This is a genomic window from Thalassobacillus cyri, from assembly GCF_900107755.1.
In the GTDB taxonomy this organism is placed as follows: domain Bacteria; phylum Bacillota; class Bacilli; order Bacillales; family Halobacillaceae; genus Thalassobacillus; species Thalassobacillus cyri.
In genome coordinates this window covers 1-57,443 of sequence record NZ_FNQR01000018.1, presented here as the reverse complement: position 1 = coordinate 57,443, position 57,443 = coordinate 1, and the positions used below count along the sequence as shown (strand labels likewise).

Below are 57,443 nucleotides of genomic sequence, written 5' to 3'. Positions count from 1 at the left end.
TCGAGATAATTGAGTCCGTTACCATGAGAGGATTGGGATGGGCTGGGAAACAACTTGCTTTCCAGCTTCATCGCCTAGACACTCGTGACATAAGCAGTCCATCAACGGGAAGAAAGAACATTTCCCTTTTGCTGTTCTGCTTATGCGTGTCGTGTCTCCCAAGGCGATTACGCATTCATTTCTTTCCTGCGGGGGCCTGGCAAGCTTCCTCGGGCAAGGGCTGTGGAATCTCGCCTAGCCCCTTCTCCCACGGGAGTCTCGCCGTTTCCCTGACCATCCAGCCAGTTTAGTAATAAAGAGAAAGAATGTACAACTACCTTCATACTGATGCATTTACAAAGGATATGAAGCGGCCAAAGTCTTTTTTCAACATCCTAGTGCGGTTCCACAAGTGTGATTTCGAGAACTTTCTACGGCAAGGTACGGAGGGGAACGGCGAGACTCCTCGAAACTGCTACGCATTTCCTTCGTGCGTGGGTTAAGTCAGGATGAAAATGACAAGACGAAGTCTTAGGAGGCTAAGCGCTTGCCCGCTGAAAGGGAGTCGTTCCCCACCGGACCGTTATTTAGATAAACATCTCTAAATCGAGTGTTCCATTAAACGGCATTTAGTTGAATAAGCCGCTTATAAAATCATTAATAACACGTTTAACAAAGCCAATAAAAAAAAGCCGTAAATGCTACGGCTTCAACTTGCTTGCTGTTTATAGATGTCAATACCTGCTTCTTGAAGCATCCATTCAATATGGACACCATAGCCTGAGGTAGGGTCGTTTACAAAAACGTGGGTAACTGCTCCGATGACTTTTCCATCTTGAATAATCGGACTGCCGCTCATCCCTTGCACGATGCCACCTGTTTCCTTCAATAATTCAGGATCTGTGATTTTTACCACCATTCCTTTTGTGGCAGGATGCTTTTGTGGAACGGTACTTACTACCTCCACATCGAACTCCTGTACTTTTTCACCTTCAACTACGGTTAAAATTTTTGCAGGGCCTTCTTTTACTTCATGTGATAAAGCAATTGGCATCGGTTTATCACTTACACCATTGGTAATTCCATTGTCCAACTTTCCAAATATACCGAAAGGGCTGTTTTTGGTGATTTCACCAATACGGTTACGATCCGCAGAGAATTCGGCTTTCTTTTCTCCTGGAACCCCTTCACTTCCTTTTTGAATGGAAGTAACATTGGACCTGACGATTGTACCTTCATGAATCTCAATCGGCTTTTGAGTATCCATATCAGAAATCACATGACCTAGCGCTCCATATTTTTTTGAATTAGGGTCATAAAAGGTCATTGTCCCGATACCTGCAGCTGAATCACGGATATAAAGACCGATACGGAATTTCTGGTCTTTTACATCGTAAGTCGGAGTAAGATTTGTATCAAACGTTTCTTTTCCCCGCTTGACCGTTACTTTAAGATCTTTTTCCTTTTCACCAGCTGCTTTCACAATCGGTGCCATTTCTGACATTTTTTCTAATTCTTTGCCATTTACCTTCAGAAGTATATCGCCAACTTCAATCCCCGCCTTTTCACCTGGAGATACCTGATTTGAGTCTGTCTTCACCTGATGATGTCCCACTACTAATACACCCTTAGTGTGCAGTTTGACACCAATCGATTGACCTCCGGGTATGACTTTATAGTCACTAAGATAATCCACGTTGATTTTTTTCAACGGCAAGCCGGCAACGTTATAGAAGAACTCATCTGTTGAGGAGTTTTCTTTACTGGATTGAAGGGCATGTATCGAAGAACCTTCTGCTTCATTTATATCTTTTATAGCTGGCACACTGGTTATGCCTTGTTCTTGAAAGGTGGTCCATTCTGTCGGAATGGATAAATATTTTTGTACAGGGCTTAGAAACGGTATTACAATCATGGTGAGCAAAAGGATTAAACCTGCTGCATATCTCATCTGTTGCTTAAATTTCAAATGTTCCAACTCCTCGCCTCTAACCCACACCATCTCAATCGAATGGTTTACTTTTAATGTGGTCTAAGCAGGCGCTTTTTAAACACAGCTCGAGTCAGAAAAAAGAGGGAACAATTCCTGAAACATTTCTAATGTAAAAGGTTGGATAAAAAGTGCTATTAACGTAAAAATTAATAATAAAATCACGCTGCTATCAGCGCGATTTTATGTGTTCGTTCGATTTATGTTTAAGTGCCAGTTCCAGTAATTCTTTTGCATGTTCTCTTGTCGTTTCTGTCAATTCTGCACCTGTAATCATCCTGCTGATTTCATCAACTTTATCTTGTTGTGTCAACTCCTTCAAGGAAGTGGAAGTACGATCCCCACTCACATGCTTCTCAATCTGCAAATGGGTATCAGCCATGGAAGCCACCTGGGGTAAATGAGAAATACAGAGGACTTGAGAGGACTCTGAAATTCCATATATTTTTTCAGCGATAGCTTGCGCGACACGCCCGCTGACACCAGTATCCACTTCGTCAAAAATGACGCTGGTAACACCCTGATGCTTTGAAAAAATCTTTTTTAGGGCAAGCATTACGCGGGAAAGTTCCCCGCCCGAGGCAACTTTGTGAATTTCTTTTAAGGGTTCTCCGGGGTTTGTGGTTATCAAAAATTTGACCAAGTCGAAGCCGCTGGGCATCAATTTGACATTCCTGCCTTCAAATACCGGGTCATCCTGCTGCCCACTTTTAGTTTGGATATCCACCGCGAAAGATGCCTTTTCCAGGTATAAACCTTTCAACTCCTGTTGAATAGCATGGGCGAGTTCCTCGGAAGCCTTCACTCTGATATCCTGGATGTGCTTTGCTTCCAGAGCGGCATCTTGTCCGATTTCTTTGATATCGCTCTCAAGCTTGGTTAAATGTGAATCTTTATTTTTAATTTCTTCGATTTCCTCTTCGATTTTTGAACTGTACTCCAGAATTTCTTCAACACTTTGCCCATATTTTTTCTTAAGTCGATTGATTTCATTCAACCTGCTCTCGATTTCATCCAGACGTTCTGGATCAAATTCCAACTGTTCAAGCTGGGAGCTAAGTTGAAATGTCATTTCTTCCATCAGGTAATAATGATTGGACATTTCTTCTGACATTTTCTTTATCTGTTCATCATAATCCTTAGCTCCTTCTAACGCAGTCAGCGAATGAGAGACCCAATCCAAACCTTTTTGTTCTCCATAAAGAGCCTGATAAGCATCTTGGATGCCAGAATAAATTTTTTCATAATTGACTAAGCGATTTCGTTCTTCCGTCAATACAGTATCTTCATTAGGCTCCAGCTCAGCTGCTTGCAGTTCATTCCATTGAAACTCTAATAAATCAAGTCGTTGAGCCATTTCCTGTTCATTGTCATTCAATTCTCTATATCTTTTCCGTAAAGATTGGTACTTATCATATAACTTTTGGTATTCTTCTTTTGCCTGCGTTATTTCTTTATTTGCATATAAATCCAACAACTCAATATGCCGTTCTACATCCATTAGCGATTGTGTTTCATGCTGACTATGGATATCTATAAGCGTTTTACCAAATTCCCGGAGAATAGCGAGCGTGACAAGTTTTCCGTTTACACGGCAGATACTCTTTCCTTGAGAAGTTATCGTTCGATGCAGCACTATCATGCCGTCTTCCTCGATATCAACCCCGAATTCCTCTCCTTTATCATAAACAGGATGGTATCCCTCTACGGAAAACAATCCTTCTATCTCAGCTTTCTTGCTGCCATACCGGACAAACTCTACAGAACCGCGTCCACCAGCGAGTAATTGGATCGCATCAATAATGATGGATTTTCCTGCCCCGGTTTCTCCGGTCAATACAGTCAAGCCATCTTTAAAGTTGACAGAAATTTGATCAATGATAGCAAAATCGCGAATAGAAAGTTCCATTAACATCGTTGAGCCACCTCGACTTCCCCATTTCTTAGACCTTCCTTTTCATCCAAGGATGTCTCTGTTCCGCTTTATAGCATTTCCAGCAATTGATCCGATATCATCTGCGTCTGTTCCTCGCTGCGGCAAATAATCAAGCAAGTATCGTCACCGCAAATGGTACCCATTATTTCTTCCCAGTCTAAATTATCAATCAATGCACCCACAGCATTAGCATTGCCTGGTAATGTTTTTAAAATGATGAAATGTCCGGCACGGTCGATACTTACAAATGCATCCATCATAAGTCGATGAAGCTTTTCCAATGGATTGAAGCGTTGGTCGGCCGGAAGACTATATTTATACCTTCCATCAATCATTGGTACTTTTACTAAATGCAATTCTTTTATATCTCTAGACACTGTAGCCTGGGTGACGTTATATCCAAGACTTTTCAAACGGTCGACAAGTTCATCCTGTGTTTCAATATCATTATTTGTAATCAATTCACGAATCTTAATATGACGCTGACCTTTATTCACAGAAATATTCCTCCAATCTAAAACATACAACTCGCATAAAAAGAGGGCTACACATCAAGGCAGCCCTCTTCCTTTCTACGCATGCTTCCGATGTGTCTGATGTGCTTCTTTCACAATATCCCTTATTTCGACATCGGAGAAACGATTACCTTCTTTATCGGGTTTCCAGAGGAAATGTGCTAAGAATTCAATATTTCCGTCTCCCCCGGTAATAGGCGAAAACGATATATTCGCAACCGTATAATTTTGCTCCTGAGCAAAGTCAATGATTCCTTTGAGCACTTCTTCATGGATTTTCGGGTCACGGACGATCCCTTTTTTACCGACTTGGTCTCTACCCGCTTCGAATTGTGGCTTAATCAATGCAATAATGTCACTTTCTTCCTGTAAAAGCTGGGATAATACAGGTAAAATCAACCGCAGTGATATGAAGGAGACATCAATCGAAGCAAAATCAGGGGCTCCATGGATTAAGTCATCAGCGGTTACATAACGAAAGTTTGTCCGCTCCATCACATATACACGAGGATCATTTCTTAATTTCCAATCCAGCTGATTATAGCCTACATCTATAGCGTAACTACTTTTTACCCCATTTTGTAATGCACAATCTGTAAAACCGCCGGTGGACGATCCGACATCAATCATGATTCTATCTTTCAAGTTTAGGTCAAATTCTTTAATCGCTTTTTCAAGCTTCAGACCACCGCGACTCACATAAGGTATCAGCTTTCCTTTTACATGTAAGGAGAGATCTTCATCCACCTTCATGCCAGGTTTATCCAGACGGGCACTTTCAGAATAAACAAGACCTGCCATTATGGTCCTTTTAGCTTTTTCTCTTGTTTCTATTATACCTCTTTCGACCAGTAATATATCCAGTCTTACTTTCTTCGCCATATCTTCAAGCCCTTTTTTGTTTACTTGGTATTAGTTCTTTCAGATTCACAACGACAGCTTCTTTTGTCAAATCGATTTCTTTCAACAATTCAGGCACTTTGCCGTGCTCAATATAACGATCCGGGATACCCATACGCTTGATTGACTGATTCCTATAAAGGTTCTCTTCAGCAAATTCAAGGATACTTGAGCCGAAGCCACCTTTCAATACAGCTTCTTCAATAGTCAGAATCGGCAATTTTTCCTGCATTATGCCATGAAGCATTTTTTCATCCAAAGGCTTTAGAAACCTGGCATTAACCACTCTAATCGAGATTCCCTGCTTCTTCAGTTCTTCACTGGCCTCCAAAGCCATGTCAATCGTGGTACCAAATGTCAATACAACAGCGTCAGAACCTTCCTGTAAGGTTTCCCAGCTGCCAATTTCTATCGGTTTAGGGGCAGGGTCGACTGCTACTCCTTTTGCATTACCACGAGGATAACGAATAGCCATCGGCCCGTCATCATATTTCATCGCTGTATGCACCATATGCTGTGCTTCATTTTCATCTTTCGGCATCATCAGGGTTATATTTGGTAAGTTTCTTAAAAACGCTATATCAAATACACCCTGGTGCGTTTCTCCATCAGCTCCTACCAGTCCTGCCCGGTCAATGCCGAAAACGACATTCAGATTTTGGCGGCACACATCATGAACGACTTGATCATATGCACGCTGCAAGAATGTAGAATAAATCGCAAGAAATGGCTTCATCTCCTGGGTAGCTAATCCAGCAGCTACTGTGGTAGCGTGCTGTTCAGCTATTCCCACGTCATATAACCGGTCCGGAAATTCTTCCCCGAATTTCTCTAATTTAGAGCCTAAAATCATGGCTGGAGTAATGGCAACAATTCGTTTGTCTTCACGGGCTTCCCGTCGCAGCGCCTCGGTTATCACTGAACTCCAAGCCGGTGGAGCTGTATCAGGCTTGATTTTTTCACCAGAATCGATTTTATAAGGTCCTACCCCATGCCATTTATCCGTCTTATCTGTTTCAGCAGGATGATATCCTTTCCCTTTTTGGGTCATCACATGAACAATGACTGGCCCTTCTGTTTTCTTCGCATAATTAAGATTTTCCAATAAGTCTTGAAAATCATGACCATCCACAGGACCGTAGTAAGTAAAACCTAGTTCTTCAAAAAACATTCCAGGCACGACAAAATATTTCATGCTATCTTTAAGACGCTCGGCAGCTTGCGCCAGCCTGCCGCCGACTGCAGGAATTTTTTTCAACAACCATTCCAGATCATCTTTAGCTCGATTATATTTTCCTGCGCTCCTCATTCGTCCCAATGCATTATGAAGTGCACCGACATTTTTAGCAATCGACATTTCATTGTCATTAAGTATAACCGTAATATTTTTCTTTTCATGGCCAATATGGTTGAGCGCTTCTAAAGCCATACCACCAGTTAATGCTCCATCACCAATGACCGGGAGGATAGAATGATCTTCTCCTTTTACATCACGTGCGATAGCCATTCCCATCGCTGCCGATAGTGACGTAGAACTATGACCAGTTTCCCATAAATCATGTTCACTTTCACACCGTTTAGGAAATCCACACAGTCCTTTATACTGTCTTAATGTCCCAAACTGGCCCGCTCGTCCTGTCAATATCTTATGAATATAGGATTGGTGACCCACATCGAAAATAAATCGGTCTTTCGGGCTTTGGAATACTTTATGAAGAGCAAGGGTCAACTCCACGACCCCAAGATTGGCTCCAAGATGACCGCCTGTTTTTGAAAGGTTTTCAATTAGAAAAGTTCTTATTGTTGAGGCTAGCTGTTTCAAGTCTTCGTCGGAAAGATCCCTGACAAACGAAGGATCTTGAATTTTCTTTAGATCCATAAATGGACCTCCTATCTTTAACGTGTTTTTCTAGAAGCCTCGGCTGGTTTTGATACGATATTTATCTTCAACTTATTCTCTATCCATGCGATCACTCTTGCAGCAAAATATATGATTTTTGTAGAAGAGTGAATGGCGAAAAATTTGCCGATAGCTTTCCCGCCTACTGTCAACGCGGCTACTAAGCTTGTTAATATGACCGATATAGTTATTTGCAGCGTAGACCCCTCCGAATGTCCAAACGCATTGGCCAACTGGATGACTACCAGTGCAGAAGCTGTACCACTGACGATGCCGGAGATATCCCCTATGACATCGTTACAAAAACTGGCGAAGCGATCGGCATTACGGACAATGATGATCGCCTGTCTGGCACCTGGTACTTTTTCAGCGGCCATCGCATGGAATGGCGGCTCCGATGCAGCAGTAGCTGCAATTCCTAACATATCAAATATAACACCAATCAATACTATAATGAAAACGATAACTAATCCAATATACCAAATGACCCCGCTTAGCACGGAAGAAGATATTACTGAAAAAATAGCCGCTAACACAAATGTGATAACGGCAATACTTATACTGAACCTTAATGATTTTTTTAATTGATTATCCATGTGCAACCTCATTTGTAGATTATGTAAGAGAAGGAATGGTCACCCAATAGGTAAAAATTGCGGCTTAGGTCCAGTAGGTTTTCCCATCCAGATACCGAATGTCACCATTCTGGCGGTTCCCCTTTAAACCCGGATCGACTCCGTTTCCGAAAGCCGGACTGGATTACCACTCAGTCCGCACTATAATTCCTATTGCGTGTCTTGGCAAACAGTCTAGGAGATTTCCTCAACAGCCTTTAACCGTTCCTTAGCCTCTTTTGCAGGCTTGATTTCATATGGCGAAAAAACCCGTGAAAAGGTGGCCATCCTTCCACGCATCTTTAATTCCATAATCCCCTCAAGCCCACTCAAGGCAGGCTACGCTGCTCATACAGAATTCCTCCATATAAAGCAGGTTCATACCCCATTCCATCATGATTTCCGGCTAAGAAACCATCACAGATATGGGCCTCCGCGGAAGCAGGGTCAACGCCCACATGCCTTTGCGGATCGCCCCACTACCTTAACTCCCAGCATCGACCCAAGGCTGGGCGCCTCAAGCCAACACAAGGAACTTCATCGATATGCCCTTTGGCGGATTTTTAGGCCCGCCTTCAGGAACGGAGGGCTGACTAGAATACTGCACCATCCCTTATGTACTTATAATATACCATAAACGTCAGACTTCCTCAATTAAACTGTATGCTCAATGATCACGGTTGCTTAAATGGTCAATAAGTGTGAAAAGCTTGGTTTCTCCTACATCAGCTTGTTTTAATGACGATTTAGCCCGAGCGACGTAATGCTCTTTTTGAGTAATTGATCCTTCCAGGCCAAGCATACTTGGATACGTGCTTTTATGGTTCGTCGAGTCACTGCCCACTGGTTTCCCCAATTTCTCCTCATTACCGCTTACATCGAGAATGTCATCCTGAATCTGAAAGATGATCCCCAGCAAGTCCGCTGTTTCTTTTATGGAATTGAGCTGATCCTCTGAAGCTCCACCAATATAGGCTCCAGCCATTAAAGCAAAGCTTAAAAGCCTGCCGGTTTTCAAGTGATGAATTTGTTCGAGATGTTCAAGGGAAATTTTATTCCCTTCACTTTCCATATCCATTAATTGCCCTGCTACCATACCGAGCGCACCACTTGCTGTAGAAAGCTCGTGGACAAGGTATACTTTTTGTTCTGCAGTCAGGTGTTCCGCTTCCATAATCGTCTGAAAGCTTAATGTTAACAAAGCATCTCCAGCCAATATTGCAGTCGCTTCATCAAACTTGCGGTGATTGGTCGGCTGGCCTCTCCGCATATCATCATCGTCCATCGCAGGTAAATCATCATGGATGAGAGAGTACGTATGAATCATTTCCAGGGCTACCGCTACAGGAAGAACTTCCTTTTTATTTCCACCGAATGCTTCACAGGCAGCCATCATAAGAATCGGCCGGAGGCGTTTACCGCCGGCATGAATCGAATACAGCATCGATGTCTTAAGGCTGGTAAGAATGGGCTTTCCAGTTATATAATCATCTAAGTATTCGTTCACCATGCTTTGGCGTTGTTCTAAATAATCGGAAAGTGCCTGATCCACTATTCTTCCTCCTGCACTGAAAAGGGTTCGAATTCACCATGTTCATTCAAAATTTGCTGCATTTGCTGCTCGACACGATTCAACTTTTCACTACAGGTTTTAGACAATTTCATCCCTTCCTGGTAATAATTGATCGCTTTTTCTAGCGGCACATCCCCTTCTTCCAGCTTTTCCACTAGGTTTTCCAATTGCTCGATCGCTTCTTCAAAGCTTAACTCCTTATGACTTTCGCTCATTTTCATCCTCCTCTATTCCCCAAACCTGGCAATCCAGGCTTCCATTTTGCAATTTAACCTGGATCGCCTCTCCTGGTTGCACAGATTCTACACTTTTAATGACGTCTCCGCTCTCATTGAAAGGAATAGCATAACCTCTTTTCATTATTTCGAGTGGGTTAAGTAATGACAACTTTTCAAGTACATTATCAAATTGCTTTTCTTTTTCTCTGATCTGGATACGGAAATCACGAGTTAAGCGCTGACCCAGTACTTCCAGACGCTCACCGGTTTGCTTGATCTGCTTTTCTGGGTGTTGTTGCTGTAACCTGGTCTGTAAGTGTTTTACTTGATCTCGTTTTTGCTTCTTATGGCTTTCTACCCGCTTATTTAATGAATCGAGCAGCCGGTCCAGTTCCTGCTCTTTTTGCCGCATTAATAGTGCAGGATACTTGAATGCATAGGAACGCTGCAGTCGATCCAAGCGTTTCCAGGCAGCTGTCTGCTCCGACTGCAATGCACGCTGGAGCCTTTGGGTTAAAACGGTGATGCGCTGATTTAATTCGATTTGTGACGGCACAGCCAGTTCAGCTGCTCCGGTCGGTGTGGCTGCCCGTACATCGGCGACAAAATCACTGATGGTGTAGTCCGTTTCATGTCCGACAGCAGAAATGACAGGGATCTTGGAAGCGGCTATCGCACGTGCTACGGCTTCTTCATTAAAGCTCCATAAATCCTCGATAGAACCACCGCCTCTCCCTACAATAAGGACATCAAAATTCCCCAACTTGTTGGCATACTCGATTGCTTTGACAATAGAATCTTTTGCTCGTTCTCCTTGTACTAATACAGGGAGGACCGATCGCTTTACCACAGGGTATCGGCGTTCTATGGTAGTCATGACATCGCGGATTGCCGCTCCGGTAGGTGACGTGATGATACCGATATGGTTAGGATAAGGAGGCAGAGGCTTTTTCTCAGCAGGTGAGAATAGCCCTTCCTTTTCTAGTTTTTCTTTCAGTTGTTCGAAAGCGAGATATAAAGCACCAATTCCATCTGGTTCCATTTCATGAATGTACAATTGATACTGACCCATCGGTTCGTATACGCCTACTTCGCCCCTAACCAGCACATTCATCCCGTTTTCAGGGATGAATTTTAAGAACCGATTATTGCCGGCAAACATGACCGCTTGGATCCGAGCTTTATCATCCTTCAAAGACAAGTACATATGCCCACGGCTATGGTGTTTGAAATTGGATATTTCTCCGCGCAACCATACCTCTTTCAAATGGGAATCAGCAGCGAACTTACGCTTAATATATTTTGTCAGTGCGGTAACGGTTAAATAACGATCCTCCACAATCAAAAGCTCCTTTTAATTGATATCATTGATTTTTTTAGCAGCTTTTATGGTGTTATGTAATAACATAGTTATCGTCATTGGTCCGACACCTTTAGGTACTGGAGTCAAATGGGAAGCTATCGGTTCAACAGAGGCAAAATCAACATCACCCACTAGCTTTCCGTCAACCCGATTCACACCGACATCAATGACAACCGCTCCCTCTTTAATATGGTCGCCTTTAACTAGGCCAGCTTTGCCCGCAGCTACAATAACAATATCCGCCTGTTTTGTATGAAATGCTAAATCAGGCGTCTTCGAATGGCAATAGGTAACCGTGGCATCCTCATTCAATAAAAGCTGGCCGACAGGTTTACCTACAAGATTACTGCGTCCTACCACTACAACATGCTTGCCTTTTGTTTCAATTTCAGCTTTTTTTAGCATGACAAGTATTCCATATGGGGTACAAGGATAAAATGTATCCTGCCCTGTCATCATTCTTCCCACGTTTATTGGATGGAAACCATCCACATCTTTAGCAGGATCAATTGCCTCTATAACTTTTTGTTCAGAGATATGATCGGGAAGCGGCAATTGCACAAGGATACCATGTACTGTCTCATCTTTATTCTGTTCCGAAATAAGGTCTAGCAAATCCTGCTCAGAAGTCGTTTCTGGCATCTCAATCAACTTCGATTCCATTCCAACCTTTTCTGATGCTTTTTGTTTTCCTCTTACATAGGAAAGTGATGCAGGGTCCTCTCCGAGAATTATTACAGTAAGGCCTGGTACAATGTTTTTCGCTTTTAATTCTGACACTTCTTGTCTCATTTCTTCACGAAGCTCTGTTGCCAGTTCTTTTCCATATATAATGTTTGCACCCACACGAAACAACCCCTTTATTGTTATTTAGTCATCTTTGATAACACACCGTTAATGAATTTACCAGATTTTTCATCTCCAAAAACTTTAGCTAATTCAATTGCTTCATTGATTGCCACCTGGTCAGGAACATCATCCACATGATCCATTTCATAAACTGCCATACGGAGCAAAGTTTTTTCCACTAAAGGCAGTCGCTTGACGCTCCAATTTTCCAAATGGTCGGCTATTTTATCGTCTAATTCCTGTTTTTTGTCAAAGACGCCATGAACTAATTGTTCCATGAATGCATCGCTATCTGTTTCTTCCAATAAATGGTCAATTGCTTCTTCCATTTCTATATCATTGACGTCTACTTGAAATAATACTTGAAATGCTTTTTCACGAGCAAGGTGTCGTTTCATGTTTCAATCTCCTTTAGGTACTCTTTTACGTTATATCCGTAAGAATGATAACATTTTATCAATTGAAAAGCTATCTTAAACCATAACCGGCCTGTTCTTCGGGTGGGAGTTCGCGAGGGTACACGGCTCCCTCTCCTATCCATTAAAAAGATTAAAGAACCATTCTCTTTTAATATGCAAATCCTCCGTTTTTTTATTAAGGCTCTAAAAGTTGTTGTTAATTTTTCATAATATATTAGGGTAGAAAAGTCGAAGACTTGATTTCGAGATAATATTGGAGTTTAGGGGCTCCCGCGGGAGAAGGGGCTAGGCGAGATTCCACAGGGCTTTAGCCCGAGGAAGCTTGCCAGGTCCCCCGCAGTAAAGAAATGAATGCGTAATCGCCTTGGGAGACACGACACGCATAAGCAGAATAGCAAAAGGGAAGGGCTCTTTCTTCCCGTTGATGGACTGCTTATGTCACGAGTTTCTAGGCGATGAAGCTGGAAAGCGAGTCGTTTCCCAGCTCATCCCAACTCCCCCTTTGTAACGGACCTAACTGAGTCTTCAGCAAAAGGGAGCTTTAACTGTAAAATTAACACTGAGTGGTAACAGTGAAGCAAAACAAAAAGGTCATAGGAGCTTATGTCCTATGACCTTTCTCTAGTTATTCTTCTTCTAAGTCGTCGTCTTCTTTCAATTCCATCTGTACGCCGACCACATGGATATTGATTTCGCTGATCTCAAGAGCTGTCATGTTCATCAATGCCTGACGGATATTGTCCTGAATTTTCTGAGCAGCCCCCGGAATAGAGATGCCATAATCCATTACAACGTACACATCAATGCTGATACCATCTTCTTCAAGCTCTACCTTGACCCCTTTACCATGGTTTTTCTTTCCCAATCGTTCAACCACACCAGAAGCAAAGTTTCCACGCATCGCTGCCACACCTGCAACTTCAGATGCAGCAATTCCCGCAATGACTTCAATAACTTCCGGGGCAATCTCGACATTACCAAGTGAAGAATCACTACTTACGTTCAATAAGCGTTGTTCACTCATTCCGTTCACTCCTTCCCCACTACTCTTCATCCATTATAGGATATTTCTCTAAAAACTTCGTGTTGAAGTCTCCGCCGACGAAAACAGGATGTTTCATCATTCGCTGATGAAATGGGATAGTGGTCTTGATACCATCGACAACAAATTCATCCAATGCCCGGCTCATACGGTTGACCGCTTCTTCTCTTGTACGACCATAAGTAATCAATTTGGCTATCATGGAATCGTAATATGGAGGAATCATGTACCCTTGATAAGCAGCAGAGTCTATACGGACCCCTAAACCGCCTGGTGGAAGGTACATTTGAATTCTCCCAGGTGATGGCATGAAGTCTTTGAATGGATCTTCCGCGTTGATACGGCATTCCATCGCCCATCCTTCAAATGTTATATCCTCCTGGGCATACTCTAGCTTCTCATCGGAGGCAACTTTGATCTGTTCCTTGATCAAATCTACTCCTGTAACCATCTCGGTAACCGGATGTTCTACTTGGATACGGGTATTCATTTCCATGAAATAATAGCTGTTCTGCTGTTGATCGAAAATGAACTCTACTGTACCAGCGCCAGAATAGTCAACAGCTAAAGCCGCTTTAACTGCCGCCTCTCCCATATCAGCGCGCATTTCCGGACTGATTGCTGGTGATGGTGTTTCCTCGATCAATTTTTGCAGTCGACGCTGAATGGAACAATCCCGCTCCCCTAAGTGGATGGCATTGCCGTAATTATCAGCCAACACTTGGATCTCCACATGGCGGAAGTCTTCAATGAACTTCTCAATATAAACACCCGGATTTCCAAAGGCTTTTTCTGCTTCATTTTGGGTGACGCGGATACCTTTGACCAGATCCTCTTCGTCCCGGGCCACACGGATTCCTTTTCCACCACCGCCTGCTGTAGCTTTAATTATGACAGGGTAGCCTATTTCCTCTGCTACTTTGATTCCTTCTTTTTCGTCAGCTATGATACCTTCAGACCCTGGCACAACAGGTACGCCTGCCTCTTTCATCGTTTCACGGGCTACGTCTTTGGTGCCCATTTTTGAAATAGCATATGCAGAAGGACCAACAAAGGTCACATTACACTCATTGCACATTTCCGCGAATTCTGCATTCTCAGCAAGAAAGCCATAACCTGGGTGGATAGCATCTACGTCTGTTAGTTTTGCCAGACTCATGATGTTTGTATAATTTAAATAACTATCCTTACTTAAAGTCGGGCCAATACAGTAGGCTTCATCAGCTAATTGGACATGCAGTGCTTCTTTATCCGCTTCGGAATATATAGCGACCGTTTCAATATTCATTTCCTTACAAGCCCTTATAATACGGACTGCAATTTCTCCTCTATTAGCAATCAACAACTTTTTAATCATATAGCCACCCCCATTAAACCTTCTTTACCCGGAAAAGCGGCTGCCCATATTCAACTAATTCTCCATCCTCTACTAAGATTTCTACAATCTCTCCGGCTACTTCCGCTTCAATTTCATTAAATAATTTCATCGCTTCAACAATACAAACGACAGAATCAGGTTTTACTTTATCGCCTATTTGTACGTATGGATCATTTTCTGGTGAGGAAGCTGCATAGAAGGTTCCCACCATTGGTGAGGTAACTTCTGAATCATAATCAGGCGACGCTGCTGCTGGAGTTTCCTGCTTGTTCTCTTCCTGTGCAGGTTTTTCAGCTGGTTTTTCTGGCGCTTGCTCAACTGGAGCTTGCTTCTCTACCGTCGCTGGAGCAGCAGGTTGTACTGGCTCTGCTACTTGTTGGCTGACAACTTGTCCGCCTTGTTTTTTCATGGTTACTTTCGTTCCGTTCGTTTCATAACAGAATTCATCGATTTTTGAATCATCAATCAATTTTATCAATTCTCTGATTTCTTGAACTTTCAACATAGATGGCACCCCTTGTTTTTTTATTGCGTATTTAATAACAGGTATTAATAACTCCTTCTAACATTCTACGATAAATGTCGTATAAACTTCAACTTTGCTCTAAATGCGTTTTCTAAAAAGGTACCTTGGTCCTTGTTAACAAAAGAACACAAAAAAGCTGCCGAGACTTTCTCGACAGCCTGAGGACTCTTTATGAGGATCCCTTATTTATGAACTGGATGGCTGGAATTTTACCCGGACTGGCTTTTCTCCGAATTCATCCACAGCCATTTTAATGATATTGTTCGTTTCTTTTTTCGAAAGCTCATTAGCTTTAACAGTGACATTAATGACATCGTCTTCCACTCTGACCAGTACATCATCATATTGGGCATTAGCCTGGATGGTAGTTTCTAAAATGGATTCCTTGGTCTGTAGCTCTTGCAGCTGCTGCATTTCTTGAAGTGCATCATTCTTTTCTTCCGTGCTATAGTCACTGGAAGCTACGATATCAGATAATTGCTCATGGTGTTTATCTCTTGCATCTTGTTTCTCCATCCGAATCGCTGCGAACAATTCCTCAGTAGACATCTGAGAGATGGCTGTCCCCTCACCATTTGCATCAGCCGGCATCTCTTCACCGTTTTCGTTCTGGCTCACATCTTCCTCATTGATAAAGGCCATCTCATCGCCTTCTGGTGCAGTCATGTAATATACACTTAATACAATCATCAAACTCAACATCGTCAATAACCAAACGGTTTGCTTTTTAACCATTACGCTTCCCCCTTATTAATTTTTCGGCATAACCGATACCCTGTGGCTCGGTACATCCATTACTCGTGAAACCGCTTCTACTACCCATTGTTTGACTTGCATATGATCCACACCCTTCGCTACCACCAACACCCCTTTAACATTTGGTTTTTTTGTTTGTATCAATAACGGAAGCTCTTGATCGCCCTGTCTAACTAGCACCAGCTGCTGCTCCCGAGAGTAATCCTCAATACTCCTTTCTCCACCATTTTTATCTGACTCTTGGGTTGTTTGTTTGCCAATAATGAGGTTTTTGTCATATAGTTTTTCTTTTGTCGCCCCCAGGTTTACCATCACTTCAACTTCACTTACTCCCTTGATGTTTTCTAACAAGGGCGTAAGTTCTTTTTCATAACTATCTTCCAATTCCTTGATCCCCTCATTCGTATCAGCATTATTAATGGAGGTTTCTGCTGCGGCTCCTGAGTCAGAAGGGGCTGCCAAATCTATGGGGTCCGGGGAAGGTTTCTGGAAGATGTTCCCTACCATCAAGAGCAACAGACCAATCAAACCGATTAGCACGATGTACCCTCGCTTATTCAGCTTTTTCCCATCCTCTTTTTTAAGGAAAGAGAAAATATCCTGCCATTTACTCATTTGCACCCTCCCATTGAATCGTTATTTGATTTTGTTTTAACTGCCAAAGCTGTGCTAAATAGGATGTAATGGCTTCATCCATTTGCTTGTCTCTTTTTTCCTCAGAAGCTTCTAAGTCAATCTCGACCTGGTCTATCGAATCAATCACTTCTTCTTTAGCTAACGTAACAACCACCGATTCGAGATGTTCTATATCCTTCTGCTCCTGAGTAAAGAGAAAATTGATATCCTGTATCTCCACCTCATAGTCTTGAGCCAGCGTTTCTTCAGCTTGAGATTTCATTTGGACAACCATTTGTTCTAATATATATGCATCCTGGGACGCTTGTATTTCATTTTTCTTTGATTCTACTGATTTTTTTAAAGTTTCTTCTTCCATAGTCTGATTCGCGAATATTTGTGCCTGTGTTTGTATCAACTGATTAATATCTGTATTGAATAGCCTGAACAATGGGTTTAAGAAAATCAATACAAGGATTAACGAAATCGCCAGTCTGGCATACTTTTGCATTTTACCGGAAGGGAGCAGGAAATCTATCACCATTGCCAAGAGAAGGAATATTACGATCTCCGTCACCCATTGAATAATGAAAGCCACTGTTTTTTCCTCCTTACCGAACCATCATTGTCAAATTGCTTGCTGCTACTAAAATGGCAATTAACAGGAAGAACATAAAGGTAACTGTTAGTAAACAGGCAAATATATACAGGATATGTTTACTGATGATAGAGATGCTTGTTACGACGGGACCATTTCCGATTGGCTGCAGCACAGCAGCTGCGACTTTGAAGGTAAGTGCAATTGCCAACACTTTTAGTGCGGGAAACAAAGCCAGTCCAATTACAATGATTACTCCAGCCAAGCCAATTGTATTTTTTAGTAATAACGAAGCTCCAAGTACTGTATCGGTAGCATCTGTAAATAGCCTTCCGATCACAGGGACAAAGTTTCCAGTGACAAAACGTGCTGTTTTCATCGCCACCCCATCCTGTATGGCAGTAGCAGCACCTTGAACAGATATGACTCCCAGGAAAATCGTCAAGAAAGTCCCTAACAAACCCAGCCCTACATTTCGTAACAACTGTGCAAGTTGATCGACTTTATATTTATCGGTCAGCGAACTCGTCATCAATAATAATGCAGATAAATAGAAGAGCGGTAGAATCACTTTTGAAATCAGTACCCCGCTCACTTGGATAAGGAAAATAATAATCGGATGAAAAAATGATAAAGACACCATATGACCAAAGGTAGCCATGATACCCAGTAATAATGGAAGCAGGCCAATGATAAAAGCGCTCATGGCATCGATAGCATCACTGGTATAAGATACGGCTAAATGAAAACTATTGAGAGCCAGCATGATCAACACCAGGTATACGATCATATATGCGACCTTGCTTACTGCTGTCTGCTCAAATGCACTTTGTAATGTTTGCAGCACCGTGATGAACAAAGTTAAAAAAATCAAACTTCCCAACAGTTTGCCATTTGCAATCAATTCATGAAAAAAGTATTTGAGAAAACCTGTAAGCCAATCAGTTATCGTAACCTCTGAGGTCTGCTCGGCCATCTCTTTGATATTCATCTGTTTCAACTCGGGTAAATAACCACCATATTCACGAACGATCGAACTCCAGTATTCATTCAATTCACGAAAATCAATGTTTTCCATTAAAGGTTCAGGTCCTGTCGGATGACTTACTTCAGCGAAGGTTTGTCCTGCAGGGATTAACAAGAAGAATAAGATTAATAATAGCGAGACTAAGGAGGGCTTTATCATTTCTGCCCATCCCCCTTCTTTCATCATTATCCAGGAAAGAAACCTAAAATCGCTTCGATCAGTGCAGTGAGAATTGGTATGGATAGAAGGAGAATGAATACCTTACCTGCCAATTCAATTTTCGAAGCGATGGAAGATAACCCTGCATCTTTAGTTAAGTGAGCACCAAATTCTGCGATATAAGCAATCCCTATAATCTTTAAAATCGTTTCTACATACATCCCATGAATGTTTGCTTTTCCAGCCATATAATCGATCAATAAGAAAATATGGGAAATCTGTTGAATCAGAGTCAGAAAGATAATCAAGCCTGTAAAAATAGCAAGCATGAACGCAAGTGAGGACTTCTGTTCTTTCAATAACAAAATCAATATACTGGACACAATACTGATTGCGACGATTTGTAAGATATCCATACAAGACTATCCCTGGAATAAAAATACCGATTTGATTTGCTGAAATAGATCAGCAAGACCATTCAGAACAATGAAGAGTACAATGATAAACCCGACCAGGGTAACCACTTGAGCGATTTCTTCTTTTCCCATCTGCTTCAATATGCTATGAATCATTGCTACGATAATTCCAATACCTGCAATTTGAAATAATACAGTGGCATCTTGAATCACAGTCTTCGGCCTCCTCCTTAGATGAGTAACAACACGATAAGTAAACCAGTCAGGAATCCTAATCCTTTTACGGTTTTGTTGTATTGATGATAAATGCCTAAAGCGTCTTCCAGTTCTCTATCTAAATGACTCAAAGCCAATTGGACTTGTTTCTTTTGGTGCAAGAGATCCTGTTGTCCAAGCGTTTGTCCAAATTGCTTCAATATCTCTTTTTCATTTTCTCCCAGGGAGGTGTACCCCCAGTGACGATCTAATTCTTTCTCCCATAATTGACTGAAGTCTAAACCAGATGTGTTTTTTGCTGAAGCCAAGTCTCGAAAGAACCACGAAATCGGATCTTGCATCTGTTTAGATAGGTATTTACATGCTTCTAAAAGTGGTGTCTGCCCATATACCATTTCAGCTTCGAGCATCTGCAATGCATGCTTCCATTGCTTAATTTGTCTTGGGCGCTGTTTGAACTTACGAGCAACCTCAAATCCCACCCATGTTGTGGCGGCTAGTAATAACAGGGCTCCGATCCACTTCATTCGCACTCCCTCCTGCAGTCACATCCATGATGTTTTCAATTTCATTCAAAATCACAGCTTTGCTTGCCGGTCGGTTGAATTCCTTACGCAAAATGATAAACCTCTTAAATACCCGTTGATCTAAAAGCTGTTTAATAGATGGACGCTTTCTCAATTCATCTAAACTGTTTCCATGAACCGTGCAATATAATGTCACGCCAGCATTAATCGCCTCCTGGATAGCGTCTACATCCCTTTGATGTCCTATTTCATCAACCACCAGCACCTCAGGTGACATGGACCTGATCATCATCATCATGCCTTCAGATTTAGGACAGGCATCCATGATGTCCGTACGCCTCCCTAGATCCAGCTGGGGCACACCATGAATACTTGCCCCGAGTTCAGACCTTTCATCAATAACAGCGACCTTCTTAGCTCCCACTCCCTTCCAGCCTGTACTGATGTGGTAAGTGATATCTCTCAGGAGTGTTGTTTTTCCTGTTTGTGGTGCTCCTATTATCAATGTATTGCAGTAGTTTCCTTGATGAATAAGGCGCTCCATCAATGATCGGGCTGCTCCACGACTTTCCCTTGCCACTCTTATGTTGAAAGAAGCGATATAACGGATGGCTTGGACAGTTCCATTGGTGGTATTAACTTTGCCAGCCAATCCGATACGGTGTCCCCCTTCAATGGTGATAAACCCTTCTCGTAATTCATCCTCAAGTCGGTACAAAGAAAATTGACTAACCTGGTTAAGAATATGATTCTTTTCTGTCTCTGTAGGTATCAATCGTTCTATCCATTCATAGCGTTGATGGTAGACCAGTTCGACTGGTTGTCCAACACGAATTCTAATTTCCTGAACAGAACTCCAGTCCACATCTTTTTCAAGGACCGGCTGCATTACTTCAGGAAATAACCCTATGATCTCTCTCAATAAAACCACACCCCATCCACCAACTCTTTAATGTAAATGTATGCACTACAAAAATGTATATGACCATCAAAAGCGGAAGCGAACGTTCAGCCATGGACTGTACTGAATCGTAGGAGATAAAGAAAAACAAGGAGCGAAGCGAAGCGATTTCGCCTTATCTTAGGGAGGAGAAGGAAGTACACGAGCCGGAGAAGACTTGCTTTACTTGCTTTGCTGACTAATGGTAAACATGGTAAAGCTTATACCCATAAAAAAACACGCCACGATTCAGAATCGTGACGTGCTGCGTTATTTCTATTTAATTATCCGCGGGAAACATATTTCCCATCCGATGTATTGATGATTAGTGTATCTCCTTCATTGACGAAGAAAGGAACCTGCACAACCAAACCAGTTTCAACTGTAGCAGGTTTAGTTCCGCCACTGGCAGTATCACCTTTAACACCTGGCTCTGTTTCCGTAACTTTAAGCTCTACGTTATTCGGTAATTCAACACCAATGACTTCCCCCTGATACGTTTGAATACTGACTTCCATATTTTCTTTCAAAAATTTCAATTCGTATTCAATTTGATTTGTTTGAAGTTCCAACTGTTCATACGTATTGTTATCCATAAATGTATGAGCATCACCGGAGGAATATAGATATTGCATTTTATTTGTTTCGATATGTGCCCGTTCTACTTTTTCCCCACCACGGAATGTTTTCTCCTGGATATTACCATTTCTCAGGTTTCGAAGCTTGGATCTAACAAATGCTGCTCCTTTCCCAGGTTTAACATGTTGGAATTCTACTACGGACCAGATTTCCCCATCTACTTCGATAGTTAATCCAGTCTTAAAATCATTTACTGAAATCATTTAAATTCTCTCCTTTTCCCAGGTTTAGCCTATAAGGTAATTAATTCTTTCGGTGATTTGCTTAGTCGTTCATTACCTGTATCAGTAATCAATGCATCGTCTTCAATTCTGCATCCGCCAACTCCTGGAACATAAATCCCAGGCTCTACGGTTACCACCATACCAGCTTCTAATACTTTGTCGCTGCGATGTGATAATCCTGGTCCCTCGTGGACATCAAGTCCAATACCATGACCGGTAGAGTGGCCAAAATATTCTCCATATCCTTTTTCCTTGATGTAATCCCTCGTCAATGCATCCGCTTCTTTACCCGTAATTCCTGAAGCGAGACCATCCATTCCACGTAATTGAGCTTCCAATACTGTGTCGTATATCTTCTTCAGTTCATCGCTTATTTCGCCTACAGCGACGGTACGTGTTATATCGGAACAATACCCCTTATATAGGGCACCAAAATCTAATGTTACAAGCTCTCCAGACTGGATTTCTTTTTCTGAGGCTACTCCATGTGGATAAGCAGAACGTTCTCCTGAAGCTACGATGATATCAAAACTGGATGAAGTAGCTCCTTGTTTACGCATGAAGAATTCAAGTTCATTAGCCACATCGATTTCTCTTATCCCAGGTTTGATATAGGTTAAAATGTGTTCAAAAGCATCATCTGCAATTTTGACAGCATCCTTTAATATACTAATCTCTTCCTCCGTCTTTATCAACCTTAATTTCTCAACCAAGCCTGATGTAGGCACCAATTCTGCCCCGAATTTCTGCTCATATTGGCGGTGGTTCCCATATGTAAGAAGATCTTGTTCAAAACCTACTGTTTTTAGACCCAATCGATCTACTTGATCAGCGATCTCTTCTACTAAAGTTTTTTTATGCTCGACAATCTTATAACCTTTTGCCTGCTCTTCTGCTTGTTGAGTATAACGGAAATCAGTGATGAAAAGAGCGTCTTCCCCAGTAATTAATACGGCCCCAGCGCTACCGGTGAAACCAGTAAGATAACGACGGTTCTTGTCACTCGTTACTAACAGTGCATCTATATCCATATCCTGAATGCTTTGTCTAATTCCCCGAATTTTATCCATATTATCTTCTCCCTTCAAAACTTTCTAAAAGAGCTAATGCAGCCAAGCGGTACCCTATCAACCCTAGTCCCACTACCTGTCCTTTACAGACCGGTGCTAGCATGGAGTGCTGCCGGAACGACTCCCTTTGATGAACATTGGAAATATGCACCTCTACTACTGGAACATCGACTGCGCTGATGGCGTCTCTAAGAGCAATGCTTGTATGTGTATAAGCAGCTGGGTTAAATATGATGCCATCATACTTTCCTTCAGCTTGTTGGATGGCATCCACTAAATCCCCTTCATGATTCGACTGATAAGCATCAGCCTCAGCCTCATGTTCCTCAGCGGTTTCTTTCACCAGATCCACTGCATCTTTCAAGGTACCCTGGCCGTATATACCCGGCTCCCGTTTCCCTAGTAAATTCAAATTGGGTCCATTCAAAACCAGTAAGCGCGTCATCACGATCTCTCCACCTCATAGAATATTCACACAAATCAATCTTATCATAATCATTGTTCTTTTAATAATTATTTCCCTGAGGTAGTATCAGTAGAAGGCTGATTCAAATCATGGTACTCATATGAAATGGAATACCCGACAAACGTACCGTATAAAACAAATAAGCAAATAGTAGTTACAATCGTATCACTTGTAAGGTCCGGGAGAGCTGGCACAGCCGCAAATATCGGATTCAGTAAATAAAATATAACTCCCCAAATTGCCAACCCATAGAGTATACCAGGCATGACGCCATTTGTTTTTTTCAACATTAAATAGTAGACAAGAGCACCTATAATGGCAACCAAACTTACACCTATAATTCCCAGCACTTCTCCAAGGAAGGCACTAGACCAGCTGGTTTGCCAGAATGAACGAATAACAAAGGATGCTGGGGAAACCTCCGTAAAACTGAAATAATAAGCAAGGGCTCCGAATATACTCCAAATCATCCCCCCTACAAATCCTGTCAACAATGACTTGTTTACAATGCTTACTTGTTTTTCTTGTTGATTTTGCTCTAATTGCTTATCTTCCATATTCCACACCTCCTTTAGATAGTTTTTCCCGGAAGACAGAAAAAAATCCGAATCAGCGTAGTTAACAGTAAAAGGGGCTAGTGATACCCTGTTATTTGCTGTAAAATATAAGTAAGAGGTAAATCCAACATGAGGCTGGTGTATCTATGTCAGAAAAAAATTCAATAGCATATGGCGGGCAAGCTGTTGTAGAGGGAGTCATGTTCGCCGGAAAGAAAAGCTATGTTACTGCTATACGTAGAAAAGATAAAAGTATTGAATATTTTGAGCTGGAACGGACAGAATCTAAAATAGCGAATCGTCTAAAAAAGATCCCTTTTTTACGAGGTCTCGTTTCTCTTATTCAAGCAAGCGCGAATGGAACCAAACACTTGAATTTTTCCAGTGAACGTTACGATGTCCACCCGGATGATGATGAACAAATTGAAAAAGAAGAGGAAACTTCAAAACTAGCTATGATTTTAGGCGTAGGAGCGCTGGGGGTCTTATCCTTTTTCTTCGGGAAACTGATTTTCACAGTCACTCCCGCGTTTGTTGCCAATTTCTTTGAACCTGTAATTTCAGGCAGGTTCGGGCAAGTAGCACTTGAAAGCTTTTTTAAACTTATTTTATTATTGGCCTACATTTACTTCATCTCCATGACACCAATTATAAAAAGAGTATTCCAGTATCATGGAGCTGAACATAAAGTGATCAACGCTTACGAAAATGGAGCACCTTTAACTATTGAAGGAGTTCAAAAGCAATCGCGTCTGCATTATCGCTGTGGGTCTAGTTTCATTCTTTTCACGGTCATCGTCGGAATGTTCGTTTATATGTTTGTAGCTACCGATCCATTATGGTGGAGAATTGTAAACCGGATATTTTTGATTCCCATTGTAATCGGCCTGGCTTTTGAAGTACTTCAATTGACGAATAAAGTTAGAAATGTCCCTGTATTACGTTTTTTAGGGTACCCAGGCTTATGGCTCCAACTGCTGACAACAAAGGAACCACAAGACGACCAAGTGGAAGTTGCCATACATTCTTTTAAAAAAGTGCTTGAAAATGATGAAAATGACCGAAAAGGTGGTATACAGAATAGTAGGGTGATCTCTTAGCGATTTGAAAATGGAAGGGAGGCACATGAAAATCATGCCACGCAGTCGTATGACGCCTATCATTTATATCTTGATCGGGCTAGCTGTTGTCGGACTCGTTATGAAACTGGCGACCGATGCCATGGGGCTTTTGACAAACCTTTTGATTATGGTTGGAATAGCAGCAGTTCTTTACTTCGTTCTTAATCATTTCTTGATGAAACGGAGAGGTGGTTCATCAGATGAAATGAAAAAATACAAGCAAGCTGTTAAACAGTCCAAAAGGAAATATAAAGGGAATGCCACAAGCAGCAAACCGAATGTGAAATCTACATTCCCCCCTTCTCCTACCGTCAATAAAAAGAAACGAAAAACAAGTGCTGCTCATCTTCGTGTAATTGAAGGAGCTAAAAACAAGAAAAAAAATCGAGCCTCATCTTAATGATGAGGTTCGATTTTTTTATTTTCTCCATTTCCCTATGAACATTTCAGCATGTTCTCTTCCAAGCTCGATCAATTCATCTTTTTGGGTTTCACTCAACTGAAAATCGGTTGTATCTATGGTGGTCACCGGAATAAACAGGATGTCTGCACTCTTGGACTTGGAAATATACCGAGCATCATGTGCTTGTTTCATAGTAGAAAACAATGCGTGGAACATTTCTATGGAGTTATTTATTTTCCTTTCAGGGAATTGACTCGGGGGATTACTTAATTTCATCCCTAGAATTGGTCGCACCCTCTTTCCATCGCGGTTTTCTAAGGACCAGATAGGAAAGTTGCTTAGTAAACCACCATCCACAACCAATGATTTGACACTTGATTTTCCTGCTAATTTTACAGGAGTAAAATAATAAGGAAGTCCGGCGCTCATTCGAACTGCTTTCGCCACAGGGAATTGGTAGGGATCTATATTATAAAATGTTTCTAAGTCATCAGGAATAACAAGGATTCTTCCTAACGTCAAATCAGAACAAATGATTTTCAGTCCCCCTGCAGGAAGGTCACGGAAAGTATAAACCCCTTTGGCGGCCAATCGGTCATACAGCCAGCGTTCAAGCCTATCTCCTTTATATAATCCCATTCTGAAATATAAAAGCAGCCACTTCGTAAAAGGAATCAGCCTATCAATTAAAGGAGGATCTACAAAGGTTTCAAAATCAAGCTCCCTTAATACGGTTTCTAATTCATCAATGCGATATCCGGCCGCTAACAGACTGGCAGTTATCGCACCAGCTGAGGTGCCAGCCATTCGCTGAAATACATACCCTCTTTTTTCAACCACCTGCAGCGCACCTACAAAAGCAAGAGCTTTGACTCCTCCGCCTGAAAAAACACCATCAATTTTCATAGGTCCCCCCCTTAGAGGCCGTTTGTTTCATATATAAGGGGAAACAAGCTCGTATAGAACCGAAAACTCCCGAAAAAAAGACGCACCTCATCGGCACGCCTTTGAAATACAGTTTTTAAGTTGTTTCTTTATCGTTATTCTCCTGGACTTGTCGGAGTCCTTTGATCCTTGACTCATCCTCTTCAAAAAATTGCACTAAATCACCGATGCGATCGATGGAGTTCCAGCTTAAATGGTGTTCGATCCCTTCCACATCTTCATAGATGTTTTCATTATCCACACCGATGATTTCTAGAAACTGTTCTAACAATTCATGACGGTAGACCAGACGTTTTCCTATTTTTTTACCTTTCGCTGTAAGCACCAGACCACGGTATTTTTCATAATTTAAATATTGGTCACGATCCAATTTCTGTACCATTTTGGTTACAGAAGAAGGGTGTACGCTTAAAGCTTCAGCGATATCAGATACACGAGCATAACCCTTCTCTTCTATCAGCATATATATTTGTTCGATATAGTCCTCCATACTCGGTGTCGGCATGTTAATCCTCCAATACTGCCTTCTTGTTAACTTTTATGTATAGTAAAAATCATACACTAGTTTATAATACGTGACAAGAAAGACCCTCAGTGTGCACTTCGTATAAAAAACCTTGCAGAAATGAATCCTGCAAGGTTTTTTGATTTTACAATCCACACTTCAACTGTGCATTACAGTTCGTACAAGTGTTACAGCCGCCGATATCTTCTATTTTCCCTTTACGACAGACTGGACACGTATTACCAACTTCTGAGCCGATGGTTACATCTGTTTTCGTTAATTCTTGTACCGTATCCATCAATACGACCCGAGGCTTTTTATCTTCTTCAAATTCAAATTCTGTTTGTTCCCCTTCAAAGTCATTCTCTTCTGCTTTCAAGGTTAAAACCTGAGAGTCACGGCTGCCATCTACATAAACAGTGCCGCCCTTCGCGCCGCCTTTGTATAGTCGTTGATATACACTTTCGACTTGTTCTACCGAGTATCCTTTAGGAGCGTTCACAGTTTTTGAGATCGAACTGTCTACCCAGCGCTGAATAACACATTGGGTATCTGCATGCGCTTCAGGGGACAGACTCATAGCGGTGACAAACCAATCAGGCAGTTTGTCAGAATCCTGTTGTGGATTTGCATCAAGATATTCCTGGACGATATCCGCCTTGACCTCGATGAACTTCCCTAATCGTCCGCTTCGGAAATAAGAGAACGAGAAGTATGGCTCAAGCCCTGTAGATACCCCTACCATAGTACCTGTACTACCAGTAGGCGCAACCGTGAGCAGGTGAGAGTTACGGATGCCATATTCAAGGATTGCTTCCCTGATATCTTCAGGCATTTGTTTCATGTAACCGGTCTCGACAAAACGGCGACGGAGTTCTTGTGTTTCTTCCTCGCTTTCCCCAACTAAATAAGGGAAGCTGCCCTTTTCCTTCGCTAGTTCGATGGAAGCACGGTAAGCTGTTGTCGCTATCGTTTCAAATATCTCATCAACTAGTCTATTACCTTCGTTGGAGCCATATTCTGTTTCACAATAAATTAACAGATCATGAAGTCCCATGACGCCAAGACCGACACGACGTTCACCAAGTGCTTGTTTACGATTCTCTTCCAAAAAGTATGGTGTGGCGTCAATGACGTTGTCCTGCATACGGACGCCGGTTTCGACTGTTTTCTTCAATTTATCGTAATCTACTTTTTTGTTATCCTTATCTGCCATAGCAGCCAGGTTGACTGCTGCCAAGTTACAGACAGAGTATGGAGCGAGAGGTTGTTCTCCACATGGATTTGTTGCTACTACCTTTTGCCCATAAGCTGTAGCATTGGTCTTTTCATTGGCATTATCGATGAAAAAGATGCCAGGTTCAGCAGAGTAAGTGGCACAAATATTAATAAGGTTCCAAAGCTCTTTAGCTTTGATCTTCCGGTAAGTACGAACATCATAGCCTCTCTCCTGCCACTCGCGTACATCTCCTACTTTATGCCATTCTTCATTATACTCAGCCATCTCCTGCTTCGTATAATTTTCTACATCCGGGAAACGCAGGTGGTATTCTTGATCTTTTTCGACCGCTTCCATGAATTCCTTTGTAATGCAGACGGAAATGTTCGCACCCGTCAAGAAGTCTGGGTTATGAACTGTATATGTTCCTCCAGTCAACAACTTTTCTTCTGCTTCTCTGATCGCTTGTTCCGTGAAACCGCCATAACCTGGCATGTTTTTATAATTGACAACGCTTTGATACATATCTCGTTCTGTTTCTGTCAATGGTGTGAATTTCAACTTTTCCTGGGCTAACCGTTTGATTTGCTCATCTTCCGTATTTTCAATTAAAAAGCGTAGAATTCTTGGGTTCTGCATTTTGGAAATGATGAACTCCAGTACATCCGGATGCCAATCGGAAAGCATGATCATTTGAGCTCCGCGTCTGGAACCACCCTGCTCAACGAGATGGGTCAGCTTGGCAATATCATCCAACCAGGATACAGAACCTGACGATTTCCCATTCACTCCTCTGGCAAGGGCGTTGCGTGGCCGTAGTGTAGAACCATTCGTTCCGACGCCGCCTCCGCGTGACATGATTTCCATCACCTGCTTACGATGGTCCGAGATTCCTTCACGGGAATCCTGGACAAATGGCATGACATAGCAATTGAAATAAGTAACATCTGTATTGGCGCCAGCCCCGTATAAAACACGGCCTGCCGGTACAAAATTCAAATCAGAAAGTTCTTTATAAAATTCTTCATACCAGGTTTGTTTGTTTTCAGGGACAGTCTCTACCTCTGCTAACCCTGCAGCATTACGCATCGCGATTTGTTCATAGAAAATCTCCAATGGTTTGTCGATGGTATCAAGATTACGGGCCACTATCCCTGTTTCCCGCTCCTTGTCGTTATCCAGTACATGAACAAACTCCTTCTCGACTTTCACTTTTGCTTTCTTCGCTTCCCAATCGATGGAATCAATAAACCCTAACCCCCGTGCTGGAAAGTTAGGATCTTCTTTGACAGTCAGTACCACAAAGTCTCCTTCACCTAATGTAAGTCTTTCGGTATCCTTGAATGCGTAGCGATCAAGCATAACAAGACGAGAAACACCTTTATGGGTTATTTTCATATCCGGCTCTATTTCGTGAACCTGTGGAAATTGTCGAATATCTTTATTCAACCGCTCCACATCGATGTTTGTATGAGATTCTGCAGTTGTTGGCATCAGTGAACCTCTCCTTCACTATTTATTTTATTTAGGATTGGTGGTATTCTTCTTGTTGTTGATATTTTTTAATTTCTACAAGTAACATACCACACCGAGAGATTCTTAATCAATATATTGTGTTCTTTTTTTAAAAAAGCACCAGATATTGTGTTTAGAACGAAATGAACTGCAATTGTCAATCGTAAAAAAGGTTGAAAATAATAGAGAAATAGAGATAACAATAGCAATTGCTTATTTTTATCTCTCAGATAAACTTTTTTATCGTTTGCAAATGGCAGCGACTTTCTTATCGGTGACAAGAGCGTGTCTACATATCATAAACAGTAAGTGGAAGAATTATTTTTGACAAAAACTCTTTGAAAATTAGTCCAATCATCCATATAATAGATAAAGGAATAGACAAATGGGGGTATCAGTAAGATGGAATTATTGATTATAACGATTATTGTTCTGCTTGGATTTTGGTTATATAGATTTTTTAAAACCCGTAAAATTCTCACTACATTGACAGAAGAGGAATTCAGACAAGGATATCGCAAAGCACAACTGATTGATGTAAGGGAGCCGAAAGAATTCAAAGGCGGCCATATCCTGGGGGCAAGAAATATTCCACTATCTCAGTTGAATCATCGTCTTATCGAAGTCAGAAAAGATCAGCCTGTATATCTTTATTGCCAAAGCGGCGCACGTTCAGCTCGTGCAGCGGCAGTACTCCATAAAAAAGGGTACCGGGATTTGAATCAGCTAAAAGGTGGATTTAAACACTGGGGCGGAAAAATCAAACAAGGTTAATAAAAAAGCATCCGATAAAGGATGCTTTTTTATTGTCTAGTGATTGTGAATAACATTCTGCAGTGGGCTCAATCCAGCTCCGACGCATAGGACGTGCTAGAGCCGATGTCGCCACACCAGAACTACTTCTTTGAAAGTACTTCGCAGAAAAAGACAACGTCTTTTTTGAGGACGTGGCGTTTTCATCGGCCAGCGCCTACCCCCTCGAGGTCTTAAGTCAATCCTCTCTCGGCTTATCGCCAATGGTTTTGGCGGAAGCCTTAGTTTTATTTATACTTTAAACCTTTATTAAACTTAATTGGAATGAAAGTACAAAAAACGTCATGACGAGGCTTGGCTTAAGCTTGTCGGGGGTGAACAAGGCGCTTGCGCTTTTGTTCTGTTCTCAGTCTTTGTTATAGCGCAAAATCGGTTTTCTGGCTGCCGTCGTTTCATCCATTCGGCTGACCACTGTAGTATGAGGAGCTTCCTGGACAATTTCCGGATTCTCTTTCGCTTCATTGGAAATTTGAATCATCGCATCAATGAAAGCATCCAGGGTTTCCTTTGATTCTGTCTCTGTTGGCTCCACCATCAAGGCTTCCTCTACATTCAAAGGGAAATAAATAGTCGGCGGATGATAGCCGAAGTCCAATAGTCGCTTCGCAATATCAAGTGTCCTTACCCCCAATTTCTTCTGACGTTTGCCTGATAATACGAATTCATGTTTACAATGCTGAGTAAATGGCAGCTCATATTCCTGTTCTAAACGCCTCATCATATAGTTGGCGTTCAATACAGCATGCTCACTTACCTTTTTCAGCCCTTCCGCTCCCATCGTCCGAATATAGGTATAAGCACGAACGTTGATACCGAAGTTGCCATAATACGGTTTTACTCGACCGATAGACTTAGGGCGATCATAGTCAAAGACATAGTGATCTTCTTTCTTCGTTAACACCGGCTTTGGAAGATAAGCCGCAAATTCCTCTGTAACCCCTACCGGACCGGATCCGGGTCCTCCACCGCCATGCGGGCCAGTAAAGGTTTTATGAAGGTTCAAGTGAACGACGTCAAACCCCATGTCCCCCGGTCGAGCATATCCCAAGATGGCATTCAGATTTGCCCCATCATAATAAAGCTTTCCACCTGCTTCATGGATGATAGCCGCCATTTCTAATATATGCTCTTCGAACAAACCTAGTGTGTTAGGGTTCGTCAGCATCAAAGCAGCTGTATCCTCTCCAACAACACGCTTTAAGTCTTCTAAATCAACCAAACCACGCTCATCTGATTTGACCGTTACAGCATCAAATCCTGCAACAGTTGCAGATGCCGGGTTCGTACCATGGGCGGAATCAGGTACGATCACTTTCGTACGCCCATAATCACCATTCGCTTCGTGGTAGGCACGAATCATCATGAGTCCTGTCCATTCCCCGTGTGCCCCTGCTGCCGGCTGTAACGTCACTGTATGCATGCCAGTGATTTCTGCAAGGGTTGTTTGTAGATCATACATCAATTCTAATGCCCCTTGCACTGTTTCTACCGGTTGATGAGGGTGAATATGACTGAAGCCAGTCAGCCTCGCTACATCTTCATTCATTTTAGGATTGTACTTCATGGTACAAGAACCAAGCGGGTAAAACCCTGAATCTACTCCATGGTTACGTGTTGACAGTCCTGTATAGTGACGCATAATTTGCAACTCACTCACTTCTGGCAGGTCCGCTTCGTTTTTGCGGATGTAACGGTCATCCAGCATTTCTGTCAAATCTACCTCTGGGACATCCATCTCCGGAAGGCTGAAGCCTGTACGGCTCTCTTGGCTATGTTCGAATATTAGTGGAAAATCTTGATTACTCATGTAAATCCCCCAATTCTTGCGCAAATTTGTCGATCTCTTCCTTTGAACGTACCTCCGTGACGGCGATCAGCATATGCCCAGAAAGCTCTTCATAATCAGTGCTTAGATCATAACCACCGATGAATCCTTTCTCCAGCAGCCTCTTGGTCGTTTTCTGGATATCGGTACCGAGATTGACGACAAGTTCATTAAAAAATGGCCCTTGATAGGTAACTGATAACCCATTACCTTCTAATGCTTTCTTCATATAGGCTGTCTTCTGGATATTCGTCCAAGCCATTTTTTTGACTCCTTGCTTTCCTAATGAAGACATAGCAACCGATGAGGCAAGTGCGTTCAAAGCCTGGTTCGAACAAATATTGGAGGTCGCTTTATCACGTCTGATATGTTGTTCCCTCGCCTGCAAAGTCAATACAAAACCTCTTCTTCCCTGCTCATCTTTCGTCTGGCCGACCAAGCGTCCTGGTACTTTCCTCATCAGCTTCTTAGTCGTGGCAAAATATCCGCAATGGGGCCCTCCAAATTGTGCAGGGATTCCAAACACCTGGGCATCCCCTACGACAATATCCGCTCCAAATTCACCGGGCGGCGTCAAATAACCTAATGCCAAGGGATTACTGGAGACAATCATCATGGCTTTTTTCTGGGTATCAAGCAATTCTCTCACTTCTGCTAAAGGTTCAATTTGACCAAAGAAATTAGGATATTGAATTACTACCCCAGCTGTGTTTTCATCCAGCTCTGAAGCCAGGGCTTCCAGATCAGTAATCCCCTCTTTATGGTCGATTTCAACAATTTCCACTCCCGGGCCATTCGCATAGGACTGGATTACCGCACGAGATTCCGGATGCACGGCACGGGATACAATCACTTTTTTCTTCTTAGTAGAACCAGCACTCAAGTTAACCGCTTCTGCCAGCGCTGTGCCTCCGTCATACATGGAGGAGTTGGCAACATCCATTCCAGTCAGTTCACTAATCATGGTTTGGAACTCGAAAATCGCTTGCAGTTCCCCTTGAGAAATCTCTGGCTGATATGGCGTGTAAGCAGTATAAAACTCAGACCTGGAAATGACATGGTCCACGATTGATGGAATGTAATGGTCATAGACTCCCGCGCCAAGAAAGGAAGTATGTGACTTCAAGTTGACGTTGGTTTCTGCCAATCTGGTCAGTTCCTTTGTCAATTCAAACTCATTAGCCGGCGGCTTGATGTCCAGTTCCCCTTTGAATCTTACTTTTTCGGGGATATCTTTGAACAACTCTTCTGAATCTTTAACCCCAATCGTATCTAACATTTCCTGTTTGTCTCTTTCCGTCATTGGTAAATAACGAAACTCCATCATAAATCCCCCTGCCTGTTTGAATTAACCTCGTTTATAAAATGGTGTTTGGACTACTTCTGCTTTCAACTTCCGCTTACGTACCTGCACTTCGACCTCAGTACCAATTTCGGTATGATCTATTTTCAATAGTGCTAAACCGACATTTTTTCCTAGAGTTGGAGATTGGGTGCCAGTCGTTACAAACCCGATTTCATCTTCTCCGGCAAAGACTTTGTATCCAGTTCTTGGGATTCCTTTTTCTAGCATCTCTATCCCGACAAGCTTACGTTCCAGCCCATTTTCTTTCTGTTTTAGAAGTGCATCTTTTCCTATGAAATCTGCCTCTTTTTTCAGTTTGACTGCAAAAGACAGTCCCGCCTCAAGTGGAGAAATCTCTGGGGATAGCTCTTGTCCATACAAAGCCAGATTAGCTTCAAAACGAAGGGTGTCTCTCGCTCCTAATCCAATCGGCTGCACTCCTTCCGCTTCCCCTGCTTCAAGGATTTTCTGCCATAATACAGGTCCCGATGTCTTTGGAAGATATATTTCAAATCCATCTTCTCCAGTGTAGCCAGTCCGGGAAACAATCGCTTCGTCCGGAACACCTTCAAAAGATACCGGAGATTCAAAACGGAAGAACTTTATCGCGGATAAATCCGTTTCAGTCAGTGTTTGTAACACAGCCTCAGCTTTCGGCCCTTGAAGGGCAAGCTGTACATACGCATCGGATTCATTCCTTAAAGAAACCCCGTCAATCAAGTGATCTTCCAACCACTGATAATCCTTTTCTACATTTGCAGCATTTACGACAAGTAGATATTTATCCTCTTCCAATTGATAAACAATCAAATCGTCGACAGTCCCACCATTTTCATAACACATAATGGTATACTGTGCTTTTTTTGGTTCCAATTTGGAAACATCATTGGTAAGCATTTGTTGCAAAAATTGTTCGCTATTCGTACCTTCTACAAAAATTTCTCCCATATGGGATACATCAAAAAGCCCGGCCTTGGTTCGTGTTGCTTCATGTTCATCCTTGATTCCAGAAAATTGGACAGGCAAGTCCCACCCGCCAAAATCAATCGTTTTCGCGCCATGCTTTTCATATTCCGGAAACAACGGCGTCCTTTTTAAATCAGCCATGCGAACACTCCTCTACTTATATTTTACTCTCATAAAAAAACAGACAGATATCCCACTGCTATGATGCGGGATACTCTGTCCATTCACCAGAAAGTTTCACCTAAAAGTTGAAAACGCATTCAAAGCATCTTGTATTTAAGGCTTGCTTCTTGGGTGGTTCACGGATGTGAACACTCTCCAGAGGTGCGTCACACAAGGGTCTTTTTGCCTGAGAGATTCACATATCATATGCTTGCTCCTTCGGCGCTACTGATGTAGTCTCTCCCCCTGTAGTCATTCGCGGTAGTATTTATTTTTCATTTGGGCATACTAACCAGTAAAAGCTGTGAAAAATCTGTCATTTTGTCACAAATAATTATATCACATGCTCTGGCATGTTTTAAAAGTTATTTTACCCCTAGTTAAATCTGTTAAACAGCACAGGGGAAAGGAGGCTTCAATAGTATGGATATCTTACTAGATGAAGATTTTGGAGAGGAATTAGTAAAGCAGACTGTAAATCCTGACGCAATCAGCAATTGGAACCAATTTAAACTTGCTTACCAGGCGGCTAAGGCATCTTCTGTACCAACCTTCGAAGGGCTGGTCGCACTGAATCATCTGCCACACATCGACTTTCTTTCCCATCAAAGAGAAGCAGCGGAAGAAATCATTCATCAAATGCAAGGAAGAGCTATCCTTGCTGATGAAGTCGGTTTAGGGAAGACAATTGAAGCTGGCTTGGTACTTAAAGAATATTTGATTCGTGGGATGGTGAACAAAGTATTGATACTAACCCCAGCCTCCCTTGTCAATCAGTGGGTGATCGAATTACATGAGAAGTTTTTTATCCAGGCTTATGCTCCCAAAAAAAATCCCGCTTGGAAAGATGCAGATATTATGGTGACTTCCATTGATATGGCGAAGAGAGAACCTCACCAAAGCGAAATATTATCTATTCCTTATGACTTGATTATCATCGATGAAGCTCATAAATTGAAAAATCCTGCCACAAAAAACTATCAATTCGTCAAAGCATTACAAAAGAAATACTGTCTTTTACTGACTGCTACACCAATCCAGAACCGAATCACTGATATATTCAACTTAGTATCAATTTTAAAACCAGGTTATCTGGGAGACTTGACGACCTTTAAAAAAGAATATGGGAAGAAAATGGGAAGTATAGATAGCAACCTGAACCTCAAAAAACTGATCAGCAAAGTGATGATCCGAAATCGAAGGCAAGATACAGGTCTTGCCGATACTAAACGACTGGTAAAAACAGAGTGGATTGAATTCTCAGAAGAAGAGCAGAAGGTTTATCAAATGCTAGAACATATCAAAGGTACTCACCCTTCTTTTACTTATTTGACCCTGGCAAAAGAATTATGTTCCTCACGTGAGGCGTGCTTTTTATCCAGTAAACAAATGTATGATAAACTCGGAGACCCTGAAGCGACGGGACCTTTGTATGAATTGATTTCTGGAGTGGAACAGCTTCCCCAACATGCTAAAGCGAAACGGATGGTTGAACTGATCCAGCAAACAGATGAAAAATTCATCGTATTTACAGAGTACCGAGCAAGTCAATATTATCTACAATGGTATCTCCAGCAACATGGCATATCATCTGTACCATTCCGGGGCGGTTTCAAACGGGGCAAAAAGGACTGGATGAAACAATTGTTCCGGGATCATGCACAAGTAATGATAGCGACAGAAGCAGCCGGGGAAGGAATCAACCTGCAGTTTTGCCGTAACATGATCAATTATGATCTCCCATGGAATCCGATGCGGCTGGAACAACGGATTGGGCGCATTCACCGCTTCGGGCAGGATAAAAACGTACAGATTTATAATTTTGCCATTAAAAACACGATTGAAGAACATATCTTGAACTTGTTATACGATAAAATCAAACTATTTGAAAATGCAATTGGCGAACTTGACCACATTTTAGAAGAATTAGATATTAGAGATTTAGGAAAGGAAGTAGAAGCCATCTATTCAGAATCTGCTAGTTATGGAGAAGCGAAAATTAAACTTAATAACCTCGCTTCCGTCATTTCATCTCATTCTGAACCCTACCGGAGGTCGTCATCATGAAAGAAGCAGCAGCTCACGAACAGTTTGTCAGAAGTTTCTTCAACGAGTATGAGTGCCCGATAGTATCAGATGAAAATGGCCGTCTTGTCATTCAATTGACCGATAAGATGGATGAAGCTCTAATGAACAGACCATTCTACTGGCATTACATGAAGAAGATGGGCAGGCAGGGCGATCCGATGTCACTCACGTTAATTACCAATCCTAATTTGACAGAGGAAAAAGGAGAATATATTCATTCCGGGTCTCCTCGCTTACGCCAATTATACCGCTATCTATTAGAACATTGCCGATTTACCAAACTTTATGAAGTTGTCAATGCTTCCGGGCAGCAAAGCTCTCTGGTTCCATGGCTAATCACTAATATTAGGGTCAGTTATTACGGCAAACAAAAAAAAGATGAACTTTTATCAATCGGGCTCAACCTTATTCATGGTACGATGGTTTCCTCCATCATGGAACGGTTAGAAAACTACCAACTTGAAACAACGATCTCAGATTATACCTTTCCCATGACACCTTTGATTCGTATACCAAGTGGTTACCAGCGCATCCTGCGTTTCATTCAAGAACATATCGAGAATACAGATCAAACCTGGGCAGTCCAGGCACTGGAAACCTTGGAGGAAGAAAAACAATTGATCCATGCTTTCTTTCAGGAAGATGATGATGAAGAGAGAGAGTTGATGGAAAAAGAGGTTGAAGGCTTAATGGGACGCTTCACGCCTAAGGTAACTATAGATGTGTTGAATGGGGGACTGTTTTATCTTACACAAGAAACGACTAAAGAAGTAATCAAATAAGGTTGTCTCCAAAGTAGAGACAACCTTATTTGTTACGGTTAAAAAACATTTTCATTGCTGTCGGTAAAATGCCAAACCATTTATTTCGTTGTGGCTGCTTGATTTTTTGCCGTTTACGTTTATGTTTTTCCTCTTTCGATAAATTCATATAGCGGACAAATTCTTCCGTGACGTACTTGACGTAATCATTACCGGACATAGCATTCACCCTTGTTGGTTTTATTAACTCTAGTATGACCGGATTTATTTAACTCAATACGTGAAGGATTTCCTTGGCTAAAAGTTCAGGACTTTTTTCATCTACATCCATAACATAATCAGCAGCTTGTTCATATATGGGACGTCGTTCTTCTAAAAGTTGAAACTTTTCATCTTCTTTCCCTTTCCATAACGGCCGATTTACATCCTGTGACAACCTCTTATTAATGATGTCAAAGCTTGCATCAAGAAAAATGACGGTACCACGACGCATCAACTCTTGATTGACCGGATTCATCGGAACCCCTCCACCAGTTGAAACGACAACGTCCTCTGCTGGAATTTCTTGCAGCAATGCAGTTTCCAGCTTTCGAAAATAGGCTTCCCCATTCTCTGCAAATATTTCTTTAATCTTTCTCCCTTCGCTTTGTTCAATCAAATCATCCATTTCCATTAGGGTAAGTGATTCTTGCTGACAAAGGATTTCTGCCACTGTAGTTTTACCGCTCCCCATAAAACCAATCAAGTAAATCGTCTTCATGTTTCCCCCTCCTATAAAAAATTTTAATCCATGCAGGATTTTTGAAACATTTGTCGAATTATGTAATTTAAACTAAAAAGCGAGGTGATATATTGAAGTGAGCTCTACTGCAAATTTATCTCATCAGCTGTTAATTTCAGCTATTCAATCAACTGCTACAGATATACACTTTTCCCCCTATCTTCAAAAAGTGGACATTCATTTTCGTGTCCATGGAAAACGGATATTTCACTCCTCCATTACTACTCCAGTTTACGTGAAATTACTTTCCTATTACAAATTTACCTCCGGAATGGACATTGGAGAAATTAAAAAGCCTCAAAACGGGACGATTACTTTCCGAAATCATGATGACCTGTTTTCCTTACGTCTCTCTACACTTCCGATCCAATCAAATGAAAGCCTGGCTATCCGGATCCTTCCGCAAACCGAGTCCCTTTCCCTGGAAAAGCTTTTTATCTTTCCTGCACAGTATAAAAGAATTCAAGACTGGCTCCGCCATCAAAGCGGTATGATTCTCTTTACAGGACCAACAGGCAGTGGAAAGACCACTACCCTTTATGCATTACTGCAAGCTTTGATAAAAGAAAACTCTTATCAGGCCATTACATTGGAGGATCCAATTGAAAAAAACATAGAAAACATTATTCAAGTACAAGTGAATGAACGAGCGGGTATTACCTACGATGCCGGACTCAAGGCAGCATTACGACACGACCCTGATTTAATCATGGTAGGTGAAATTCGCGACAGGCAAACTGCTCAATTTGCCTTTCATGCTGCTCACACGGGCCACCTTGTACTTTCCAGTTTACATGCTAAAGATGCGTTAGGCACCATCTTACGATTAAAGGAGATGGGCATTCAGACAGTCGACTTGGATCAAACATTGATATCCATAGCTTCTCAACGATTACTCCCGATTGAATGTGCTACCCATCTTCCTAAACGAGCAGCCATCATGGAATTAATGGACGGTGAGTTACTCCGTCATGCTATCCACCAACACTCTCTCCCCGCTCACCCACCCTTTCAATCCTTTGATCACTTAAGGAGAAAAGCCTATGCATACGGTTTCCTTTCCGAAAATGAAGTTAATTAGCAGCAAGTCATCAAAAACTTTGCCACAAAAACTCCAGGTACAATTTCTGGATCGGATGAGCCATCTCTTGAATAAAGGTTACCCCTTGCTTGAAGCGTTAACTATTTTGACCTGGGATGAGCGGTTTGATGGGCTTGCTACAGAAATAACACAGCAATTAAAAGGGGGTAAGCCAATCGATGTATGTCTTCAAGCTTCAGGTTTTTCAAGAAATGTCGTCTCATTTTTATATTTTGCCAGAATGCATCGGAATCTTGATGAAGTTTTTCATCAATGCAGCACAATGATTCAATTAGAAAATAAATATGTAAATAAATTCAAACAAGTCATCCGTTATCCTGCTTTTTTGAGTGTATTTTTAGTAATCATGCTTTTTGTCATCGATCGTACCATTTTTCCTGCTTTTTTGACTATGTTTCAGTCCCAGGAAACAGGAAGTAAAGGATTAACGGTGGCAGTATATATAACAGGTTTTCTTATCACCTTCGTTAAAGTGGCAGGGCTTTTAGTGGTTATCGTATTTATTTACTGGAAAATAAGAAAAAGCTCCATTTCTTTAGAAAGACAACTTCTAATGTACGATAAAATTCCTTTACTTAGTGATTATCATAAGCTGAAGACTACGTTTTTATTTGCTACTCACTTGCACTCCATACTTTCCACAGGTGTTTCTATGAAAGAAGCGTTACACATTATGAGCAACCAGTCCCATTATCCCCTGCTTAGCCATCAAGCTGATATCATCCTCGATCACCTGGAACAAGGAGCAACCCTTGCACAAGCAATCCATCAATGCCAGATGTTTCGCCCTGAACTGACAACCATTTTCCATAAAACATCGGACCTCACGACCTTAACCAGAGACTTAGCTATGTTGTCTGAGATGCTTACCGACATGACGAAGCAAAAGTTGAATAACGCATTGGAAATCATCCAACCAGTTTTCTTTATCATCATAGCTGTGTTCATTTTATTTATTTATGGCTCGATTATGTTGCCTATGTATCAGTGGATGAACCAAATATAGAAAGGAAGTAACAATTATGTTTAAAAATGAGAAAGGTTTCACGTTGATAGAAATGTTAGTTGTCTTGCTTATTATTTCAGTATTGTTGATTATAACTATCCCGAACATAGCCCAAAACAATCAAATGGTACGTGATAAAGGTTGCGAGGCGCTGGTTAAACTGGCGGAAGCACAAGTGCAAGCGTACTATATCAATGAAGGGGGAATGCCGACCCTAATCAGCGATTTAGAGACTAAAGGATATATTACTCAGACTACATGTCCTAATGGCGAGAGCCTTACATTGACAAGTGAAGGTAAAGTAACATCAACCCCATAGGTGGGTGGAATATTATTATGTTAACAAAAAACGGCTATACGTTGCTTGAAACCATGATTGTGCTATTAACTTTAAGCGTTTTCCTTGCGATTGCTGTCCCCATCCACCGTCAAACCCAGGATCATACTGCGTTTACTAATTTCTACAAACAATTTGAAGATGATGTTTTACTTACACAGCAATTATCGATGAACAATCAATCATTTTACGACCTGATGATCATGCCTGCACAAAAAAAATATTTATTAATGGATACGAAAAAAGAACAAAAAATTATTGAGCGTGACATCCCACAGGCGTTGATGATCGATATTCAGACTTTACAATTACCCATCCGTTTTTCCTCTGACGGCACCATATTCAACCCAGGCAGTTTTCGTATAAAAACTCCCAATAATACCTATAAAATTGTCTTTCCATTCGGTAAAAGCAGGTGTTATATGTATGAAATATAATGGCTTCACATTGGTGGAAGTAATAGTTGCATTCGGGCTAATGCTCACCCTATTATTGAGCACTTTACCCATTATGATGAAAGTAAACATGGAAGAAGCTATTCTTACGGACCGGAGAAAAGTGACAGCAATTTTGCACGATGAGTTACTTAAAAAAGTAAATGCTCCAGTGGTGGGAGTTATGAGTTACTCTATTGATGATTTTACTAATATCCACGTAAGCTTTGAAATCCAGGATGGCTTAGTAAAAGCATGTGCGGATTGGACCAGTAATCAAAATCACACAGAAAAGGTTTGCCTTTATGGATATCGAAAAAATTAACGGATATACAATAGCTGAAACAATCATAAGTTTATTGCTAGTCACCTTAATACTCACCTTACTCGCTCCATTATTCCAATTATTTTCTATTGATAATCGGCAGCAGGAACTAAGTATCCGCCAATTCTTTACATTTACCTCAGATGAATTGGCGTTTAATGACATAGTCTCCGTACAATCCACTCGTCTGGAACTTCTTTCTTATCACGGTGAACTTATTACGATCGAAAGGTATGGCTCTTCTGTTAGAAGACAAGTTGGTGGACGGGGACATGAAGTATTATTAAGGGATATTGAAACAATCCAATTTACTTTGCAAAATAATCAGCTGCTTGTTGTAATTAAATCCTTGGGAGGAAAATCTTTTGAAAAGCGACTTCAAACATACACCAGCCACATACCGTAACGGCTTCATATTTCCATTTGTGTTACTTCTATCTATTCTTTTCCTCGCTGCCACAACTACCTCTATTCACTTATATCAAAACCATCAATATACAACCGAACTCCATTATGACAATATTGTAATGGAGACATTATTTCAGAGTGGGTTAGCTAAATTTCATAAAGAAATGAGTCACAAGGAAGAACTTCCAAAGTCCGGTGAGGTGACGTATCTTTTCCCGAAAGGTGATACTTACATCCAATATACATGGATAGCAGAGCGTACATATGACCTGCAAATAGTCATTACTACCAATAAAGGTGTCACCAATAAATTTGGACGAAAGTATACATTTGGGTGAACACGGAATAAAATTCTTTGTTTTTTATTTGAATAAATTTTGAAGTCCGGTACAAACTATAGTTACATCATAATTAATGGGCTATAGCCAAGCGGTAAGGCAGCGGATTTTGATTCCGTCATTCGTTGGTTCGAATCCAGCTAGCCCAGCTATTAATGAGAAAGCATGCTAACGAAAAGTTGCTCACTTTTCCAAGCATGCTTTTTTGTTTTACGTCACATTTTAAGGTTAACAAGTTAGCCATATTAGCAATTTGTGTACGTTTTTTAACATTCTTTCCCTTTCAGTAAAATCCAGCCTGGTTTGTATTATAATGAGGGCAGACCTATTAAGAGGGGTGACTGTTAATGGAACAGACATTAAAAATTACTAACGTATTAAGTGATCCAACCCGTTTTCATATTTATGAGTTTATCGTCCAAAAGAACACAGATGTTACCGTCCAGGATATTGCTGAAGCTTTTGAAATACACCCGAACGTTGCACGCCTGCACTTATCGAAACTAGAAGATGTCAATATGTTACTTTCTCACACTAAGAAAACAGGGCGTGGGGGCAGACCAAGCAGAGTTTATAATCTATCTCACGAAGTGGTACAGCTTCACTTCCCTTTCCGTGATTATCAGTTGTTAGCACAGATTGCCTTTGAAGCCTTTGCTGACATGGGTGAAGCTGGGAAAACAGCTCTCTATTCAACCGGTAAAAAATTCGGAAAAGAAATCATTGAACGACAGACTTCGAATACTTCAAACTTAAATCGTTTTAAAAAACTTGAACTATTGAAAAACTCCGCACAAATGACTGGATTATTTCCGGAATTTCACCAACAAACAGATGATACAATTGTATTTACTGTAAATAATTGTCCATTCAAAGAGGTAGCCTCTCGTCAGAAACAATTAGTTTGTGATATGCACAGTCACTTTTTAAAAGGCATGTTTGAAGCGATGTTTCAGGATATCAAACTAAAAGAAGAGCATAATATGATGGACGGCTGCGCAAACTGTCTATACAAAGCTCAAATATGACATTTTTGTGAGGATTCGTTTTACATTCTTGGTTGAGTCGTTTATAATATCTATGATAGTTTCATCGAAGAAAAGGAGGGGGAAAAGCATGGATCGTATGTTCCGCGTGCTTGCCTTTTGGACTGGTATTTTTACTGTCATGTTCTACGTTGGCGACATGAATGAATCGGCTTTATTATTTTTAGTTCAAACGGCTTTTTTCCTTGCAGTAAGCTACTTAAAGCTGTCAGAACGTATGTACATGTACATATTTGGTGCTTACCTGACAGTATTTATGATCGGTTTTACGTATTACACAACATTTATCTTACAGCCAGGGTTTCATTAAAAAAATCTGTTATCCTTAATCGGATAACAGATTTTTTTTATGCCTTTCTATAGACTCCTTGTTTATTTTTTTAGCCTGGATACATACATCAAAAGCATGACTATATCCATTGCCAGCAACCAGGGAAGAGATAGCACGATTCTTTTTGCTTTCTTCCGAGAAAGGATCGGCGTTGTTATGGGCAATCAGTTCCTCTAGAATACCGGATTGAAGCAGGAATTCTTTTTGCTTCTTAAGAAAAATGTTCTCCCACCCTATATCTTCACCGAGAGCTTTCCATATATCCCAATGAACATGATGTGTAATATCCATTGAGCCTGGATCCTGCAACACATTCTTGACCAATTGATGCTGAGAATAACCCCGTAAGCTTCCTTCTCTTCTTGCAGGATGATTCCAATCCTCCCTCTCATATCCATAGTCTACCGTTACAATCAAACCTCTATCCAGAAGAGTGTCCAACTTTCGCACAGCGTGAATCATATAGAGAGGAATCTCTATGCGTTGTCCTTCTTCTAAATGGATGTTATAGGTAGTCATAAAAAGGGATAATTCTCTGTCCAATGGCCGGACCACTTCCTTGAAATTATCCTTTTCATCCAATGATACTTGAATCTCCACCATATCACCATCGCACTTCTCCACCACTTTTACTGGTTGCGCATCCAGCCATTCATTCGAGAAAATTATGCCCTCAAAAAAAGAGTTTTGATTTAAAAATTCATCCATACTTTCATAGAGGGCAAATCCCCCTTCTGACTCATTTACCTTTAAGGTGTCACGATGGAAAGGACTTTTTTCTATCAGATGATATGTATAGGGCGCTTGATGTCTTTTTAGGCGCTCCATCACTTGATGGGCGAAGGTCCCGTCACCTCCACCTATTTCACAAATTTGCAACGGGATATCAAGGGTTTGAGTCACCTTGAAGAAATAATCAGCGAAAATCTCAGCAAATATGCTATGAATCATACTTGAAGTATAGAAATCACCCTCTTTGCCAACCTTTATTCCATCTCTTTGATAATATCCCTTACCTTCATGATAAAGGGAGTATTCAATAAAAGTGTCATAGCCAATGGATCGTTCTGGGCGGTCCTCAATTAAAGATTTCAAAATTTTCTCCATTGCTGTCCCCTTTTTAATTTACACTATTGACATAGTGATAATTTCGTTTATACTTATTTATAGTAGCTTAACTTTTATCCCTAACCAACAAAAAGCAGAGCACATCCCCCCTAAGATCCTTCTTGATTTTTCAAGAAGGATCTTTTTTGTACATTTTTACCAGGTTACAAAAGGGTTCTCACTCTTTTCTTCTCTGATGGTCGTCGCTGGTCCGTGTCCTGGGTATACCTTAGTTGAATCCGGCAGCGTATACAATTCTTTACGAATACTGCTTAAAAGTGTATCCATGTCCCCTCCAGGAAGGTCAGTTCTGCCAATCCCCCGTTGAAATAATGCATCTCCTGCTATCACAAAGTCTTCTCCTCTGAATACCAAGGAGACACTCCCAGGGGAATGTCCAGGAGTGTGTCTGACTTCAAACATGAAAGGGCCGATACTCATTTCCCCGATATCAAAATGGTGTTCGGCCTTACGCGCTGCAATCCTCCCCATTTGGAAAAACGCTGATCCATTCTGATTCGGGTCTGTCAGCCAATCCGCTTCCTCCTTATGTACGTAAACTGGAACATCAAAATGATCCCTGACATCATCCACCGCTCCAATATGATCAAAATGAGCATGTGTTAACAAGATAGCTGATGGTTTCAGCTTATTTTCAGTTAAATAACCAATCAACTGGTCACTATCTCCTCCTGGATCAATCACCAGACTCTTTTCTTGTTCAGAAAGAACATAGCAATTTGTACCTAGAGGCCCAAGGGGCAATTGTACAATTTTCATATGCCTATTGACTCCTTTGCAATGTTTTATTAAAATTCATATAGAATAACTCGACAAATTCTAATCCATACTATAAAATGTATGAGGAATGAAAAGGTTTTTACATAGCCATTATAACATCCAAAGTTAAGCTATGGATACTACACAGTGAAGGGTTTAGGGGGTGCTGAGTTTGGTAACAGCTATCATTCTTTTACTAGTCGCAATTCTTTGCGTACTTGCCGTATTCCGCGAATTGAAAACAAAAAATTTCTTTGCAGTATTATTTGCAGGGGCTTCAGCATTGATTTTCGGCTGGTTTTCTGTAATGACGATTTATGTCCGGTTATTTGGATGAAATCACAAAACCTTGTCACCCTATGGTGGCAAGGTTTTTTCGTTGCCTTAAATTCATTTAGATTGTGTACGCAGCTCTTCTTCGCTTTCCAACAACTGATCATTTTTATTGAAAAAATAACGGTACATGGCCATCGTGATAAACATAGCACTTAAAGAGACAGATGAGAAAATACTTAAAGAGATCACGAGTTGATATTTGATTGCCATGACAGGTTCTACTCCCCCAAGAATCAAGCCAGTCATCATACCAGGAAGCTGAACAAGGCCAATTGTTTTTAAACGATCCACATTCGGGATCAAGGCAGCGTTCAGGGTCTTTGTGATTATCAGATGAGAAGCCTGATTAGGTTTTGCTCCTAACGACAATGCCGCCATCAGCCTGCCACTGTTCTCTGTAAATTCACTTTTCATCCGTTCAAGAGCCAGCCCCATAGCCACCATACTGTTACCAATGATCATCCCGCTCATTGGTATGACTTCGGACGGTCTGAATTCAATCATATCAAAAGCCAGCCACAAAGCAAGCACACTACCTTCTACCGTTATTAAGCCGAGTAAGATCACTGCAAAAACATTCGGTAATTCTTTCCCTTTGTTTCTAGCATGTAAGGTTGCAATCACTATCATGATACTTACCATCAAGGGAATACCGATAAATGGGTTCAAATCAAAAAGAAAGGTCAATATGTAACCGACCACAAACAGCTGTACCGTACCCCTTATAGCGGACCAGACAATGTCTTTGTTCATTCCTAATTGATAATAATAAGATAAGGTTAATGGAACAAGTACGAATACGATCAGAAAAAGTAACGACTGATTAGATACTTCCGGCTCCATCACGTATCCCTCCTAATCTTGAATGAAATCTTTGAGTTCTTCTGTCTTTGGTTCTGTGAGCATCGTTTTTATCTGATCATCCTCTTTTATTTCTCCATCCATCAGGAACAGCCCTCGTTCCCCTAATCGCTTGGCTTGCCTTAAATCATGGGTGACCATAACCATGGTCAACTGGTGTACATCTACCAATTCTTCTAATACTTCCTCAATTTCTTCTGCTGTACGATAATCAAGTGCACTTGTTGGTTCATCTAGCAATAACACCTCCGGAGAGTTAGCCAGAGTACGACCGAGGGAAACACGCTGCTGTTCCCCTCCGGAAAGCTGGTCGACCTTTCGATTCAAATAACTTTCAGGAAGTTGTACATACTCCAGCAGCTTTTTCGCGTCGGCGGGATTCCATTCCCCACAAAGTGAAGGGCCGTACTTTAAATTATCGAGGACGGTACCAGGGAACAAGTTTGGTGATTGAAGCAATAATCCTACCTTTCTACGCAAATTAGAGATATCATATTCTGTTATCGGCCTGTCCTTAAATTCAATTTTTCCCTCTTTGGGATCCCTCAATCGATTGAATAGAAATAACAAAGAGCTCTTCCCTGCCCCCGAAGGACCAAACAACATGACTTTCTCATTTTTGTAGATGTTAAAGCTCAAATGGTTAAGAATATCATCTGTAACACCTTTAAAAGAGAAAATGGCTTGTGTCATTTACTTCACCAACTTTCTTTCTTAGAATTATCTATCCCGTTTATTTTTATAACAGGGTTCCATATTCACTCTCCCTATGGGAAGTTAAATTTAATTATGACAAAAGAACATAGGGATACCAAATACTTAGCCTCGTATGAGGGATTGAAAAGCAAGTCTTTTCACTTTCTCCAGGTTCTTATCATACTGGGATAAAGGCAAGGGGTTGACGCCTCTTCCAACCTCTACCGTATATCCTTCCTTCTGATAGCGATCGATAAACCAATCTTTCAAACCTGCATGACTGTCAAAAGTTCGAACTGGTTCATATCCGCTTACCCTCTGAAATTTCTTTACCACATCCTCTGAAACCTTAGGTTGTTTATTGGAGTAGCCATAGTAGATGACCTCACCCTGAGAATGAAAACATAGCAAACGGTCAGCGGGTTCCTTTATGATCAACTGTGCCATAGCTTTTGATTCTGGCTCAGTAAGTGGTCCATAGCCTGGAAAGTCTCTGAAGGTCGGATAAGCGGGCTTTCTATTTCGTTCAATTTCCCATCCGGAAGGAAATTGCTTATTTAAATCAATTCCGCGTATGTTCGCTTTCCAGGATGAGTATGTTCGGTTTGGATAATTCAATTGCTTAACAAGTTCCTGGTAACTCGCTGCTTTATCTTCTCCATGGATTACCAGGTCTACTCCATCGGGATTAACCATTGGAACCACTTGCAGTCGCACCTGTTTAAAAAGATCCTTCAGTGAATTACCGTTCCAAGCCTCATTTTTATCTAGTAACTCTAATAATTCCAACACGATTTCCATAAGAATTCTGGATGTCACCCATTCGTTTCCATGAAATCCCCCGTTCCAATGTACTAAAAAGGGTCCATTACCTATAGTTAATAGATGAAGCGGCTTTTTTAAGAGGGACACTCCAATTACTTCCCCCTTGACAAAGGGTGATCTTAGACACTTCTCCATATCTCGATTAAGTAAGTTTGTATCGTAACCCTTACCCATGATATTCCCCTCTCTACTTCATTTATCTTATTATAAGAAAAAGACACCCGATGGGTGTCTTTTACTCCATACTCATTATTGATTGTTTTGTTGTTCCTTTTTCTTTTCTTTTTCTTCAACTTCTTCTTTCGTCTGGCGTTCACCTTCATCAAAATCATAGAAGCGAAGCAAGTCGCCATAAATCAGGCTATCTGAATACGCGAGTTCCTTATCGACTTTTTCTTTAAACGGCAGACATGGGGATTCCTGTTCAGACGCCGTCTCAATTGGTTCTCCTGTTTCTCTATCGTAACAAACCTCACCTTTGTAGATATATTCGTCTGTCACAAAGCTTCCGTCACGCATAGCGATAAAACCTTTGCGTTCATCAGCAAACAGGTTAGTACCAAATGAGAGGTCGTTTTCCTCTTCGATTCCCAATAGATGCATCAATGTCGGTTTAACATCTACTTGACCGGCGATTTTATCGTATTGCTTACCGCCTTCATAACCAGGAATGTGGATCATAAATGGTACCCGCTGGTTCTGGATATGCTGATAGCCATCAATTTCTGTTCCCAGGAATTGACTCATCGCTTTATTGTGGAAATCACTGATACCATAGTGATCTCCCATCAAAACAATGATAGAGTCTTCATACAGTCCAGCATCCTTCAACTGCTGGAAGAACCCTTTTAACGATTCATCTGTATAACGCGCAGTTGGCATATAATTATTCAATGTTTTGGAGTTAGAATTATATTTATCAATATGCGCCTTCTCTTCAGGTAATTCAAACGGGAAATGATGCGTTAGTGTAATGAATTTACTGTAGAAAGGTTGTTCCTGTTCTTTCAAATATTTGATGGATTGTTCGAAGAACGCTTTATCTTCCAATCCCCATCCAAATGAGTTTTCCTCGTTTTCTTCAAAAGACTGTTCATCAAAAAATTTATCGTAGCCTAAATTTGCATACATGGTATCACGGTTCCAGAAACTTTTGTTATTCGCATGGTAAACAGAAGTGTAATAATCTTCTTCATTCAAAATTTCTGGTAATGAATTATATTCATTGGCCGCATGGGTGAAGTATACGGCACCCCTCGGCAGTGGATACATGCTGTTTTCTACAATGAACTCCGAATCAGACGTTTTACCTTGCGCTGTCTGGTGATAGAAGTTCGGGAAGAAAATCGTGTCACTGCTTTCTTTTAAGTCATTCATGAATGGAGTAATTTCTTTCCCATTAACTTCTTCATCTAACACGAAGTTCTGCATCGATTCCACAGACACAAAGATGACGTTCCTGTCTTCAGCAACACCAAATAAATCTGTTTTTTCGTTATTGGTGGTATTTTCGCGCATATACGTTTCGATCTCTTGCACTTCACTGCCATCAGCTAACACACGTTGTGCTTTAGTCTTCGTTGTCATCGTGGCATCATAAACATGATAATTGAAGATCCCGATATTCTTAACAAGATATTCACGATCGAATGCGCGGACGAACAACATTGGGCGCTCCATTTCCGCGAGCACAACATTGGCAGTCAATAGCAAAAACGTAACTGCTGTAGCAGCAATTTTTCCTGCTTTAGAAAAATCAACTGCCCAGCTGGCAGCTCGCTTGCTTAAGAACCACACAACAGCAACATCCATGAACAGGAGTAAATCCGGTAAATGAACAAGCGAAAGGATACTGCTGCCTAAATCAGCTGCGTTATTACCCTGGAATAACACAGGAATGGTAATAAAATCAGTAAAATTACGATAGAATACTAGATTCAAATATAAAATCATTGTACCGATTAGAATTGTCCATCGCAGATATTTCATCTGCCTTCTAGGTTTCAGCCATACACTGATGGCGAATACAAGATAGGCACTCACGAATGGATTCAAGAAGAGAATCAGTTCTTGCATGGTATTTTCAATGCTCAGGTTGAACATATATTTATATACGATATATGTCTTCAAACCAAATAACACGGTTGCAATTATGAACAATGGTAACTTGAACTTTGAAGCTTGCATGTCTATATCCTCCTTAACTTCCAGGGTATTCATGTTTCACTTATTTTTAACATGAGACACACCTGTATTTAACAATATCCATTTATCATTAATATTAAACCTATCTTCTAATATGACGACTATTGTACCAGAAAAGTTTCATTTATTTTTTTACTATTCATTTACAAATGCTTTACATCCCGATTTGTAGCATCTGGACTCATTTCCGGCTAATAGAAAATTATAAGTGATACCTTTGAGAAAGGCAATTTGTATTATCTGGGAGTGTGATTAAAAAAAGGACTGCCTTTCGCAGTCCTTTTCCTATTCTAATCCAAGATTCTGTTTTACTAAGAAAGCTCCACCAAGCACCCCAGCATCATTTCCTAATTCCGCTATAACGAATTCACATGCCTCACTCGTGCGTGGTAAAGCGTATTGATCAAAAGCTTTTCTCAAAGGAATCAATAAATCTTCGCCAGCTTTTGATACACCCCCGCCAATAACAATTTTAGAAGGATTGCAGGCTATCGCCAGGTTTGCAATCGTCATCCCTAGTACATCAGTGACATAATCAAGGACTTCCCGAGCCTGCTTATCCCCTGCACTCGCAGCTTGAAATACGTCTTTTGCTGTTAAACCATTTGAGGACAATTCTACGAGTGATGTTTCCGGGTTTTTCGATATGGCTTCCTCTGCTAATCGAACGATACCAGTAGCAGAAGCAATAGTCTCTAAGCAACCTGTCTTTCCACAGTTACATGCCGCCCCACCTTCAGGGATAACCGTGATATGGCCAATTTCTCCTCCGGTACCATTGACTCCATTGATAACTTCTCCATTAGCGATGATGCCTCCACCTACTCCTGTGCCTAACGTCACGGCGATCAGGTCATTGGAATTTTCTCCAGAACCCTTCCACTTTTCTCCCAATGCTGCCAGATTTGCATCATTATCGACAAATACAGGAAACTCTGTTTTTTCATTAAGAATACTTCCTAACTCAAAGTTTCTCCAACCTATATTCACTGTTTGGTATACAAATCCACTATCTGCATTTACAAAGCCTGGTGCCCCGGCTCCTATTCCTAATACCTGCTCCTTTTGAATACCGAGCTCAACCAATTTTGACTTTAAAGAAGATTGAATATCTTCTGGGATATGATTTCCCTCGTCCTTATGATTCGTAGATATTTCCCACTTTTCCACGATACTGCCGTCTTCTGTTATAACAGCCATTTTGATAGTCGTGCCGCCAATATCTGCTCCTATGTAATATTTTTGCATATATGTCTCTCCCTTTTATCGATCCCGTTCACGGGCAGCTTCGCTTCTTAATAATAATATTGCCATTTGGTAATCTTCATTTGATATACACTGGGCCTGGTGCAATTGTTTAATTTCTTCCTCCATCAGCTCCAAATCAGCCAACCGGTTCCCTATGTATATGAACGTTCCGAACTTTTTCAATAATTGTTGAATATCATAAATTGTTCTCATTATCATCACCTGTATATATTATATCAATTAGCCTGAATAATTGATATAAAGGAAAATGAAAAGATCCAGACCACTTTATCTGTCTGGATCTTTCGGGTGCAAAAAGGCTGGCCGCCTATTCTTTAATGGCATCGGTGAGCGAACCAAAACATCTCTCATCGCTTTGGCATTAAATGGCAGTAACGGCCAGAAATATGGTGTGTGGAATGTCTTCATCCGGACAAGATTCAACATCCATAATGTTATACCTATGACGTAGCCTCCCAAGCCAAATATGGCGGTTACTATCAATAAAAATATTCTTACCAGCCGATTGGCCAGGCTTAATTCGTAGCTTGGAGTCGTAAATGTTCCGATTGCTGCTATTGATAAATAAAGAACAACTTCATTTGAAAACAAACCTACCTCTACCGCAACTTGCCCAATTAAAATCGCAGCGACCAACCCAAGAGCTGTAGCAAGGGAGGAAGGTGTATGAATGGCTGCCATTTTCAACATATCAATTCCAATTTCAGCTAATAAAAACTGAGCAATCAAAGGAATGGCAGCTGCCTCAGCAGGACCGATAAAACTCCAGGCTTCCGGTAGCAACTCCTGGTTTACCGAGAATAAGTAATACAACGGTAGAATGAAAATTGAAGCAAAGATAGCAAAGAAGCGGACAAAGCGTAAATACGCACCAACCATCGGTTTTTGGCGATATTCTTCTGCATGCTGTAAATGATGCCAATAGGTTGCAGGTGTAATCATCACACTTGGCGACCCATCAATCATAATCAGCACATGGCCTTCATATAAATGAGCCGCTGCTGTATCCGGTCTTTCTGTATACCTTATCTTCGGGTAGGGATTCCAATGTTCCCCACTTAAAAACTCTTCCACCGTCTTTTCTGCCATTGGAAGAGCATCGGTATCAATTTTTTCAAGGATACTTTTCACATGTTCCACTCTTTTGTCATCTGCTATATCTTCTATATAACAGACACAAATGTCAGTTTGAGAGCGACGGCCAATTTGCATATATTCCATTCGTAAAGTTCTGTCTCTAACACGTCTTCTCGTAAGAGCTGTGTTGAATACAATTGTTTCAACAAATCCATCCCTTGATCCCCTTGTAACACGTTCCAAATCAGGTTCCTCAGGTCCTCGTACCGGGTATGTACGAGCGTCAATCAAAATGACAGTATCTAATCCCTCAACAACTAATGCTGTCGGTCCAGCCAGGACTTTATCTACTGTATCATTTAAATCATCCGTTTGGTCTAATTCAACGTAAGGAATGCTGCGTTTCAGTAACTGTTCGAGCGGATCCGGCTCTAAATGTTCCGGCTCCAAATAAGCAAGAAACTCCATTAGGTAATGAAGAATATCATCTTTTACAAACCCATCAATCATGAACAAACTCATTTTTCGTCCTGCATAATGCAAATCTAATTGTATGACATCAAAGCTTTTATCTACACCTAGCTGCTCATGCAGATAATCTATATTTTTCTGGTAGTCAGAATATAATTTCTGTTTCTCTTTCATATACTCACCCTCATCAACAGCAGTTGGTATTAGTTTGTACTGTCAATGAAGATTAATGCATCAATCGATCATCGGGGCCTGTACATATTGCATTAATAATTGATACGTATGCCACAATGAATCTGTATGGGTTCTTTCAAAGGAATGGGAAGCATCAATCCCAGGCCCTACAAGCCCGTGTTTAATATCATATCCTGCACGAATGGCTGCTGAAGCATCTGATCCGTAGTAGGGATAGATATCAATTTGGTATGGAATATCATTCTTGTCTGCAAGGCGTACCAATTGATTCTTCAGACCGAGGTGATAAGGACCACTCGAATCTTTGGCGCAAATCGAAACATCATGCTCAGTAGATGTCTGTCCATCCCCAATTGCGCCCATATCTACAGCAATGTATTCTACTGTCCTATCAGGAATACTTGCATTGGCCCCATAACCGATTTCTTCATTATTAGAAAAGAAGAAATGGGTAGTATATGGTAATTCCAATTCATTGGCTGATATTTCTTCGATCATGTGTAATAACACAGCAGCGCTTGCCTTATCATCCAAATGACGGGATTTAATATATCCACTATCTGAATACTGATAACGAGGGTCAAATGAGACAAAATCACCTACCTGTATTCCTAATGCCTGGACATCCTCTTTACTATTCACTTGTTCATCAATTCGAACCACGATGTTTTGTTCATCACGTTTCGCTTTTCCGGCATCCTGATAAACATGCACGGATGCTTGATGCATCAATATTGTTCCTGGATAGGCGGAGTCGTCCATCGTATGTATAGTACAGTACTCTCCCTCCACGCTATTCCATTTGAAACCTCCGATCATAGATAAGCGGAGCTTGCCATCTGACTTTATTTCTTTCACCATTGCTCCCAATGTATCTAAATGCGCTGTCAACACACGATGTTTTTGATCATCGTTTCCTCTTACAGTAGCAAATAAAGCACCTTTATTTGTTGTTTTAATTTCTACTTTTTGCATTTTTAGTAAGTTTTCACAAAAGCGCATGATTTCTTCCGTGTTACCTGAAGGACTTGGAATGGTAACTAATTCCTCTAAGTAATTCACCATATGATTGATATTTTTTTGCATATTTACTCCTCCGTTCATTATCATAAAAGTTTATTTCTCTCATATAACATTTAATAAGGTGTCTGATCAAAAAGGGGACGAGCACATGAAGAAATATGTATGGTCTATTTTGATGGTATTAGCGATAGTTATAGTCGTGATAGCTGTATTCCAACCTTTCCAGCCCACCACAGAGAGTGTAATCAAGTATTTTCCAATTGATGAAACGAAAAAGTTTGATCAAGCAAAAACCCAATTAAGCTTTGAGTCCGAAACCGATGCCGACGAATACGAAGTGGAATGGAAAAGTATTTCTGACAGTAACGAGCAAATGTATCTAAGACAGGATCTCTCACTTCTCTATGTCGATGGTCAATTGAAAGGTATTTTGAATAAATGGCGGGAAAATGGCCAGCAAATCGAACAGTCGTCTGTTCTTCATGGGGAAGATACCAGCTTGTATCAGGCTATCACCTTTCATCATGGTGAAATTCATTACCCGGAGGATGTAATAAAAAGTATCCAGACCCTTTCCTATGATCAACTTTATGTAGTCGATTCCCCCCATACACCATTAGAATCCTTCCATACTGCAAAAACTGCTGAGCATAGAGAATGGGAGAAAACGATCAACCACTCCATCCAGCAGCAACTGGACTACCAATGGGACGAACTTATCGCTCACTTCAATATTCCTCAAGAAAAGTACATTGCTGTCCCACTGACAGATCTGTACCAGTATGAAGATAAGCCCATCCCTGGGGTCTCACAAAAGGATTCAACACGCATTCTTGGTCAGCTTTGGGAAGGCTTATATAAAAATTATGTGCTAGGGATTGCAGATAATAAATCAACAGGACATCCTATTCAAAGTTACATTCCTTTAATCCTTTTTTCCAAGAATGCGGATCACCTTCTCGTCCTGTTTGAAGATGATCAAGGTAAAAAAGAGCAACTGATTCAGTATTATTCCATTAACTGAGCATAGAATTTTTTAAAATCATCATTAGAAGGGCGTAGCTCTCTCGCTTGTTTGGCGTGCGTTATCGCTTTTTCTTTTTCTCCCTTGTTTTGATAAATCAATGCGAGATTATAATGAGCTTCTGCCATCTTAGGATCCATCTCAACCACTTTTTCTAAATCAGTTTGTGCCTTATCAATTTGTCTGGTTTCAAAATAAGCTACTGCGCGATTAAAAAGTAAATAAGCATCATAATCGCCCTCTTTGTCCAAGGCTTGGCTCGTATAAGTAATCGTTTCTTCATAACGTTTATCCTCAAGCATTGAGGTAGACATCTCGACATCTACAGCTGTATGCTGTTGATTATCTACTTGATAATAACCAAAAACTGCTAAAGCAGACACACTTGTAATGTACAAAAACGCCGCTAAGCTTTGCCATACAAACTGACGATTTTTAGGCATGTTGACGATAACGCTGGCAATGAAACCTCCTACCAATCCCCCCATATGGGCGCCATTATCAATTTGTGGTACAGACAATCCCAACACCACATTCAAGCCTATGATAAACAGTAAATTGCGTCCCATCGTACGGAAAAATATTTGTCTATGCTTGACCCCGAAAAATAATAAAGCGCCAAATAAACCAAATATTGCACCCGAAGCTCCAGCAGCTACTTGAGGGTTCAAGGCAAAGCTGGTAATTCCACCAGCAATACCTGCCAGGAAGTAAATTAGGGTAAAGCGCCCGGTGCCATAGATCTTTTCAACTGCCATTCCCAAGTAATACAGAGCAAGCATATTCATGAAAAGGTGGAGTATGCCAATATGAATAAACATTGATGTTACAATCCGCCACCATTCTCCCTCTATAATCGCTGGATTGTACTTGGCCCCATAATTAATCAAATCTAAGACTGAAGTGCTTTGCCCATTCATTTCTATATATAAGAATAAAGCAATATTGATTACTAAGAGCAGTCGGGTCATCAAAGGTTTACCATACTCAAACAACTCCACTTGCTCTTTTCTCTTTTTGTCCCTCTGATACAAGATCTCTTTTTTAAGGTGTTCGACTCGTTCCTCTAGTTCCATGTTATCGTACAAAGTTACGGAATGCCGATCAAGGGCTGGAACAGGAAAAAGTTCCAAGTTCTCGTATAGATTGCTCAGTTTTTGTTCCCTTTCTGCGCGATCTAAATAGTGAACCTTTAGAAAAATATCTTTTTTCCCTTTGACTTTCAGCGGGCGAACCAAACCATCCCAGTCATCTACCGGACTATATTCCGAAATATATACGGCATGAACATTCAGTTCCTTCCCGACAAACATATGCTTGTTCTTTTGAATATGCTGATTGATACGTGCGATATCATTTTTCACATGGTTGGACCAATCGAATTGAGTACGATAAAGCCTTAGTATATGGTTTTTACGATTTATTTGTTTTTCCAGCCATACTTCACTGTTTGCTTCATTGACATGGAGGATGTCAAACCCCTGGTTGACGACCAGGTCATGGGTAAGCTTCCAAAAATAAAATTCTTCCTCAATAAACATAGCCCGGCTCCTTCCTCCTTTTATCATATCATGCTATAGAATATGGTAGAAATCGAATGATTATTATTTTCATTACTTTCCCTATTTTTATGGTTGGATGGTTTCTTATCCATAGGCTCTGTTAAATCTTAGTGTTGATTTTACATAAAATCTCCCTTTAATTGAAGACTCAGTTTCGAGAGAAACTGTTTCCGTTATGGTCGCCGAGTCAGGAGAAGGGAGGCTGGGAAACGGTTCGCTTTCCTGTGGGGGAACTGGCAAGCCTCCTCAGACTTCGTCTTCCGGGGTCTTGCCTAGATCCTTCTCCCACGGGAGTCTCACCGTTTCCCCGCCACCCTATCTGTTTTTTGATGAAATCTTCCACATTCACAGCATGACAAGGCTCAATGATTCAGGAAACAAGCCCTCTTTGTAGCTGTTACTATGATTGAATGATTATACCTATCGATATTTCCGTTACTCTTATAAACGCAAGGAGGTCCGGGAAATTGCGAGACTCCTCGAAAATGCTACGCATTTTCTTCGTGCGGTGTTAATTCAAGAAGCTTATTCAAAGTCCTACGGGATTGATGCAATGCACCCCTATTGTTGGACACTCATCTGACAATAGGAGGTGCTCTTATGAGCCAGTATACCCCAGAAGAAAAACTACACATTATTAAACGATATTTAAATGAATCCATCAGCTATCGAGAACTGGAGAACCAGGTGAAAGTAGATAACTCCGTTCTTCGTTACTGGGTCGCTTTGTACCGATATCATGGTAATAAGGCATTTTCGTTTCCCTATACAAACTATTCTCCAGCCCTTAAACTGAAGGTAATTCAGTTAATTAAAGAGAACGC

General features: G+C 41.1%; 62 protein-coding genes, 1 tRNA gene and 1 riboswitch. Of the genes, 18 read left to right on the top strand and 45 right to left on the bottom strand.

The features are described 5' to 3' along the window. Positions 1-688: 688 nt before the first annotated feature. The 26 genes from spoIVB to BLV00_RS17505 form a co-directional block, all read right to left on the bottom strand. Positions 689-1,930: a SpoIVB peptidase gene (gene spoIVB, locus BLV00_RS17630; RefSeq protein ID WP_093046296.1), complete on the bottom strand. Its 1,242-nt coding sequence runs from the start codon at positions 1,928-1,930 to the stop codon at positions 689-691. Between the two features lie 211 nt (positions 1,931-2,141). Then, entirely contained in the window at positions 2,142-3,884 is a 1,743-nt protein-coding gene (gene recN, locus BLV00_RS17625) for a DNA repair protein RecN (protein WP_093046275.1), read from the bottom strand. A 68-nt stretch (positions 3,885-3,952) separates the two neighbouring features. Beyond that, a complete protein-coding gene (ahrC, locus tag BLV00_RS17620) occupies positions 3,953-4,402 on the bottom strand; it encodes a transcriptional regulator AhrC/ArgR (RefSeq protein WP_093046274.1) in 450 nt (149 codons plus the stop codon). A gap of 75 nt (positions 4,403-4,477) precedes the next feature. Further along, positions 4,478-5,302: a TlyA family RNA methyltransferase gene (locus tag BLV00_RS17615; protein ID WP_093046273.1), complete on the bottom strand. Its 825-nt coding sequence runs from the start codon at positions 5,300-5,302 to the stop codon at positions 4,478-4,480. A 4-nt stretch (positions 5,303-5,306) separates the two neighbouring features. Then, positions 5,307-7,199 carry a 1-deoxy-D-xylulose-5-phosphate synthase gene (dxs, locus tag BLV00_RS17610; RefSeq protein ID WP_093046272.1) on the bottom strand — a complete coding sequence of 631 codons (1,893 nt, stop codon included), beginning with the start codon at positions 7,197-7,199 and terminating at the stop codon, positions 5,307-5,309. 17 nt (positions 7,200-7,216) lie between these two features. Then, positions 7,217-7,816: a CNNM metal transporter family protein gene (locus BLV00_RS17605; protein ID WP_093046271.1), complete on the bottom strand. Its 600-nt coding sequence runs from the start codon at positions 7,814-7,816 to the stop codon at positions 7,217-7,219. Positions 7,817-8,501: 685 nt separating this feature from the next. Continuing rightward, complete coding sequence (locus BLV00_RS17600) at positions 8,502-9,386, bottom strand: polyprenyl synthetase family protein (RefSeq protein WP_245729006.1); 885 nt, start codon at positions 9,384-9,386, stop codon at positions 8,502-8,504. Next, positions 9,386-9,622, bottom strand: coding sequence for an exodeoxyribonuclease VII small subunit (locus BLV00_RS17595; RefSeq protein ID WP_093046270.1), 237 nt, complete (start codon positions 9,620-9,622; stop codon positions 9,386-9,388). The genes BLV00_RS17600 and BLV00_RS17595 overlap by 1 nt, the downstream gene beginning before the upstream one ends. Continuing rightward, positions 9,606-10,964 (bottom strand): exodeoxyribonuclease VII large subunit, encoded by a 1,359-nt coding sequence (gene xseA / locus BLV00_RS17590; RefSeq protein ID WP_176791699.1) that lies wholly within the window; start codon positions 10,962-10,964, stop codon positions 9,606-9,608. Before xseA ends, BLV00_RS17595 begins: the two co-directional genes overlap by 17 nt. 15 nt (positions 10,965-10,979) lie before the next feature. After that, positions 10,980-11,834, bottom strand: a complete 855-nt coding sequence (gene folD / locus BLV00_RS17585; RefSeq protein WP_093046269.1) for a bifunctional methylenetetrahydrofolate dehydrogenase/methenyltetrahydrofolate cyclohydrolase FolD — start codon at positions 11,832-11,834, stop codon at positions 10,980-10,982. Between the two features lie 20 nt (positions 11,835-11,854). Then, entirely contained in the window at positions 11,855-12,235 is a 381-nt protein-coding gene (gene nusB / locus BLV00_RS17580) for a transcription antitermination factor NusB (RefSeq protein WP_093046268.1), read from the bottom strand. A 646-nt stretch (positions 12,236-12,881) separates the two neighbouring features. Next, positions 12,882-13,280 (bottom strand): Asp23/Gls24 family envelope stress response protein, encoded by a 399-nt coding sequence (locus BLV00_RS17575; RefSeq protein ID WP_093046267.1) that lies wholly within the window; start codon positions 13,278-13,280, stop codon positions 12,882-12,884. 19 nt (positions 13,281-13,299) lie between these two features. Then, positions 13,300-14,655 (bottom strand): acetyl-CoA carboxylase biotin carboxylase subunit, encoded by a 1,356-nt coding sequence (gene accC, locus BLV00_RS17570; RefSeq protein ID WP_093046266.1) that lies wholly within the window; start codon positions 14,653-14,655, stop codon positions 13,300-13,302. Positions 14,656-14,668: 13 nt separating this feature from the next. Further along, the gene (gene accB / locus BLV00_RS17565) at positions 14,669-15,181 is read right to left on the bottom strand and encodes an acetyl-CoA carboxylase biotin carboxyl carrier protein (protein WP_093046265.1); all 513 of its coding nucleotides are present in this window, start codon (positions 15,179-15,181) and stop codon (positions 14,669-14,671) included. Positions 15,182-15,388: 207 nt separating this feature from the next. Next, positions 15,389-15,937 carry a SpoIIIAH-like family protein gene (locus tag BLV00_RS17560; RefSeq protein WP_093046264.1) on the bottom strand — a complete coding sequence of 183 codons (549 nt, stop codon included), beginning with the start codon at positions 15,935-15,937 and terminating at the stop codon, positions 15,389-15,391. Positions 15,938-15,952: 15 nt separating this feature from the next. Then, positions 15,953-16,573 (bottom strand): stage III sporulation protein AG, encoded by a 621-nt coding sequence (spoIIIAG, locus tag BLV00_RS17555; RefSeq protein WP_093046263.1) that lies wholly within the window; start codon positions 16,571-16,573, stop codon positions 15,953-15,955. After that, positions 16,566-17,171 (bottom strand): stage III sporulation protein AF, encoded by a 606-nt coding sequence (spoIIIAF, locus tag BLV00_RS17550; RefSeq protein ID WP_093046262.1) that lies wholly within the window; start codon positions 17,169-17,171, stop codon positions 16,566-16,568. Before spoIIIAF ends, spoIIIAG begins: the two co-directional genes overlap by 8 nt. 13 nt (positions 17,172-17,184) lie before the next feature. Next, on the bottom strand, positions 17,185-18,357 hold the full coding sequence (gene spoIIIAE / locus BLV00_RS17545) for a stage III sporulation protein AE (RefSeq protein WP_093046261.1): 1,173 nt from the start codon (positions 18,355-18,357) through the stop codon (positions 17,185-17,187). A gap of 26 nt (positions 18,358-18,383) precedes the next feature. Beyond that, the gene (gene spoIIIAD / locus BLV00_RS17540) at positions 18,384-18,773 is read right to left on the bottom strand and encodes a stage III sporulation protein AD (RefSeq protein WP_028783176.1); all 390 of its coding nucleotides are present in this window, start codon (positions 18,771-18,773) and stop codon (positions 18,384-18,386) included. A gap of 6 nt (positions 18,774-18,779) precedes the next feature. After that, the gene (gene spoIIIAC / locus BLV00_RS17535) at positions 18,780-18,986 is read right to left on the bottom strand and encodes a stage III sporulation protein AC (RefSeq protein WP_028783177.1); all 207 of its coding nucleotides are present in this window, start codon (positions 18,984-18,986) and stop codon (positions 18,780-18,782) included. A gap of 17 nt (positions 18,987-19,003) precedes the next feature. Beyond that, complete coding sequence (spoIIIAB, locus tag BLV00_RS17530; RefSeq protein WP_093046260.1) at positions 19,004-19,516, bottom strand: stage III sporulation protein SpoIIIAB; 513 nt, start codon at positions 19,514-19,516, stop codon at positions 19,004-19,006. Further along, positions 19,461-20,447, bottom strand: coding sequence for a stage III sporulation protein AA (gene spoIIIAA / locus BLV00_RS17525; protein ID WP_093046259.1), 987 nt, complete (start codon positions 20,445-20,447; stop codon positions 19,461-19,463). The genes spoIIIAB and spoIIIAA overlap by 56 nt, the downstream gene beginning before the upstream one ends. A 293-nt stretch (positions 20,448-20,740) precedes the next feature. Then, a complete protein-coding gene (gene efp, locus BLV00_RS17520; RefSeq protein WP_028783180.1) occupies positions 20,741-21,298 on the bottom strand; it encodes an elongation factor P in 558 nt (185 codons plus the stop codon). A gap of 29 nt (positions 21,299-21,327) precedes the next feature. Continuing rightward, positions 21,328-22,389 carry a M24 family metallopeptidase gene (locus tag BLV00_RS17515; protein WP_093046258.1) on the bottom strand — a complete coding sequence of 354 codons (1,062 nt, stop codon included), beginning with the start codon at positions 22,387-22,389 and terminating at the stop codon, positions 21,328-21,330. Position 22,390: 1 nt separating this feature from the next. After that, positions 22,391-22,834, bottom strand: coding sequence for a type II 3-dehydroquinate dehydratase (gene aroQ, locus BLV00_RS17510; protein WP_093046293.1), 444 nt, complete (start codon positions 22,832-22,834; stop codon positions 22,391-22,393). Between the two features lie 68 nt (positions 22,835-22,902). Continuing rightward, positions 22,903-23,412 carry a YqhR family membrane protein gene (locus BLV00_RS17505; protein WP_093046257.1) on the bottom strand — a complete coding sequence of 170 codons (510 nt, stop codon included), beginning with the start codon at positions 23,410-23,412 and terminating at the stop codon, positions 22,903-22,905. A gap of 146 nt (positions 23,413-23,558) precedes the next feature. Between BLV00_RS17505 and BLV00_RS17500 the strand changes: the two genes are divergently transcribed. Further along, entirely contained in the window at positions 23,559-24,512 is a 954-nt protein-coding gene (locus BLV00_RS17500) for a DUF1385 domain-containing protein (protein ID WP_093046256.1), read from the top strand. 25 nt (positions 24,513-24,537) lie between these two features. Further along, positions 24,538-24,933, top strand: a complete 396-nt coding sequence (locus BLV00_RS17495) for an SA1362 family protein (RefSeq protein WP_245729005.1) — start codon at positions 24,538-24,540, stop codon at positions 24,931-24,933. 18 nt (positions 24,934-24,951) lie between these two features. Here the strand turns inward: BLV00_RS17495 and BLV00_RS17490 are convergent, their stop codons facing one another. The 3 genes from BLV00_RS17490 to BLV00_RS17480 all read right to left on the bottom strand — a co-directional run bounded on the left by BLV00_RS17490 (position 24,952) and on the right by BLV00_RS17480 (position 29,099). Continuing rightward, entirely contained in the window at positions 24,952-25,842 is an 891-nt protein-coding gene (locus BLV00_RS17490; protein ID WP_093046255.1) for a patatin-like phospholipase family protein, read from the bottom strand. A gap of 115 nt (positions 25,843-25,957) precedes the next feature. After that, positions 25,958-26,386 (bottom strand): transcriptional regulator MntR, encoded by a 429-nt coding sequence (gene mntR / locus BLV00_RS17485; protein WP_093046254.1) that lies wholly within the window; start codon positions 26,384-26,386, stop codon positions 25,958-25,960. Between the two features lie 145 nt (positions 26,387-26,531). Then, positions 26,532-29,099: a vitamin B12-dependent ribonucleotide reductase gene (locus BLV00_RS17480; protein ID WP_093046253.1), complete on the bottom strand. Its 2,568-nt coding sequence runs from the start codon at positions 29,097-29,099 to the stop codon at positions 26,532-26,534. Between the two features lie 423 nt (positions 29,100-29,522). Here BLV00_RS17480 and BLV00_RS17475 point away from each other — a divergent pair, with 423 nt between their 5' ends. Continuing rightward, positions 29,523-29,894: a rhodanese-like domain-containing protein gene (locus BLV00_RS17475; protein WP_093046252.1), complete on the top strand. Its 372-nt coding sequence runs from the start codon at positions 29,523-29,525 to the stop codon at positions 29,892-29,894. Between the two features lie 385 nt (positions 29,895-30,279). On the opposite strand, the gene gcvPB is transcribed toward BLV00_RS17475, so the two are convergent. From gcvPB to gcvT, 3 genes are read right to left on the bottom strand one after another with little or no spacing between them, the layout of a single operon-like run. Beyond that, complete coding sequence (gcvPB, locus tag BLV00_RS17470; RefSeq protein WP_093046251.1) at positions 30,280-31,740, bottom strand: aminomethyl-transferring glycine dehydrogenase subunit GcvPB; 1,461 nt, start codon at positions 31,738-31,740, stop codon at positions 30,280-30,282. Next, positions 31,733-33,082 (bottom strand): aminomethyl-transferring glycine dehydrogenase subunit GcvPA, encoded by a 1,350-nt coding sequence (gene gcvPA / locus BLV00_RS17465; RefSeq protein WP_093046250.1) that lies wholly within the window; start codon positions 33,080-33,082, stop codon positions 31,733-31,735. The genes gcvPB and gcvPA overlap by 8 nt, the downstream gene beginning before the upstream one ends. Positions 33,083-33,106: 24 nt before the next feature. After that, a complete protein-coding gene (gcvT, locus tag BLV00_RS17460; RefSeq protein WP_093046249.1) occupies positions 33,107-34,210 on the bottom strand; it encodes a glycine cleavage system aminomethyltransferase GcvT in 1,104 nt (367 codons plus the stop codon). 186 nt (positions 34,211-34,396) lie between these two features. Continuing rightward, positions 34,397-34,487, bottom strand: a riboswitch (glycine riboswitch). A 167-nt stretch (positions 34,488-34,654) separates the two neighbouring features. Between gcvT and BLV00_RS17455 the strand changes: the two genes are divergently transcribed. Continuing rightward, positions 34,655-36,298, top strand: a complete 1,644-nt coding sequence (locus tag BLV00_RS17455) for a DEAD/DEAH box helicase (protein WP_093046248.1) — start codon at positions 34,655-34,657, stop codon at positions 36,296-36,298. Beyond that, positions 36,295-37,101 (top strand): YqhG family protein, encoded by an 807-nt coding sequence (locus BLV00_RS17450; protein ID WP_093046247.1) that lies wholly within the window; start codon positions 36,295-36,297, stop codon positions 37,099-37,101. The genes BLV00_RS17455 and BLV00_RS17450 overlap by 4 nt, the downstream gene beginning before the upstream one ends. Before the next feature lie 25 nt (positions 37,102-37,126). Here the strand turns inward: BLV00_RS17450 and BLV00_RS17445 are convergent, their stop codons facing one another. Then, a complete protein-coding gene (locus BLV00_RS17445; protein WP_093046246.1) occupies positions 37,127-37,300 on the bottom strand; it encodes a YqzE family protein in 174 nt (57 codons plus the stop codon). Positions 37,301-37,348: 48 nt separating this feature from the next. Next, entirely contained in the window at positions 37,349-37,840 is a 492-nt protein-coding gene (locus tag BLV00_RS17440; protein WP_093046245.1) for a shikimate kinase, read from the bottom strand. 97 nt (positions 37,841-37,937) lie between these two features. On the opposite strand from BLV00_RS17440, the gene comGA reads away from it, so the two are divergent. From comGA to BLV00_RS17390, 10 genes are all read left to right on the top strand, one after another. Then, on the top strand, positions 37,938-38,942 hold the full coding sequence (gene comGA / locus BLV00_RS17435) for a competence type IV pilus ATPase ComGA (protein WP_093046244.1): 1,005 nt from the start codon (positions 37,938-37,940) through the stop codon (positions 38,940-38,942). Beyond that, positions 38,905-39,969 (top strand): competence type IV pilus assembly protein ComGB, encoded by a 1,065-nt coding sequence (gene comGB, locus BLV00_RS17430; protein WP_093046243.1) that lies wholly within the window; start codon positions 38,905-38,907, stop codon positions 39,967-39,969. The genes comGA and comGB overlap by 38 nt, the downstream gene beginning before the upstream one ends. 16 nt (positions 39,970-39,985) lie before the next feature. After that, positions 39,986-40,288 carry a competence type IV pilus major pilin ComGC gene (gene comGC / locus BLV00_RS17425; protein WP_093046242.1) on the top strand — a complete coding sequence of 101 codons (303 nt, stop codon included), beginning with the start codon at positions 39,986-39,988 and terminating at the stop codon, positions 40,286-40,288. Between the two features lie 17 nt (positions 40,289-40,305). After that, a complete protein-coding gene (gene comGD / locus BLV00_RS17420; RefSeq protein WP_093046241.1) occupies positions 40,306-40,743 on the top strand; it encodes a competence type IV pilus minor pilin ComGD in 438 nt (145 codons plus the stop codon). Further along, on the top strand, positions 40,733-41,065 hold the full coding sequence (locus BLV00_RS17415; RefSeq protein ID WP_093046240.1) for a prepilin-type N-terminal cleavage/methylation domain-containing protein: 333 nt from the start codon (positions 40,733-40,735) through the stop codon (positions 41,063-41,065). The genes comGD and BLV00_RS17415 overlap by 11 nt, the downstream gene beginning before the upstream one ends. After that, complete coding sequence (locus BLV00_RS17410; RefSeq protein ID WP_093046239.1) at positions 41,046-41,471, top strand: ComGF family competence protein; 426 nt, start codon at positions 41,046-41,048, stop codon at positions 41,469-41,471. The genes BLV00_RS17415 and BLV00_RS17410 overlap by 20 nt, the downstream gene beginning before the upstream one ends. Further along, positions 41,431-41,811 (top strand): hypothetical protein, encoded by a 381-nt coding sequence (locus tag BLV00_RS17405; protein WP_093046238.1) that lies wholly within the window; start codon positions 41,431-41,433, stop codon positions 41,809-41,811. The genes BLV00_RS17410 and BLV00_RS17405 overlap by 41 nt, the downstream gene beginning before the upstream one ends. Before the next feature lie 77 nt (positions 41,812-41,888). Further along, positions 41,889-41,960 (top strand) — tRNA-Gln (locus BLV00_RS17400). 198 nt (positions 41,961-42,158) lie between these two features. After that, positions 42,159-42,839 (top strand): helix-turn-helix transcriptional regulator, encoded by a 681-nt coding sequence (locus tag BLV00_RS17395; RefSeq protein WP_093046237.1) that lies wholly within the window; start codon positions 42,159-42,161, stop codon positions 42,837-42,839. An 88-nt stretch (positions 42,840-42,927) separates the two neighbouring features. Beyond that, on the top strand, positions 42,928-43,167 hold the full coding sequence (locus BLV00_RS17390) for a DUF2626 domain-containing protein (protein WP_093046236.1): 240 nt from the start codon (positions 42,928-42,930) through the stop codon (positions 43,165-43,167). A 15-nt stretch (positions 43,168-43,182) separates the two neighbouring features. Here the strand turns inward: BLV00_RS17390 and BLV00_RS17385 are convergent, their stop codons facing one another. Beyond that, positions 43,183-44,295: an SAM-dependent methyltransferase gene (locus BLV00_RS17385; protein WP_093046235.1), complete on the bottom strand. Its 1,113-nt coding sequence runs from the start codon at positions 44,293-44,295 to the stop codon at positions 43,183-43,185. 156 nt (positions 44,296-44,451) lie between these two features. Beyond that, positions 44,452-45,075 (bottom strand): MBL fold metallo-hydrolase, encoded by a 624-nt coding sequence (locus BLV00_RS17380; protein WP_093046234.1) that lies wholly within the window; start codon positions 45,073-45,075, stop codon positions 44,452-44,454. Positions 45,076-45,247: 172 nt separating this feature from the next. Here BLV00_RS17380 and BLV00_RS17375 point away from each other — a divergent pair, with 172 nt between their 5' ends. Continuing rightward, positions 45,248-45,412, top strand: a complete 165-nt coding sequence (locus tag BLV00_RS17375; protein ID WP_085508862.1) for a DUF2759 domain-containing protein — start codon at positions 45,248-45,250, stop codon at positions 45,410-45,412. Between the two features lie 53 nt (positions 45,413-45,465). Here BLV00_RS17375 and BLV00_RS17370 read toward each other — a convergent pair whose 3' ends face one another. The 8 genes from BLV00_RS17370 to BLV00_RS17335 form a co-directional block, all read right to left on the bottom strand. Then, positions 45,466-46,254 (bottom strand): ABC transporter permease, encoded by a 789-nt coding sequence (locus BLV00_RS17370; RefSeq protein WP_093046233.1) that lies wholly within the window; start codon positions 46,252-46,254, stop codon positions 45,466-45,468. Between the two features lie 12 nt (positions 46,255-46,266). After that, complete coding sequence (locus BLV00_RS17365) at positions 46,267-46,965, bottom strand: ABC transporter ATP-binding protein (RefSeq protein ID WP_093046232.1); 699 nt, start codon at positions 46,963-46,965, stop codon at positions 46,267-46,269. A gap of 126 nt (positions 46,966-47,091) precedes the next feature. After that, positions 47,092-47,928 carry a M14 family metallopeptidase gene (locus tag BLV00_RS17360; protein WP_245729008.1) on the bottom strand — a complete coding sequence of 279 codons (837 nt, stop codon included), beginning with the start codon at positions 47,926-47,928 and terminating at the stop codon, positions 47,092-47,094. A gap of 114 nt (positions 47,929-48,042) precedes the next feature. After that, positions 48,043-49,980, bottom strand: a complete 1,938-nt coding sequence (locus BLV00_RS17355) for an LTA synthase family protein (RefSeq protein ID WP_093046230.1) — start codon at positions 49,978-49,980, stop codon at positions 48,043-48,045. Positions 49,981-50,283: 303 nt separating this feature from the next. Further along, positions 50,284-51,246: an ROK family glucokinase gene (locus BLV00_RS17350; RefSeq protein WP_093046229.1), complete on the bottom strand. Its 963-nt coding sequence runs from the start codon at positions 51,244-51,246 to the stop codon at positions 50,284-50,286. Between the two features lie 15 nt (positions 51,247-51,261). Further along, positions 51,262-51,459: a YqgQ family protein gene (locus BLV00_RS17345; protein ID WP_093046228.1), complete on the bottom strand. Its 198-nt coding sequence runs from the start codon at positions 51,457-51,459 to the stop codon at positions 51,262-51,264. 75 nt (positions 51,460-51,534) lie between these two features. Then, entirely contained in the window at positions 51,535-52,989 is a 1,455-nt protein-coding gene (locus tag BLV00_RS17340) for a spore germination protein (protein WP_093046227.1), read from the bottom strand. Positions 52,990-53,049: 60 nt separating this feature from the next. Then, a complete protein-coding gene (locus BLV00_RS17335) occupies positions 53,050-54,096 on the bottom strand; it encodes a M42 family metallopeptidase (RefSeq protein WP_093046226.1) in 1,047 nt (348 codons plus the stop codon). A gap of 85 nt (positions 54,097-54,181) precedes the next feature. Here BLV00_RS17335 and BLV00_RS17330 point away from each other — a divergent pair, with 85 nt between their 5' ends. Continuing rightward, positions 54,182-55,057 carry a hypothetical protein gene (locus BLV00_RS17330; RefSeq protein ID WP_093046225.1) on the top strand — a complete coding sequence of 292 codons (876 nt, stop codon included), beginning with the start codon at positions 54,182-54,184 and terminating at the stop codon, positions 55,055-55,057. On the opposite strand, the gene BLV00_RS17325 is transcribed toward BLV00_RS17330, so the two are convergent. Then, the gene (locus BLV00_RS17325; protein WP_176791693.1) at positions 55,042-56,598 is read right to left on the bottom strand and encodes a rhomboid family protein; all 1,557 of its coding nucleotides are present in this window, start codon (positions 56,596-56,598) and stop codon (positions 55,042-55,044) included. The two genes, BLV00_RS17330 and BLV00_RS17325, sit on opposite strands and share 16 nt — an antisense overlap. 621 nt (positions 56,599-57,219) lie before the next feature. Between BLV00_RS17325 and BLV00_RS17320 the strand changes: the two genes are divergently transcribed. Continuing rightward, the coding region (locus BLV00_RS17320; protein WP_143030664.1) for a transposase at positions 57,220-57,443 on the top strand (224 nt) is incomplete at its 3' end.

Bases quoted from the DNA above. Each gene is read 5' to 3' on its own strand.
- BLV00_RS17380 (WP_093046234.1), bottom strand. From the start codon at position 45,075: ATGAAAATTGTACAATTGCCCCTTGGGCCTCTAGGTACAAATTGCTAT.
- mntR (WP_093046254.1), bottom strand. From the start codon at position 26,386: ATGCCGACACCGAGTATGGAGGACTATATCGAACAAATATATATGCTG.
- BLV00_RS17415 (WP_093046240.1), top strand. From the start codon at position 40,733: ATGAAATATAATGGCTTCACATTGGTGGAAGTAATAGTTGCATTCGGG.
- BLV00_RS17445 (WP_093046246.1), bottom strand. From the start codon at position 37,300: ATGTCCGGTAATGATTACGTCAAGTACGTCACGGAAGAATTTGTCCGC.
- recN (WP_093046275.1), bottom strand. From the start codon at position 3,884: ATGTTAATGGAACTTTCTATTCGCGATTTTGCTATCATTGATCAAATT.
- BLV00_RS17450 (WP_093046247.1), top strand. From the start codon at position 36,295: ATGAAAGAAGCAGCAGCTCACGAACAGTTTGTCAGAAGTTTCTTCAAC.
- BLV00_RS17500 (WP_093046256.1), top strand. From the start codon at position 23,559: ATGTCAGAAAAAAATTCAATAGCATATGGCGGGCAAGCTGTTGTAGAG.
- BLV00_RS17595 (WP_093046270.1), bottom strand. From the start codon at position 9,622: ATGAGCGAAAGTCATAAGGAGTTAAGCTTTGAAGAAGCGATCGAGCAA.
- comGD (WP_093046241.1), top strand. From the start codon at position 40,306: ATGTTAACAAAAAACGGCTATACGTTGCTTGAAACCATGATTGTGCTA.
- BLV00_RS17330 (WP_093046225.1), top strand. From the start codon at position 54,182: ATGAAGAAATATGTATGGTCTATTTTGATGGTATTAGCGATAGTTATA.
- BLV00_RS17560 (WP_093046264.1), bottom strand. From the start codon at position 15,937: ATGGTTAAAAAGCAAACCGTTTGGTTATTGACGATGTTGAGTTTGATG.
- BLV00_RS17440 (WP_093046245.1), bottom strand. From the start codon at position 37,840: ATGAAGACGATTTACTTGATTGGTTTTATGGGGAGCGGTAAAACTACA.
- BLV00_RS17340 (WP_093046227.1), bottom strand. From the start codon at position 52,989: ATGAAAGAGAAACAGAAATTATATTCTGACTACCAGAAAAATATAGAT.
- spoIIIAB (WP_093046260.1), bottom strand. From the start codon at position 19,516: ATGAAGTGGATCGGAGCCCTGTTATTACTAGCCGCCACAACATGGGTG.
- BLV00_RS17615 (WP_093046273.1), bottom strand. From the start codon at position 5,302: ATGGCGAAGAAAGTAAGACTGGATATATTACTGGTCGAAAGAGGTATA.
- spoIIIAE (WP_093046261.1), bottom strand. From the start codon at position 18,357: ATGATAAAGCCCTCCTTAGTCTCGCTATTATTAATCTTATTCTTCTTG.
- BLV00_RS17410 (WP_093046239.1), top strand. From the start codon at position 41,046: ATGGATATCGAAAAAATTAACGGATATACAATAGCTGAAACAATCATA.
- gcvPB (WP_093046251.1), bottom strand. From the start codon at position 31,740: ATGAGTAATCAAGATTTTCCACTAATATTCGAACATAGCCAAGAGAGC.
- BLV00_RS17385 (WP_093046235.1), bottom strand. From the start codon at position 44,295: ATGGAGAAAATTTTGAAATCTTTAATTGAGGACCGCCCAGAACGATCC.
- dxs (WP_093046272.1), bottom strand. From the start codon at position 7,199: ATGGATCTAAAGAAAATTCAAGATCCTTCGTTTGTCAGGGATCTTTCC.
- BLV00_RS17480 (WP_093046253.1), bottom strand. From the start codon at position 29,099: ATGCCAACAACTGCAGAATCTCATACAAACATCGATGTGGAGCGGTTG.
- BLV00_RS17395 (WP_093046237.1), top strand. From the start codon at position 42,159: ATGGAACAGACATTAAAAATTACTAACGTATTAAGTGATCCAACCCGT.
- BLV00_RS17355 (WP_093046230.1), bottom strand. From the start codon at position 49,980: ATGCAAGCTTCAAAGTTCAAGTTACCATTGTTCATAATTGCAACCGTG.
- BLV00_RS17475 (WP_093046252.1), top strand. From the start codon at position 29,523: ATGGAATTATTGATTATAACGATTATTGTTCTGCTTGGATTTTGGTTA.
- BLV00_RS17390 (WP_093046236.1), top strand. From the start codon at position 42,928: ATGGATCGTATGTTCCGCGTGCTTGCCTTTTGGACTGGTATTTTTACT.
- BLV00_RS17605 (WP_093046271.1), bottom strand. From the start codon at position 7,816: ATGGATAATCAATTAAAAAAATCATTAAGGTTCAGTATAAGTATTGCC.
- BLV00_RS17350 (WP_093046229.1), bottom strand. From the start codon at position 51,246: ATGCAAAAATATTACATAGGAGCAGATATTGGCGGCACGACTATCAAA.
- gcvPA (WP_093046250.1), bottom strand. From the start codon at position 33,082: ATGGAGTTTCGTTATTTACCAATGACGGAAAGAGACAAACAGGAAATG.
- BLV00_RS17495 (WP_245729005.1), top strand. From the start codon at position 24,538: ATGAAAATCATGCCACGCAGTCGTATGACGCCTATCATTTATATCTTG.
- spoIIIAD (WP_028783176.1), bottom strand. From the start codon at position 18,773: ATGGATATCTTACAAATCGTCGCAATCAGTATTGTGTCCAGTATATTG.
- spoIIIAG (WP_093046263.1), bottom strand. From the start codon at position 16,573: ATGAGTAAATGGCAGGATATTTTCTCTTTCCTTAAAAAAGAGGATGGG.
- BLV00_RS17345 (WP_093046228.1), bottom strand. From the start codon at position 51,459: ATGAGAACAATTTATGATATTCAACAATTATTGAAAAAGTTCGGAACG.
- BLV00_RS17365 (WP_093046232.1), bottom strand. From the start codon at position 46,965: ATGACACAAGCCATTTTCTCTTTTAAAGGTGTTACAGATGATATTCTT.
- BLV00_RS17515 (WP_093046258.1), bottom strand. From the start codon at position 22,389: ATGGATAAAATTCGGGGAATTAGACAAAGCATTCAGGATATGGATATA.
- BLV00_RS17370 (WP_093046233.1), bottom strand. From the start codon at position 46,254: ATGGAGCCGGAAGTATCTAATCAGTCGTTACTTTTTCTGATCGTATTC.
- BLV00_RS17325 (WP_176791693.1), bottom strand. From the start codon at position 56,598: ATGTTTATTGAGGAAGAATTTTATTTTTGGAAGCTTACCCATGACCTG.
- gcvT (WP_093046249.1), bottom strand. From the start codon at position 34,210: ATGGCTGATTTAAAAAGGACGCCGTTGTTTCCGGAATATGAAAAGCAT.
- BLV00_RS17575 (WP_093046267.1), bottom strand. From the start codon at position 13,280: ATGAGTGAACAACGCTTATTGAACGTAAGTAGTGATTCTTCACTTGGT.
- BLV00_RS17490 (WP_093046255.1), bottom strand. From the start codon at position 25,842: ATGAAAATTGATGGTGTTTTTTCAGGCGGAGGAGTCAAAGCTCTTGCT.
- BLV00_RS17455 (WP_093046248.1), top strand. From the start codon at position 34,655: ATGGATATCTTACTAGATGAAGATTTTGGAGAGGAATTAGTAAAGCAG.
- accC (WP_093046266.1), bottom strand. From the start codon at position 14,655: ATGATTAAAAAGTTGTTGATTGCTAATAGAGGAGAAATTGCAGTCCGT.
- BLV00_RS17335 (WP_093046226.1), bottom strand. From the start codon at position 54,096: ATGCAAAAAAATATCAATCATATGGTGAATTACTTAGAGGAATTAGTT.
- BLV00_RS17505 (WP_093046257.1), bottom strand. From the start codon at position 23,412: ATGGAAGATAAGCAATTAGAGCAAAATCAACAAGAAAAACAAGTAAGC.
- accB (WP_093046265.1), bottom strand. From the start codon at position 15,181: ATGTTGAAAGTTCAAGAAATCAGAGAATTGATAAAATTGATTGATGAT.
- BLV00_RS17360 (WP_245729008.1), bottom strand. From the start codon at position 47,928: ATGGAGAAGTGTCTAAGATCACCCTTTGTCAAGGGGGAAGTAATTGGA.
- efp (WP_028783180.1), bottom strand. From the start codon at position 21,298: ATGATTTCAGTAAATGATTTTAAGACTGGATTAACTATCGAAGTAGAT.
- aroQ (WP_093046293.1), bottom strand. From the start codon at position 22,834: ATGACGCGCTTACTGGTTTTGAATGGACCCAATTTGAATTTACTAGGG.
- spoIVB (WP_093046296.1), bottom strand. From the start codon at position 1,930: ATGAGATATGCAGCAGGTTTAATCCTTTTGCTCACCATGATTGTAATA.
- nusB (WP_093046268.1), bottom strand. From the start codon at position 12,235: ATGAAACGACACCTTGCTCGTGAAAAAGCATTTCAAGTATTATTTCAA.
- comGC (WP_093046242.1), top strand. From the start codon at position 39,986: ATGTTTAAAAATGAGAAAGGTTTCACGTTGATAGAAATGTTAGTTGTC.
- comGB (WP_093046243.1), top strand. From the start codon at position 38,905: ATGCATACGGTTTCCTTTCCGAAAATGAAGTTAATTAGCAGCAAGTCA.